Here is a 55,227-nt window from a genome sequence, read left to right as displayed (position 1 = left end):
CGGTGCTCTGGCACGGCAAGGCGGGCGACACGCGCATCAACATCATCGACACCCCGGGTCACGCCGACTTCGGCGGCGAGGTGGAGCGCATCCTGGGCATGGTGGACGGCTGCGTCATCCTGGTCGACGCTGAAGAGGGCGTGATGCCCCAGACCAAGTTCGTGCTGACCAAGGCGCTGAAGATGGGCCTGCGTCCGATCCTGTGCATCAACAAGGTCGACCGCGCCCACGCCGACCCGGACCGCGTCCACAATGAAGCCTTCGACCTGTTCGCCGCCATCGGCGCGACCGACGAGCAGCTGGACTTCCCGCACATCTACGCCTCGGGCCGGAACGGCTGGGCGACGATGGACATGAATGTCCCCAACGATAACCTGGCCCCGCTGTTCGACCTGATCGTCGAGCACGTCCCGCCGCCCAAGGTCGCCGAGAACAAGGACAAGCCGTTCCAGATCCTGAACGTGCTGATCGAGTCCGATCCGTTCCTGGGCCGTCTGCTCACCGGCCGTATCGAGAGCGGCAAGGCCGTTCCCGGCATGGCCATCCACGCCCTCGACCGTGACGGCAAGGAAATCGAACGCGGCCGCATTACCAAGGTGCTGGCCTTCCGCGGCCTGAAGCGCCAGGCCGTCGAGGAGGGCGCGGAAGCGGGCGACATCGTCGCTATCGCCGGCATGTCCAAGGCCACCGTGGCCGACACCCTGTGCGCCATGGAAGTCACCGATGCGCTTCCCGCCCAGCCGATCGATCCGCCGACCATCTCCATGACCGTCTCGGTCAATGACAGCCCGCTGGCCGGTCGCGAGGGCGACAAGGTCCAGTCGCGCGTCATCCGCGACCGCCTGCTGAAGGAAGCCGAAGCCAATGTCGCCATCCGCGTGACGACCAGCGAAGGCGGCGACGCCTACGAAGTGGCCGGTCGTGGCGAACTGCAGCTGGGCGTGCTGATCGAGAACATGCGCCGCGAAGGCTTCGAGGTCTCGATCTCGCGTCCGCGCGTGGTGTTCCAGGAGGGCCCGAACGGCGAGAAGATGGAGCCGATCGAAGACGTCATGATCGATGTCGACGACGAGTTCTCGGGCGTCGTCATCGAGAAGCTGTCGGCCCGCAAGGCCGAAATGACCGACATGGGTCCCTCGGGCGCCGGCAAGACCCGCATCAGCCTCAAGGCCCCGTCACGCTCGCTCATCGGCTATCAGGGCGAGTTCCTGACCGACACGCGCGGTTCGGGCGTGCTGAACCGCGTCTTCAGCCACTATGAAGGCTACAAGGGCGAGATCGCCGGCCGCCTGAAGGGCGTTCTGGTCTCCAACTCGGACGGCGACACCGCCGCCTTCGCCCTGTGGAACCTCGAAGACCGGGGCGTCATGTTCGTCGGCGCCGGCGAGAAGACCTATGAAGGCATGATCATCGGCGAGAACGCCCGCTGGGACGACCTCGACGTCAACCCGATCAAGGGCAAGCAACTGACCAACGTCCGGGCCTCGGGCAAGGACGAGGCCGTGCGCCTGACCCCGCCCCGCCAGATGTCGCTGGAACAGGCGATCGCCTACATCGGCGACGACGAACTGGTCGAGGTCACGCCCAAGTCGATCCGCCTGCGCAAGCAGATCCTGAACCCGTCGTTCCGCAAGAAGCGCGCGCGGCCTGAGTAGTATTCCTCCCCCATCGGGGGAGGGGGACCACGAAGTGGTGGAGGGGGCTCACCGCAGACGCCGTGTCTGAGGTTAGCCCCCTCCGTCACGTCGCGAAGCCGCTCCGCGCCACCTCCCCCGATGGGGGAGGATGGCCGCACACCGGACACCCCGGATCGGCCGTGACCTTCACCGTCCGGCTGGTGGCCGCGAGCCCATCGTAGAGCAACAACCGCCCGGTCAGCGGCTCGCCCGCCCCGGTGATGAGCTTGATCGCCTCCAGCGCCGCCATCGCTCCGATCACCCCGGCCAGAGCGCCCACGACACCAACCCGCGCGCAGGTGTCGGCGTCCGGCGGGGTTTCGGGCACCAGGCAGCGGTAGCAGGGCTTGCCGGCGAAAACGCCGACCTGACCGGTCCAGCGGCCAAGCGCCCCGGACACGAGCGGAACCCCTGCCGCCACGCAGGCTGCGTTGACCCGATAGCGGGTCTCGAAATCGTCGGCGCCGTCCAGCACCACATCCGCTCCGGCGATTACCGAGGCAGCGTTCTCCGCTGTCAGCCGATGATTCAGCGTCTCGACGCGGACATGGGGGTTGATCGCCTCCAGCCGGCCGGCCGCCGCCTCGACTTTCGGCCGGTCGATATCGGCCGTGTTGAACAGGATCTGGCGCTGCAGGTTGGACAGGGAGACGGTGTCGCCGTCGATGATACGCAGCGCTCCGACCCCCGCGGCCGCGAGATAGAGCGCCGCCGGTGAGCCCACCCCGCCCGCACCTACGAGGACCACGGTCGCGGCCTTCAGCCTCTGTTGGCCCGGGCCGCCGACTTCCGACAGGACCAGGTGGCGGGCGTAGCGTTCGACCTCTTCGGGGGAGAAACTCATGCGCCTCAAGTAAGCGCGAGAGGCTTCGGCGTCACGCAGCCAGTTTCAGTCCCACGATCTTCTCGGCCTGATAGCCGGTGATCCCGGCCAGATCGGCGAGGCCGACGGCGCCGATCATGGCGCGGGGGTCGTCGCACAGGGTCATCGGCTCGCAGAAAGACCGCGCGGCGATCGGCTTGTCGACCAGGACCCGCAGGCCTTTCATGCGGCGATCCTCCGTCAGGCGCCGCAGCAACCGGTCGACATCGACGCGATGTCCCTCCATGCCCATCAGGCACCAGCCATCAAGGAACATGAGGCCGCTGGTGATGTCATCGCGACGATTGTTGCGCTCTGAGATGCCGAGAATTTGCGCGAGCGACAGGGTCGACACACCAGTCGATCCGACGGTTTCGGCGGCAATGATCGCACGGTATAGCAAAGCTTAGCCTCGTTCTTGTTTGTTTGGGGCCTGATCATGCCGTTGTAACCCGTTACATGGCTAGAAATATGGCTAATTCCGAACGCTGTTTTTGCAGGGATTTCATCTTGCCCCGACGCATTTCGGTCGCCATCTGGTCGGGATGACCAAGACCTCCGACAGCTTTCCCGACTGGCACGGCACGACCATCCTGGCGGTACGAAAGGACGGCAAAACCGTCATCGCCGGTGACGGCCAGGTCTCGATGGGGGCCACGATCGTCAAGGGCGCGGCGCGCAAGGTCCGCACCTTGGCGGGCGGCCGGGTGCTCGCCGGCTTCGCGGGCGCCACGGCTGACGCCTTCACCCTGATCGAGCGGCTGGAAGCCAAGCTGGAGCAGTATCCGGATCAACTGGCCCGCGCCTGCGTCGACCTGGCCAAGGACTGGCGCACCGACCGCTACCTGCGCCGGCTCGAGGCCATGCTGCTGGTCGCCGACAAGGACGCCATCTTCACGGTCACCGGCGTCGGCGATGTGCTGGAGCCGGAATACGGCGTCGCCGCCGTCGGCTCAGGCGGCAACTACGCCCTCGCAGCCGCTCGGGCCCTGATCGACAACACCGACCTCGACGCAGAGGCGGTCGCGCGCCGGGCCATGGCCATCGCCGCCGACATCTGCGTCTACACCAACGGCAATCTGACGGTGGAGCGGCTCTAGCCTCGCTCAAGCAGCGAGGCAGAGCCTGTCCTCCGGCCGATCAGAGATCGGACCGGGGGGCGCGTCGAACGATAGCGACCAGGAATGAAGCCCGCTCAGGACCCCGATCAGGAATCGTCAGGCACGCGCGCCCCGGGGTTTCCGCGATTTAACGGGACATCCACGCCGATCCCGGCATGACTGAAGGCTGGAGTTCCCATGCCTCGTCTGATCGTTCTCGTCACCCTGCTGTTGGCCTTCGCCCGCCCGGTCACGGCCCAGCCGGCCGAGGCCTCGGCCATCGTGGCGGCCGAGCGCGCCTTCGCGGCCGACGGCCTGACCATGGGCGTCGACGGCTCCTTCCTGAAGTGGTCGACCGACGACGCGGTCATGATCGCCGGCGGAGCGCCGCGACTGGCGCACGACATTCTCGACCCCGCCGCCGTCTTCGATCCGGCCGCGCCGTCCCTGGTCTGGTGGCCGAACTGGGCGGGGATTTCGAAGTCCGGCGACCTGGGCTTCACCACCGGCGGGGTCGAGGTCGGCGGCGCACGCACCGGCCACTACTTCACGATCTGGAAGCGCCAGGCCGACGGCTCGTGGAAATGGGTCTATGACGGCGGGGTCGCTGCGAGCGCCGCCGACGTTCCCGGCCCCGGGACCGAACCCCTGCTGCTGCCCACCTCCATCCAGGAATCGTTCAGCCCGGATGCCGCGATGTCCGAGGTGCGCGCCGTCGAGGCCGTGCTGGCCGCCGCCGCAACGCGCGATCAGAAAGAGGCCCACCTGGCCCTGCTGGCCCATGACGGCCGCCTCTATGTCGCCCCCCTGCCTCCAGCGATCGGCGTCGGGGCCTTCCCCGCCGCGCTCGACGCCTGGCCGCGCCGTTTCGAGTTCAGCGCCCCGTTCGGCGGCGGATCGTCGGCTGCCGGCGACATGGTCTGGACCTATGGTCGCGCCCTGTGGACCCGCGACGAAACTCCGCTCGCCGGCCACTACGTCCACCTGTGGCAGAAGCGCTCGATGGGCTGGGTGCTGGTGTTCGCCCAGATCCTGGCGGATCCGCCGCCTCCGCCCCCTCCCGCTGCGGGCTGACAGAGACTATCTGCGGACCATGACCGATCTGTCTCCCCGCGAAATCGTCTCCGAACTCGACCGTTTCATCGTTGGCCAGCACGACGCCAAGCGCGCCGTCGCCGTGGCCCTGAGGAACCGCTGGCGCAGGAAGCGCGTGCCCGACGACCTGCGCGACGAGGTCACGCCCAAGAACATCCTGATGATCGGCCCGACCGGGGTCGGCAAGACCGAGATCGCACGTCGCCTGGCCCGCCTCGCCGGCTCGCCCTTCCTGAAGGTCGAGGCGACCAAGTTCACCGAGGTCGGCTATGTCGGCCGCGACGTCGACCAGATCATGCGCGACCTGGTCGAGGCCGCCCTGGTCATGGTGCGGGAGACACGCCGCACCGGCGTCCGCGCCAAGGCCGAGGCCGCGGCCGAGGAGCGGATTCTCGACGGCCTGGTCGGACCGGGCGCCCAGCCCGCGACGCGCGACAGTTTCCGCAAGAAGCTGCGCGCCGGCGATATGGACGACAAGGAGATCGAGATCCAGCTGGCCGACACCTCGTCCCCGATCCAGGGACTGGATGTCGGCGGCGGCGGCAACGTCGGACTGCTCAACCTTTCGGACATGCTGGGCAAGCTCGGCGGCGGGCGCACGAAATCTGTCCGCACCACGGTCAAGGACGCGGTCGCCCCGCTGGTGGCGGAGGAGAGCGACAAGCTGCTGGATCAGGACAGCCTGAACCGCGACGCCCTGCTGCTGGCCGAGAACGAGGGCATCGTCTTCATCGACGAGATCGACAAGGTCGCCGGTCGTCAGGATCGCGGCGGCGCCGACGTCAGCCGCGAAGGCGTGCAGCGCGACCTGTTGCCCCTGATCGAGGGCACCACAGTCTCGACCAAATACGGACCGGTGAAGTCGGACCACGTCCTGTTCATCGCCTCGGGCGCCTTCCATGTCGCCAAGCCCTCGGACCTGTTGCCCGAGCTTCAGGGCCGCCTGCCGATCCGGGTCGAACTCAAGGCCCTGACCCGCGACGACTTCGTGCGCATCCTGACCGAGCCCGAGGCCAACCTGATCCGTCAGAACCAGGCCCTGCTGGCCACCGAGGACGTGACCCTGACCTTCACCCCGGACGCGGTCGAAGCCATGGCGGATGCGGCGGTGGCGGCGAACGGGGCGGTCGAGAACATCGGGGCGCGGAGGCTGGTGACCGTGATCGAGCGGGTGCTGGAGGAGACCTCGTTCAAGGCCTCGGACCTGTCGGGCCAGACGCTGGTCTTCGACGGCGACGCAGTGCGCGACAAGGTCGGAGACCTGTCGAAGAACGCGGATCTGAGCCGGTTCATCCTCTGACCGACCGGCGCTGGCCTTAAATCCAGCCCGATCCGTGCTATAGGGGGCGTTCCCCTTCACCCAGGATCACCGCCCGTGAGCGTTACGCTCGACCTGTCGCGCACTTCTGCCCCGGCCAAACCGGCCCCCGTCAACCTCTCAGGTCTGACGCGCGCGGGCCTGCGCGAGGCGCTGATCGATGCCGACATCTGCCCGCCCGAGAAGGCGAAGATGCGCGCGTCCCAGGTGTGGAGCTGGATCCATCACTATGGCGTCACCGACTTCACGGCGATGACCAACATCGCCCGCACCGCCCAGGAGGCCATGTCCGGCGCCTTCACCCTGGCCCGCCCCGAGATTGTCGAGCGTCAGGTCTCCGCCGACGGCACGCGCAAATGGCTGATCCGCACGGCGCCGGGCATCGAGATCGAGACGGTCTACATCCCCGACGTCGGTCGCGCCGGCGCCCTGTGCGTCTCGTCCCAGGTCGGCTGCACCCTGAACTGCACCTTCTGCCACACGGGCACCCAGGCGCTGGTGCGCAACCTGACCGCCGCCGAGATCGTGGCCCAGGTCCAGGTCGCCCGTGACGACCTGAACGAATGGCCGTCGCCCAAGGAAGACCGCCGTCTGTCGAACATCGTCTTCATGGGCATGGGCGAGCCGCTGTATAATCTCGACCACGTCGCCGACGCGATCGACATCATTTCCGACAACGAAGGCATCGCCCTGTCGCGCCGCCGGATCACGGTCTCGACCTCGGGCGTCGTGCCCCAGCTCGACCCGCTCGGAACCCGCACCCAGGCCATGCTGGCGATCAGCCTGCACGCGACCAACGACGCCCTGCGCGACGTGCTGGTGCCGCTGAACAAGAAATACAATCTCGAAGCTCTGATGGCCGGCATCCGCGCCTATCCGGGTCTCTCCAACGCACGGCGCGTGACGTTCGAATATGTGATGCTGAAGGGCGTCAATGACAGCCCCGACGAGGCCCGCGCCCTGTTGAAGCTGATCGAGGGCATTCCGGCCAAGGTCAATCTGATCCCGTTCAACCCCTGGCCGGGCACAGACTATGAATGCTCGGACTGGAAGACGATCGAACGGTTCGCGGCCATCCTCAACAAGGCCGGCTACGCCTCGCCCATCCGCACCCCTCGCGGCCGCGACATCCTCGCCGCCTGCGGCCAGCTGAAGTCCGAAAGCGAAAAGGTCCGGGCGTCGACGCTCAGGAAGGCCGAGCAGGCGGCAGCCTGAGCGCTCCTGCAATGACCGCAGAATCGCGGCGAGGCCGAAACTGCAATCTCATGGCGAAAATCGAGTGGCGGTGAACGGCAATCTTTTGGCGACGTGAACCGCCGATACCGCCAATGCGCCAGCCAACACCGCCGTTCGCGCCAAAGCGCGGCGCCTCTCCTAGAGCGTTCGACGGGTGAGTTTCGGCGCCCTTGGAGCGCGGACCTCCAGGCCCGCTCTTCGGCGGCGCAAAGAGCGGACCTGGAGGTCCGCGCTCCTTTGAGTCCCTTTGACCGCCGAACGCTCCAGCGACAATCGGCCGGTGATCTTTTCAGTCGCTGCGGTGTTAAGCCGCCAACTCCTCTGCGGATACGCACCATGACCCATCGCCTTCTTCGAACCGCGCCCGTGATTCTGGCCGGCGCGTTTGCCCTCGCCGCCTGCCAGACGGCCCCTGCGGCCAACGGCGGCTTTTTGCAGAGCTACGATGGCCTGCAGACCAAGGAGGGCACGCTGCGCGTCTCGGTCAGGGACCGCCGCGACGACACGGCGGCGCAGGCCATCGAACGCGTCTTCGTCGAGCCCTCGGTGCTGACCGCCGGCGCGGCTGACGGCATCGCTCCGGCCGACGTGGCGATGGTGCTGGGCGAGGTGGATCGTCAGGTCTGCTACGAGGTCAGCGAGCGCTTCACCGTCGTGCCTGCTCCCGCCCCTGACGCCGCGCGCGTCCGCGCCGCCGTCACGCGGATCGTTCCGACCGAGCCGACGGGTTCCGGCGCGGCGGCGGTCGCCAACTTCTTCATTCCCGGCCCGATCGGCGTGCGTGCGCCCGGCACGACCGGAACCCTTGCCGCCGAGGCCGAGCTGATCGCTGTCGGCGGGACCCAGGTCGCGGCCCTGGCCTGGGCCCGCTCGGCCAATGTCGTGGGCATGGACACGCCGTCCCTGTCGCGGGTCGGTGACGCGCTGCAGTTCGCTGAATTGTTCGGAGACCAGGTCGGCGACAGTTTCGCGCCCAGGGATCGCAAGGTGCGCGACATCGCCACGCCCGATCCCTGCGAACGTTTCGGCCCCCGCAACCAGCCGGGCGGCTTCATCACGCGGGCCGTCACCGGCCTCTATGTGCCCCAGACCCAGGGCGTCAGGCCCCAGACACCGCAGTAGCTGGACGATTCCTCCCCCCATCGGGGAGGAATGAGCCGCGGTCAGCTGCGGTAGTCGCCGTTGATCTCGATGTAGCCCTTGGTCAGGTCGCAGGTCCAGACGGTGGCGGAGGCGCGGCCTGAACCGACGTCGACGCTGATGTCGATCTCGGCGTTCTTCATATAGGCGCTCATCTTCGCCTCGTCGTAGGTCGGGGAGACCGCGCCGTCGACCGCGGCGACATGGGGGCCGAAGCGGATGGCGAGGTGGTCGCGGTCGACCGGCTCGTCGGTCTTGCCGACGGCCATGACGACCCGGCCCCAGTTGGCGTCCTCGCCGGCAATGGCCGTCTTGACCAGGGGGCTGTCGGCGATCGACTTGGCGAGCTTGCGGGCCGAGGCGGGCGAGGCCGCGCCGTCAACGGTGACGCGGACGAATTTGGTCGCCCCCTCGCCGTCCCGGACCAGCTGGTGGGCGAGGTCGAGCATGACCTTGTCGAGGGCGGCCGAGAAGTCCTTCAGGCGGCGGTCGCCGACGCGGCCGATGCGCGGCGCGCCCGAGGCCCCGGTGGCGAACAGCAGGCAGGTGTCGTTGGTCGAGGTGTCGCCGTCGACGGTGACGCTGTTGAAGGTCGTGCGGACGTGCAGGCCCAGAAGCGCCCGCAGCACGGTCGGGTGGATGCTGGCGTCGGTGACGATGAAGCCCAGCATGGTCGCCATGTCGGGCGCGATCATGCCCGAGCCCTTGGCGATGCCGGCGATGCGGACCTTGAAGCCGTCGATGGTCGCCTCGGCATAGGATCCCTTGGGGAAGGTGTCCGTGGTCATGATGCCGCGACCGGCGGCGGCCCACTGCGCCGTGGGCGGGACGTCGGAATCGAGCTTCGTCTCGACCTCCTGCAGCCGGGCGGCGATTTTCTTGTCGTCCAGCAGGACGCCGATCACGCCGGTCGAGGCCAGCATGACGTCGCGCTGGCGGCAGCCGAACCGCTTGGCGACCTCGGAGGCCGTACGGCGGGCGGCGTCGGCTCCGGCCTTGCCGGTGAAGGCGTTGGCGCAGCCGGCGTTGACCACCAGGGCCCGGACGTCGAGCCCGCCTCCGGGCGCGTCGAGTTGTCGACGGCACCAGTCCACCGGAGCCGAGCCGACCTTGTGGCGGGTGAAGACGCCGGCGCAGGTCGTGCCGCGGGCGAAACGGAAGATCGTCAGGTCGTCGCGCTCATGCTTGTAGAAGCCCGCGCGGGCGGTGGTGATCTCGACCCCGCCGATGGGCGGAATGGCCGGGAAGGGCACGGCCAGCGGCGAGATTGTGAGGCCGGGTTTGCCGGGGGCGGCGGGCGGCGTCGTGACCGGCTGCGGCTGGGTAGCGCGCTTGATGGCCGAGGCCAGCGGGTCGAGGGCCTTTTCGATGGCGTGCTCGATGGCCTTGCCGGTCGAGCCGGGCTTCTTCGCGTCGTTGCTCACCGGGCGGCGGCTTTCGCAGGGGTCGCTGTGGACGGGGCGGCGGGCGTGGGCGTCGCGACCGGCGCGACCGCGGGCGCCGGGGCCGTAGCGGTCGGGGCCGTCGGGGTCGGACCAGCTGCAGGCGCGGCGGAGGCCGGTTCCTGGGGCGCGCCGCTCTCGGCGGCCAGCAGCACGTCGACCTTCGCCTTGCCGCGCAGTTCCTCAAGCAACTGACGCACGCCTTCATAGGTCAGGTAACGAACGATCTGGGGCCGGGCCTGATCGAGCGTCGGCGGGCTCTCGCGGCGCCGATCCTCGACCCGCAGGACAGCCCAGCCGCCCTCGGTCTGGAACGGGCCCACGGTCGAGCCGGCGGCGGCGTCACGCAGAGCGTTGGCATAGGCCTGGGGCATGACGTCGGCGGTGGAATAGCCGAGGTCGCCGCCGGAGAACCGGGTCGCCTCATCGATGGAGCGTTCCTGGGCGACGGCCTCAAAGCTGGAGCCCTGGCCCAGGATGCCGATGACGGCGTCCGCCTCGGGCTTCGTCCGCGACAGGATCAGGCGGACGCGGATCTCCTCCGAGGTGCGGGCGAGGCGAAGCTGCTCCTGGTAGAGGGTCTGGACGGCCTGGTCCGAGATGGCGCCGTTGACGACGTTCTCCACCAGCATGTCGCCGAGGATGCGCTCGCGGGTCGCCTCCAGCCGGCGCTGGGCCAGGGCGGAGTTGTCCAGGCCGCGGCGTTCGGCCTCGCGGGCCAGCAGCTTCTGGTCGATGACCTCGTCCAGCACCCGGCGGAACAGGTCCGAGGTGACGTCAAGGGGCTCACCCTCGCCGACCAGACCCTGGGCCACCGCCTCGCGCTTGACGTCGGAGGCCCAGATGGTCTGGTCCTGCACCTTGGCCACCGCCCGGTCGCCCGGTTCCGGCGCGCGATCGTCGCCCCCGCCGCGCCCGCAGGCCGCCAACGTCAGGACCAGGGCGAGGCCGAGGAAAACCAAAGGGTTGCGCGAATGTCGCATCGGACGCTCCGTCCCGCGTGAAGGGGTCCAAACGCCGGGCCGCAAAGCCCCTCGCGTTGACAGGGGTATGGCCGGTGCTTAAGTCCCGCCTGCGCCCAAGTCGAGGGGTTTTCGATCGTATGCGCGGCGTGTTTCGCCGCCTTGCCCGGCAGCCCCTCTCGCGGCGTCTCATCGCCGCCCCTCATGGGCAAATTCCAGAGCTCTAGACCGCTCGATCGCCACCGGATCGCCCATGCTCGGCTTCGCCAAGAAATTTTTCGGCTCTTCCAACGACCGCAAGGTCAAGGACTTCATGAGCCGGGTCCAGAAGATCAACGATCTGGAGCCGAAATTCGCCGCCCTGTCCGACGACGAGCTGCGGATGATGACGCAGACCTTCAAGGATCGGGTCGCGGCCGGCGAGACGCTGGACAAGATCATGAACGAGGCCTTCGCCGTGTCGCGCGAAGCCTCCAAACGTGTCCTGGGCCAGCGCCAGTACGACGTGCAGCTGACCGGCGGCATGATTCTGCACGACGGCGGCATCGCCGAGATGCGCACGGGCGAGGGCAAGACCCTGGTCGCCGTGGCCCCGGTGTATCTGAACGCCCTGTCCGGCAAGGGCGTCCACGTCATCACCGTGAACGACTATCTGGCCCGCCGCGACGCCGAGTGGATGGGGCGCGTCTATCGCTTCCTGGGCCTGGAAGTGGGCGTCATCGTCAACGGTCTGTCGTCCGGTCAGCGTCAGGCCTCCTACGCCGCCGACATTACCTACGGCACCAACAACGAATTCGGTTTCGACTATCTGCGCGACAACCTGGTCTATGACCGCAAGGAGATGGTGCAGCGTCCGCATCATTTCGCCATCGTCGACGAGGTCGACTCCATCCTGATCGACGAGGCGCGCACGCCCCTGATCATCTCGGGCCCGACCGAGGACCGGTCGGACCTCTACAAGATCTGCGACACCCTGATCAAAGAGCTGATCAAGGACACCTCGACCTTCGACCTCGACGAGAAGCAGCGTCAGGCCCTGCTGACCGAAGAGGGCTCCGAACAGGTCGAGCTGCTGCTGGAAGCCGGCGGCCATTTCGCCGAGGACACGACGGGCCTGTACGACGCGGCCAACATCAGCCTGGTGCATCACGTCAACCAGGCCCTGCGCGCCAACACCCTGTACCAGAAGGACAAGGACTACATCATCAAGGCTGGCGAGGTCGTCCTGATCGATGAGTTCACCGGCCGGATGATGACCGGACGCCGCCTGTCCGAGGGCCTCCACCAGGCCATCGAGGCCAAGGAGGACGTCAAGATCATGCCCGAGAACCAGACCCTGGCCTCGGTGACGATCCAGAACTATTTCCGGCTCTACGAGAAGCTGTCCGGCATGACCGGCACGGCGGCGACCGAGGCCCAGGAATTCCTCGACATCTACAAGATGGACGTCCTGGAAGTGCCGACCAACCGCCCGGTCCTGCGCATCGACTATGACGACGAGGTCTACCGGACCTATGCCGAGAAGAACCTGGCCATCGCCCAGCAGATCGCCGACTGCCGCGAGCGCGGCCAGCCGATCCTGGTCGGCACGGTCTCGATCGAGAAGTCCGAACAGCTCTCGGCCCTGCTCGACAAATACGAGCACAAGGTCGAGATCTCGCGCACGCTGAAGAAGGAATTCGTCGGCAAGGACAAGGAGGCCGCCAAGGTCGGCGACGCCGCCTACGACATCAAATACGAGACCAAGTTCAAGGGCATCCCGCACAACGTCCTGAACGCCCGCCAGCACGAGCAGGAGGCCTTCATCGTGGCCGACGCCGGCCTGCCGGGCGCGGTCACCATCGCCACCAACATGGCCGGTCGCGGCACCGACATCCAGCTGGGGGGCAACCTCGAGATGCGTCTCGAGAAATACCGTCTCGACCAGCGTAACCTGGCCGTCGAGGTGACGCCGGAGATGCTCAAGGTCGAGGAGGCCCGGCTGAAGGCCGACATCGCCGTCCAGAAGAAGATCGCCCTGGACGCCGGCGGCCTGTTCGTCCTCGGCACCGAGCGCCACGAAAGCCGCCGCATCGACAACCAGCTGCGCGGCCGGACCGGCCGTCAGGGCGACCCCGGAACGTCGAAATTCTACCTGTCGTGCGAGGACGACCTGCTGCGCATCTTCGCGGGCGACCGTCTGGACGCGATCATGCGCAGCTTCGGCGTGGCCGAGGGCGAGGCCATTAGCCACCCGTGGCTGAACCGCGCCGTCGAGACCGCCCAGAAGCGCGTCGAGACCCGCAACTACGACATCCGCAAGAACCTGCTGAAATACGACGACGTCGTGAACGACCAGCGCAAGGCCGTGTTCGAACAGCGCCAGGAGTTCATGGACTCCACAGACCTGTCGGAACTGGTCGGCGAGTTCCGCCGCGACGTGGTCACCGACCTGGTCGACCGCTTCATGCCGCCCAAGGCCTATGCCGAACAGTGGGACATCGACGGCCTTGACGAGAAGGTGAAGTCCACGCTCGGTCTCGACCTGCCGCTGCACGACTGGGCCGCCGAGGAAGGCGTGTCGAACGAGGAGGTCGAGGAGCGTATCCAGGCCGCCGCCGAGGCGCGCGCCGCCGATCGACTCGCGCAACTGGGCGAGACCCAGACCAGGGGACTGGAAAAGCAGTTCCTGATGCAGATGATCGACATGCAGTGGCGCGAGCACCTGGTGCATCTGGACCACCTGCGCGGCGTCATCGGCCTGCGCGGCTACGGCCAGCGCGATCCGCTGAACGAGTACAAGACCGAGGCCTTCTCGCTGTTCGAGACCCTGCTGCACGAGCTGCGCCACAATGTGACGCGCTGGCTGATGACGGTGGAGTTCCGCTTCGAGGCCCCGCCGCCGATGGAGATGCCCGAGTTCCAGGAAATCCACCTGAACCCCGGCACCGGCGTCAACGAGATGGCCGATCCACTGGCCCAGAACCCCGAGGGACAGCTGACCGGCGACGCCCGTTCGCGCCTGCCCGTCGAGCTTCTGCCGGCCGGCTGGGAGCGCACGCCCCGCAACGCCGACTGCCCCTGCCACTCGGGCCGCAAGTTCAAGCACTGCCACGGGGCGCTGGTTTAAGGGCGTTAACGCGAGCGACGCCGTCGCTCGCTGCTTGAGCGCGGGCGTGGTCTGGGGGAAGAGGGGAGATGACCTACAAACACCTCTTCTCCCGCGCCCTCACCCTCGATCCCGAACGGCTGCATTTCGCGGCGCATAGCCACCACCTGTGGCCGGACGCCTCGTTCGACGGACAGGTGCGGGCCTGGGTCGAGGCCAACCATTTCGCCGACCGGAAATGGGATCTGATCTTCGGCGAGGTCGTGCCGGAGGCACAGAGACATATCGCCAGGGAGCTGGGTCTGCCGGACCCGGAGACAGTGGTCTTCGCGCCGAACACCCACGACTTCCTGATCCGCATCTTCTCCGGCTGGGAGACGAAGCCTGTCCGCATCCTGACCACGGACGGCGAGTTCCACGCCTTCCGCCGTCAGGCCGAGCGCTGGGAGGAGAGCGGCGATGCGGTCGTCGCGCGGGTGCCGCTGGAGCCGTTCGACACCTTCGACGCGCGGTTCACGGCGGCGGCGCAGGCGGGCGGTCACGATGTGATCGTGGTCAGCCAGGTCTTCTTCAAGACGGGCCAGGCTATTGGCTGCATCGACGACCTGGCGGCGCTGGCGAAACCGGAAGGGCCGTGGGTGATCGTCGACAGCTATCATGGCTTCATGGCCACGCCGACGGACCTGTCGGCAGTGGCGGACAGGATCTTCTACGTTGGCGGCGGCTACAAATACGCCATGACGGGCGAGGGCGCAGGCTTCCTGCACGCGCCGGCCGGCTTCTGCGAGCGGCCTGTGGCGACCGGCTGGTTCGCCGAGTTTGGCAATCTGATGGGGCCGCCCGAGGGCGTTCAGTACCGGGGCGACGCGGGGCGGTTCTGGGGCGCGACGTTCGATGCGACTCCGCTGTACCGGTTCAACGGCGTGCGGCGGATGCTGGACGAACAGGGGCTGACCACGGCCCATGTCTCGGCCCACGCCGACCGGCTGCAGGCGCGGTTCGCGCAGGCGCTGGCCGCGGGCGAATGCGGCGCCCTGGGCGAGGCCGAGGTGCTGAACCCGATCATGGGAGACAATCGTCCGCGCGCGCGATTCCTGGCCCTGAAGCACAGGGACGCCCAGCGCTGGCGCGCCGATCTGCTGGCGGCCAATGTCGTCACCGACGTGCGCGACGACACGATCCGCTTCGGCTTCGGCCTCTATCAGACCGACGAGGACGTCGAGCGTCTGATCGGTGTCTGCAAACGCCTGTTCTGATCTAGAAGAAGGTCGTGTCTTCGGTCTGGCTCGGCTGAGGCGGAGGGGCTGGCTGGGTCGGTATCGTCGGGCGCGGCTGGGTCGTCCCGGGCGCGGTTCCCGGCTGAGCCGGCGGTATGGCCTCACCTGCGGGCGGGATCGGCCCCAGGGTCGGATAGGGCAGGGCTTCAGGCGTGCCGTCGCCGGGCACGGGCGTGGTCGGCGGGATGGCCGGGCCGGGCTCGGCGACGCCGGCCGGAGCCACGGCGTCGGGCGCGTCGAAATCATCCCGGATGAAGGCCCAGGACCGGCTGTCGGCGCAGGCGCAGGCCTTCATGAACCCGTCCCGGTCGCGCCAGATCACCAGGGGATAGCCGGTCGGGGCGCCCGCATCGCGCAGCAGCGCGTTCAGCCGGGTGACGAACTGGCGGCTGGCCTCGACCACGGCGGAGCGGGCAAGGTTGCCATCGGCCGCCGGAATGCCCGCCGCCGTCCAGTTGCGTGACGGGGTGGCGGTCCAGCGCTGATAGAGGCTCCAGTCGCGGCTCAGCCACAGCTCGGCCACCGTGGCCCGTTCGGCGGGGGTCGACTGGACCTGACCCTCGCGCTCCGGGCGGGCGAAGACGACGACGCGGGCCTCCACGCCGCCGGCGCGCAGCTTCTCCGTCTCTTCCCGCTCGTAGCGCTGGGTGGAGGCGCTGTCGCGATAGCCGATGATGTAGAGGGGTTCGCCGCCGCCGCCGCCGGACACCCACGACGCCTCGTCCAGCAGGCGCTGGATTTCCGCCTGGTTGCGAGTGATCGTGACCGGCTGGAACCGGGCGTAGAAATTCCAGTAGGCCCAGTAGCCTCCGCCGGCCAGGGCCAGGCCGATGACCACCGCCAGGGCGGACCAGATCAGAAAGCGACGCATGCGGGGGAGCGCTCCAGCTTCAGCATATCAGCGAGCGTAATGCTTAACACCGAATTGGGTCGCGCGCCTCATTCCTCCCCCATCGGGGGAGGGGGACCGCGAAGCGGTGGAGGGGGGCTGGCTCCGGACACCGAACTCGCGGCTGGCCCCCTCCGTCTCTTCGCTGCGCTTCGAGCCACCTCCCCCGAGGGGGGGAGGATTTAACCCATGGTCGGGATGACGAAGCTGGAGTCCGCGTGTTCCAGCTCCGAGTCCGGCCAGCGGGCGGTGATGGTCTTGACCTTGGTCCAGAATTTCACGCCTTCCATGCCGTGCTGGTTGGTGTCGCCGAAGGCCGAGCGCTTCCAGCCGCCGAAGGTGTGATAGGCGACCGGCACAGGGATCGGGACGTTGATCCCCACCATGCCGACATTGACCCGGGCGGCGAAGTCGCGGGCCGCGCGGCCGTTCTGGGTGAAGATGGCGACGCCATTGCCGTACTGGTGCTTCGACGGCAGCGACAGGGCCTCCTCGAACGAAGCGGCGCGGACGATCTGCAGCACGGGGCCGAAGATCTCTTCCTTGTAGGATTCCATCTCGGGCGTGACGTGGTCGAACAGCGACGGGCCGATGAAATAGCCGCGCTCGTGGCCCTGCAGGGAGAAGCCACGGCCGTCGACGACCAGTTCGGCCCCTTCCTGGACGCCCTTTTCGATCCAGCCCTCGACCCGGGCCTTGTGCTGGGCCGTGACGACGGGGCCGTAGTGGGCGCCCGCGTCGGTCGAGACGCCGACCCGCATGGTCGGGATTTCGGCGATCATCCGTTCACGGAGTTCGTCGGCGGTCTTCTTGCCGACCGGGACCACGACCGGCAGGGCCATGCAGCGTTCGCCGGCCGAGCCATAGGCGGCGCCGGACAGGTCCTTGATCACCTGGTCCATGTCGGCGTCGGGCAGGACGATGCCGTGGTTCTTGGCCCCGCCCATGGCCTGGACCCGCTTATGGTTGGCCGCACCGGTCTGATAGACATAGTGAGCGATGTCGGACGAGCCGACGAAGCTGACGGCATGGACCAGCGGATGCTCCAGGATGGCGTCGACCGCGACCTTGTCGCCGTGGACGACGTTCAGCACGCCCGCGGGCGCGCCGGCCTCCATCATCAGCTCGGCCAGACGGACAGGCACCGAAGGATCGCGCTCGGAGGGCTTGAGGATGAAGGTGTTGCCCACCGCGATGGCGACGCCGAACATCCACATCGGGATCATGGCCGGGAAGTTGAACGGGGTGATGCCCGCGACGACGCCCAGCGGCTGGCGCATCGAATAGACGTCGATGCCGGGACCGGCGCCGTGGGTGTATTCCCCCTTCAGCACATGGGGGATGCCGCAGGCGAACTCGATCACTTCCAGGCCGCGCTGGATGTCGCCCTTCGAGTCGGCGACAACCTTGCCGTGTTCGGCCGACAGCAGTTCGGCCAGGTCGTTCATATTGGCTTCAACCAGACGCTTGAACTCGAACATCACCCGGGCGCGGCGCTGGGGGTTGGTCGAGGACCAGCCCTCGAAGGCGGTCTGGGCGGCCTGGACGGCGCGATCCATCTCGGCGACCGAGGCCAGCTGGACGCGGGCCTGGACCTCTCCGGTGTTGGGATTGAACACATCGGCGAACCGGCCCGAGGCGCCGGTGAAGGACGCGCCGTCGATGAAGTGGGTGATGTCGCGCATGGCTGCGTTCCCTGAAGTCTGAGCGTTCTTGATTGGCGGGCGGTTTAGCGCGGTCCCAACCGCCTTGTCTCCTCCCAGTTCGCCACTTGGCGAAGGGGGAGGTGGATGCGAGCCCTTGCGAGCAGACGGAGGGGTTCTCGCCGCACGAAGAACCCCTCCGTCTCTCCGCTTCGCTCCGAGCCACCTCCCCATCGCTGCGCGACAGGGAGGAGACGACTATCTGGTCCCGCCCGGCACCCATTTGACATCGCCCGCGCCATTGGCGTTGGCGCGGCGGGCGGCGACGAACAAGTGGTCGGAGAGGCGGTTCAGATAGCGGACCGCCTCGGGGGTCACCGGGGTTCCGGTCTCGACCAGACGGATCGCGTCGCGTTCGGCCCGGCGGGCGACCGTGCGGGCCAGATGCAGATGCGCCGACAGGGGCGAGCCGCCCGGCAGGATGAAGCTGTCGAGCGACTTCAGGCTCTCGTTCATCCAGTCGATCTCGGCTTCCAGACGGTCGATCTGGGACTGGACCATACGCAGGGCCTCCCATTTTGGCGGCGGATCGAGGGGGGTGGCGAGGTCGGCGCCGAGGTCGAACAGCTCGTTCTGGATCCGGCCCAGCATGGCGTCGATACGGTCGTTCTGGCCCGAATGCAGCCGAGCGACGCCGATGACGGCGTTCAGTTCGTCGACCGTCCCGTAGGCCTCGACTCGGGGATCGGACTTGGACACACGGGCGCCGGACGCCAGGCCCGTGTCGCCGCCGTCGCCGGTGCGCGTGTAGATCCTGTTGAGGACGACCACGCCCTCAGCCCCCGTGCGTGGATTTCCACCACAGACCGGTCATCAGCAGCACGATGGCGGTCGCCTGCAGCGCCACCCTCAGCCGCATGAGCTTGTTGGAGTTGGACCGGGCGTAGTCGCCGCCGCGATACAGCGAATAGATGCCGAACCCGAGGGTGATGGCGACCGCACCGATGGCGATCAGGACGAGGATGTCGAAGACGTTCATGGGGCCAATCTAGGCCTCTCGGGGGGCGGGCGCCAGCGACCGCCCCTGTGACGACTTAACGCCGTTCAGGTTCGGCTAACCCTTCCCCTCCGTGCGATCCTAACCTTTGCGGCGCCAAGACGCTGGTCAGGAGCCTGAATGACCGACCGCGCGTTTCGTAATCTGGACAATCTGCGGACCTCCGCTTCGACCGCGCGGGTGCTCAACCTGCTGAGGGTCAGTCGCGATCACGGTCGCACCGACGGCTGGCGAAACGCGCCCATGTTCGAGAACCCGACGCTGAACAGCTGCCTGGTGATCAAGCACCGGCTGCGTCGCAACGAGGTCGATGAGTTCCGTGTGCGGCGCTACGTGGCGACCAAGATCGTCCTGCCGATCGACGCGGGCGACCTGCGGGTCGGGGGACGCTACATTTTCGTCGACCAGGTCGGGTTCGACAAGATGCTGGAACAGGCGTTGGGCGTCGGGCCGTCGCATCCGGACCGCAGGATTCTGTCACTGATCGACGATCTGCCCAGCCTGGACCCGTTCCTGCTGCGCGAGCAGTTGCGGCGCAACGGCCATGCGCCGGACCCCTGCTATTTCAACATCTCTGAAGCCGACCTGATGCGGATGTCGGAATTCATGGCCAATGAGATCACCCCCCTGGTCGCTCTTAGCATGGGGCATGACGCGGTCAGGCGCGCGACCGACAATCCGGTCGCGCGCCTGACCGCCAAGATCATGTCGAACTCGGCGGGTGAGGACATGAGCGCGCTGGGCCAGACCCTGATGCTGGCGCCGGAGGAGTGTGAGGAGGGCGTCTTCTGTTGGAAGGGTTTCCTCTACTACAAATGGGCGCTGCAGATGATCACCGGCGACATCGGCTGGGTCGTGGACAGCGTCCGGCGCGTGCGTCCCCGGGGCCGTGTCGATGCAGAGCAGCACGTGGCAATCGACCGGGCGAAGGAACAGCTCCGCCGCCGCATCCTGCTGACCTGCGAGGCCACGGCCGACATGCTGCGGGTCTATGACGACGCCTTCACGGCGCTGACCTGCGAGGGCAAGCCGACCGCCTTCCGCGACTTCCTGCGCGACGCGCCGATCCTGTTCGCGCGGCTGGGCGAGCGACTGGGCGCGATCCAGCACATCGTCAGCTTCTGGCGTTACCGGATGACCGGCGACAAGTCTGCGCCGGGTGCGGAGGAACTGCTGGACCTTCTCGCGGACTTCGAGACCAGCCTGTCGGGCCGCGAAAGGCCGGACGTGCTCGCGCTGGCGGCTTGAAAAAGCGCGCCTCCTCCCCGCTCACCGCTTGGCGAATGGGGAGGAGGATGCGAGCCGCTTGCAAGCAGACGGAAGGGGTCTTCGTGCCCGCAGACAGACCCCCTCCGTCTCTCCGCTACGCTGCGAGCCGCCTCCCCGCGCCTGCGGCGCTGGGAGGATGCCCCCTATCGTTCCTTAGTAGCGGTAGGCTTCCGGCTTGAACGGGCCTTCGGTCGGCACGCCGATGTAGTCGGCCTGTTCCTTCTTGAGCACGGTCAGCTTGGCGCCCAGCTTGGCCAGGTGGAGCATGGCGACCTTCTCGTCGAGGTGTTTGGGCAGGGTGTAGACCTGGTTCTCATAGGCCTTGATGTTGGTCCAGAGTTCGATCTGGGCGAGGGTCTGGTTCGTGAACGACGCCGACATCACGAACGAGGGGTGACCCGTGGCGTTACCCAGGTTCACCAGACGGCCTTCCGACAGCAGGATGATCTTCTTGCCGTCCGGGAACTCGACGTGGTGGACCTGCGGCTTGATCTCGTCCCACTTGAAGTTCTTCAGGCCGGCGACCTGAATCTCCGAGTCGAAGTGGCCGATGTTGCAGACGATGGCGTTGTTCTTCATCGCCCGCATGTGGTCGACGGTCAGGACGTCGAGGTTGCCCGTGGCGGTGACGAAGATGTCGGCCTCATGGGCCACGTCCTCGACGGTGACGACCTCATAGCCTTCCATGGCGGCCTGCAGGGCGCAGATCGGATCGACCTCGGTGACCTTCACCCGGGCGCCGCCCTGGCGCAGCGAGGCGGCCGAGCCCTTGCCCACGTCGCCGTAGCCGCAGACCACGGCGACCTTGCCCGACAGCATGACGTCGGTGCCGCGACGGATCGCGTCGACCAGCGATTCACGGCAGCCGTAGAGGTTGTCGAACTTGGACTTGGTGACGCTGTCGTTGACGTTGATGGCGGGGAAGGGCAGGTCGCCCTTCTTGGCCATTTCGTAGAGGCGGTGGACGCCGGTGGTGGTTTCTTCCGACACGCCGCCGATGGCGTCGCGGATGGCCGAATAGAAGCCCGGCTTCTCGGCGATGTAGCGCTTCATCACCTTGTAGAGGGCTTCCTCCTCGTCGTTCTGCGGGTTGTCCAGCAGCGTGCCGTCCTTCTCGGCCTTGGGGCCGAGCACGCACAGCAGGGTGGCGTCGCCGCCGTCGTCGAGGATCAGGTTGGGATAGCCGCCGTCGGCCCATTCGAAGATCTTGTGGGCATAGTCCCAGTATTCTTCCAGCGTCTCGCCCTTGGTGGCGAAGACCGGGGTGCCGTTGGCGGCGATGGCGGCCGCGGCGTGGTCCTGGGTCGAGAAGATGTTGCACGAGGCCCAGCGCACGTCGGCGCCCAGGGCTTCCAGCGTCTGGATGAGGACGGCGGTCTGGATCGTCATGTGCAGCGAGCCGGCGATGCGGGCGCCCTTGAGGATCTGTTGCGCGCCGAACTCTTCGCGCAGCGCCATCAGGCCCGGCATTTCGGTTTCGGCGATGGCGATCTCTTTATTGCCGAAGGGGGCGAGCGAGATGTCGCGGACGATATAGTCGGTCATGAAGGCGGCTCCTTGAGCGCGGCAGGGTTCGAAGATTGCGCGCGCCTATAGCCCGCGAAGGGACATAGGGCAAGAATCATATAAGGATGTCTTTATATGATCCATTTCTCGGCCAGCGGGGGAGGAATAGGCCCCGCCCATTCCCCTTGTCGCCGCGGCATGCCTAAACTCCTTCAAACAGGGGAGTCAGTTCATGAAGGCTGTAATCGCGGGGAGCATTTTCGCCCTGCTGACGGGAACCGTGGCGGCGGCCCAGGACGGGACCACCGCTCCGGCCGCCGGCGCCGTCACCCTGATCCAGGCGGGCCATCTGCTGGATCGTCCGGGGCAGGCGCCGCGCGGCGCCTCCACTGTCGTCATCCGCGACGGCAAGGTCGAGGCAGTCCGGGACGGCTTCGTCGGCGTCGAGGCCTATCCGGCTGCGACCGTCGTCGACCTGCGCGACCGGTTCGTCCTGCCCGGCCTGATCGACAGCCATGTGCACCTGACCTCCGACCGCGCCGGTCAACAGGGCTTGCTGGCGAACTTCACCGACAGCCTGCCCGCCCGCGCCTATGAGGCCGCCGGCAACGCGCGCGACACCCTGATGGCCGGCTTCACCACCGTGCGGAACCTCGGCGACTCGGGCGGCGTCACCCTGGCCCTGCGCGACGCCACCGCCCGGCACGAAATCGCCGGCCCGCGCATCATCGACGCGGCTGAGTCCATCTCGACCACCTCGGGCCATATGGACGGCCGCCTCAGCCTCGCCGACGATGTGCGCGAGATGATGGGAGATCAGGAGAACGTCTGCAACGGCGTCGAAAGCTGCCGCGAGGCCGTGCGTATCCAGGTCGGACGCGGCGCCGACGTCATCAAGATCGCCACCACCGCGGGCGTGAACAGCCGGATCAGCGCAGGACTGGGCGCCCAGATGTTCGAGGACGAGGCCCGCGCCCTGATCGAGACGGCGCACCTCTACGGCAAGAAGGTCGCCGTCCACGCCCACGGCGCCGACGGCATCGACCTGGCCCTGCGGCTCGGCGCAGACTCCATCGAACACGGCACCATTTTCGACGAGGACACCATCCGGCTGTTCCGCGAGAGCGGCGCCTATTATGTGCCCACGCTCTCGACCGTGAACGGCTATCGCTCGCGCCTCGCCGCGGATCCCAATGCCTATCCGCCCGAAGTCCTGCCCAAGATCCTGTGGCGTATCTCCATCACTGGACAGTCGCTGCAGGTCGCATATCCCGCCGGCGTCCGCATCGCCTTCGGCACCGACGCGGGCGTGTCCCTGCACGGCCGCAACGCCGACGAGTTCGAGCTGATGGTCCAGTACGGCATGACGCCCATGGCCGCGATCCAGGCCGCCACCGTCAACGCCGCCGACCTGCTGGGCCTGTCGACAGAGGTTGGCACGCTGGAGCCCGGCAAGCGCGCCGACCTGATCGCGGTCGAGGGCGACCCCCTGACCGACGTAACGGTGCTGAAGTCGGTCGGCTTCGTCATGCGCGACGGCCGGATCTATCGCCATGACGAGGACCTCTAGAGGTCACGCGACGCTCCTCCGCCGCGCCCTCCTCGCCGCCGCTCCAGCCCTGCTTCTTTCCGGCCTCGCCCGGGCGCAGGACGCGCCCCCGGTCTCGTCCGTCGAAAGCGTCGAACGCCTGCGGGGCGGGCGGCTGTCGATCCCGGTCTTTATCGACGGCCGGGGGCCGTTCGACTTCGCTGTCGACAGCGCGGCCAACGCCTCGGTGATCGCCGACGACCTGGCAACGCAGCTGGCCCTGCCGTCTGCCGGACCAATCGGGATGCACACCCTGATCGCGCGCGAGATCGTCGAGACGGTCAGCGCACGCAACGTCCGCTCCGGAGACCTGAACGCCGAGACGGTCCGGTTCGCCCTCGCGCCCCGGACAGGCCTTATCGGCGCCGACGGCCTGATCGGACGCGACCTGCTGGCGGAGCACCGGCTGTTGCTGAACTTCCGGGGCGGGGCCCGGGCCGCGATCAGCCGATCGCGCCGCGTCGGCGACAGCATCCTCGATCCGCGCCGACCGACCGCCCGCTTCCAGACCCCGGCCGAAGAGCGGCTGCGCGGCCTGCTGATGATCGACGCCCGCTCCCGCACGGCCCAGGCCAAGGCCATTCTCGACACCGGCGCCGAGGTCACCATTATCAACACCGCCTTCGCCCGCGCGGCGCGGGCCTCGCCGATCGTTCTCGACGACGGCTCGACGAGCCGGACGCTCTTCTCCCCCACGGGGCTGAGTGTCGAGGCCCGCCCGATGCAGTTGCGCAACCTGCATTTCGCGGGCATCGGCCTGGATAATGTCCCCGTCCTCGTCGGCGACTTCCACACATTCGACCTGTGGGGCCTGTCCGATCGCCCGGCGGCCTTGCTGGGCACGGACGTGCTGGGCCTGTTCGAGACAGTGATCATTGATCTCAAGCGCGGCGAACTGATCCTGGAGATCTGACGGCCTTGCGTCCGGTCGCAGGCTGCGTCACCACCCTGCCCATGACCGATCTCAGCACCCCCCGCCACGACTGGACCCTGACCGAAGTCGAGGCCCTGTTCGCCCGTCCGTTCATGGAACTGGTGTTCGAGGCCGCGACCGTTCATCGCCGCTGGTTCGATCCGTCGGAGGTGCAGAAGTCCCAACTGCTGTCGATCAAGACCGGCGGCTGCGCCGAGAACTGCGGCTACTGCTCGCAATCGGCCAGCTTCGACACGGGCCTGAAGGCCGAAAAGTTGATGGACACGACCGCCGTCCTCGCCGAGGCCATGGCCGCGAAGGCAGGCGGCGCGTCGCGCTTCTGCATGGGCGCGGCCTGGCGCGAGCTGAAGGATCGCGACACGCCGAAACTCGCCGCCATGATCTCGGGCGTGAAGGCGCTCGGTCTGGAAACCTGCGCGACGCTCGGGATGCTCACCGCCGACCAGGCGAAGCAGCTGAAGGCGGCCGGGCTCGACTATTACAACCACAACCTCGACACGGGGCCGGAATACTACGCTCAGGTCGTGACGACCCGGACCTATCAGGATCGTCTCGACACCCTGGAGCACGTCCGCGACGCCGGGATGTCAACCTGCTGCGGCGGCATCGTCGGCATGGGCGAGAGCCGCCGGGACCGCGCCAGTCTGCTCCACGCCCTGGCGACGTTGCGGGCGCATCCTGACAGCCTGCCGGTCAACGCCCTGGTGCCGGTCACCGGCACGCCCCTGGGTGAGCGGGTCCTGAAAGAGGGTGAGATCGATCCGATCGAATTCGTCCGCACGGTCGCCGTCGCCCGCCTGGTTTGTCCCCGCGCCATGGTCCGCCTGTCGGCCGGACGCGAGACCATGAGCCCGGAGATGCAGGCGCTCTGCTTCCTCGCCGGCGCCAACTCCATCTTCGTCGGCGGCAAGCTGCTGACCACGCCCAATCCGGAACAGGACGAGGACGCCCGGCTGTTCGCCCTACTGAATCTGAAGCCTATGGAGCCCGCACGGGTCGAGGCGGCGGCGTAGATGAAAAACTCCCTCCCCTTCATGGGGAGGGTCGTCGCGCTGCGACGGGGTGGGGAGGACAGGGCGATGGGGATGCAGGCCCGTGAGGTTTGCCTTGCCGGCCCCACCCGGTCTTCGCTGCGCTTCGACCACCCTCCCCAAACAGGGAGGGAGACATTTCACGCAAACCCGCCCTTAACCGCCTCCATGTCACAAGGGGCGCATGAAACGTCGCGCCCTTCTCGTCGCCCCGCTCGCCCTCGCCGCCACCCCTGCCCTCGCGTCCGGCGGCGGCGGAGGCGGATCGACCGGCGGCTATGTCCGCTATCCCACCATCACCGCCACCACGATGCGCGCCGACGGCCGCCGGGGCGTGATGACGGTGGAGACCGGGGTCGACGCCCCTGACGCCGCCCTGAAACTCCGCGCCGAACAATCCCAGCCACGCATGCGGGCGGTGTTCAACATCCTGGTCCAGCGCGAGGCCAACACCCTCCTGCCCGGCGGCGTGCCGAACGTCGAACGCCTGGCCGCCCAGTTGCAATCGGCGACCAACATCATCATGGGCCGACGGGGCTGCCACCTGCTGCTCGGCACGGTGATGATCGTCTGACGGCTTGACGTCAGCCAAGGCGTGAGGCCCCTTGCGGCGATGCGCATCCTCGCCCTTTCGACCACCCTTCTGCTCGCAGCCTGCGCCAGCACGCCGCCGCCTCCCCCACCGCCGCCCTCCAGCCCCGGCGCGCCTGTGCTGCGCGACTGGCGCGGTATCGTCAGCGCCATCGACCGCGACCGCTATGCCCGCAGGGACGCCGCCTGGCGTCTGGCGCTGGAGCAGGCGCGGCGTCAGCCCGGCTCGGGCGACCTGACCTCGCTCGGCGATCTGATCGAGCGCGACGCCGCTCGCAGCAACGTGGCGCCCCCGCCCGGCGAATACCGCTGCCGCACCGTCAAACTGGGCTCCCAGGGCGGAGAGACCGGCCTCGGCTTCGTCGTCTACGGCTGGTTCGACTGCCGCATCGAACAGACGCCGCGCGGCCTGAAATTCTCCAAGACCACCGGCTCCCAGCGCCCCTCCGGCCTGCTCTTCCCCGAGAACGCCCGCCAGATGGTCATGCTGGGCTCGATCGCCCTCGCCGCCGAGCCGCCCGCCAACTCCTACGGTCAGCGCCCGGACCGCGACATCGTCGCCGTGCTGGAGCGGATCGGCGAGGCCCGCTGGCGCCTCGTTCTCCCCTGGCCCCAGAACGAGTCCAACCTCGACCTGATCGAACTGGTTCCCAACTAAGGTGCCGAGGACCGTCGCCGTCGTCGGCGCCGGCCCGACCGGCCTGGCCCTCGCCCTGATGCTGGCGCGTCAGGGCCGGCGCGTCGTGGTCCACGAGCGGTTCGATGAACCGCGCCCGATCGGCGCCGGCTTCATGCTCCAGCCGACCGGCCTGCATGTGCTGGACCGCCTCGGCCTGACGGACAGGGTCAAGGCGCTCGGCCAGCCGCTCGAACACATCTTCGGCCGCGAAGCCCGACACCGACGCGTCGTGCTCGACGTCCGCTACGCCGACCTGAAGTCGCCTCGCCCCGACGGCATCAATGCCCTGGGCGTCCACCGCGCCGCCATCTTCGAGGTCCTTTACGACGCCTGCCTCGCCGGGGGCGTCGCGTTCGAGACCAACCAGGAGATCGCCTCCGCCGCCGACGGCCGCCTGAGCGACGCCAGCGGCGTGACCGGGCCCGCCTTCGACCTGATCGTCGACGCCTCGGGCGCCCGCTCCCCCATCGCCCGCGAACTCCTGGCGAAACAGGGCGGACGGCGACAGGAACTCGAATGGGGCGCCCTGTGGGCCACCGTCCCCTGGCCCGGCGATCCGTTCGACGCCACGGCGCTGGAACAGGTCTATCGCGGCGCCTCGCGCATGATCGGCATCCTCCCGGTCGGCGCCCGCCCGGACAGTCCCGACCGGCTCGCCACCTTCTTCTGGAGCCTGAAGCCCGCCGACCACGACTATTGGCTGCGCGCCGGGATGGAGCGGTGGAAGGCCGAGGTGCGCGGCCTGTGGCCCGAGGTCGCCGGCCTGCTGGAGACCCTCCCCGATCCCGAGTCCCTGACCCTCGCCCGCTACGGCCACCACACCCTGCCCCTGCCTGTAGCCGACCGGCTCGCCGTCGTCGGCGACGCGGCCCATTCGACCAGTCCCCAGCTGGGTCAGGGGGTCAACATGGGCCTGCTGGACGCCCTGACCCTGGCCGAGGCGCTGGCGACACACGCCGAACTCGACGAGGCCCTGGCTGCCTACGCCCGCATCCGTCGCTGGCATGTGCGGCTGTATCAGGGGCTGTCGATGAGCTTCACCCCCTTCTACCAGGCCGACGGCCAGGCCCTGCCCTGGGTCCGCGACCATGTGCTGGGCAAGCTCGCACGCCTGCCGTTCGCGGCGCGGATCCTGGCCGCGACCGTGTCGGGGGTGCTGCTGGATCCGCGACAGAGAGCCGGCGAACAGGACGACCACCCTACGCTCAAGGGTCCCTGACGGCAGCGCAGCGGCCGGCCAGGCCAGGGCCCCGGGATCAGGGTGTCCAGCGCGGCGGAGGTCCTCAGCAGCTCGCGGATGTCGTCCATCCGTCCCTCGAGCGCCGCCGCCAGCACGGACCGCCGCACCCTGCCCGGTCCAGATCGAACGGCGCCTGCCACTCGCTTCACCTCAGACCCGGTCCACTTGACCTCGGGACTGAATAACTAGCGGACGGCGTCCATCTCGGCGGCGATCCGGGCCGCCGCCATTACCGGGTTCTCGGCCGCGATCACCGGTCGCGCCACCACCAGATGGGTCGCTCCGGCCCGGAGCGCATCGGCGGGCGTCGCCACCCGCTGCTGGTCGCCCAGGTCGCCGCCGGCCGGGCGCACGCCGGGGGTCACGATCAGGAAGTCCGGACGCCCGGCCTCGATGGCGATCTCGCGCACGCGGGCGGCCTCCAGGGGGCTGGAGACCACCCCGTCAACGCCGCAGTCCAGGGCCTGACGCACCCGCACCTCGACGAGGTCGGCGGCCCTGGCCAAATAGCCGATCTCCTTCAGGTCCTCATCCGACAGGCTGGTCATGACGGTGACGGCGAGGATCTTCGTCGCGTGTCCGCCGCGCCCCTTGACCGCGGCCCGCATCACCTGCGGTTCGGCATGGACGGTCAGCAGGTCGCAGCCGCCCTCGGCGACCGAGCGCGCCGCGCCCTCCACCTGGGCCCCGATGTCATGCAGCTTCCAGTCCTGGAACACCGTCTTGCCCATGGCGCGCAGTTCGTGGGCGAAGGCGACGCCGCCGGGACGAGCCAGAAGGGTCAGCCCGACCTTGTAGCTCTCGACGCCATTTCCGATCCGCTGGACCAGTTCACGGGCCGCTTCGATGGCCGGCAGGTCCAGCCCGACGATCAGGCGCGGGTCGGACAGGAGAGGCGAGGTCATCGACGGGCTCCGCGTGACCGGCTAGACCGGGCGCACAGGGGTGCGTCGGCGAACCGGCGTTCAATGATGCAGGCTGGGGAACAGGCAATGGACGCGCTCGATCTGGGGGTCAACCTGTTCGTAGCCCTGTTCGCCCTGGTCGATCCGATCGGCAATATCCCGATCTTCGCCGCCGCGACAGCGGGGGCGAGCGCCCGTCAGCGGCTGTCAGTCAGCGCCCTGATCTGTTTGTTCATCGCGGCCTTCCTGGTCTTCTTTTTCTTCACCGGCCTGTGGCTGCTGCAGTTCTTCGGCATCTCGCTGGCGGCGTTCCGCATTGCGGGCGGGATCCTGTTGCTGCTGCTGGGTCTGGATATGACGCGCGGCGACTTCCTGACCATGTTCGCGGACAAGGACGCCCTGACAGACGCCCAGGACGTGCGGGGCTACGCCAGCCGCCGGTTCAAGCGGCTGATCGTTCCGTTCGCGATGCCACTGCTGATCGGACCCGGCGCCATCTCGACCATTATCATCCAGGCGGGCGAGGCGGCCAAGATCGGCTACGCCGGAACCATCGCGGGCCTCCTGGCCATCGGCGCGGCAGCGCTCGCCACCTTCGTCGTCTTCGCCGCGACCGGGCCGATCAGTCGGGTGCTGGGCGACGTCGGCATGGCCATCATCGTGCGGGTTCTGGGCCTGATCCTGTGCGCCCTGGCGATCCAGTTCATCCTCGCCGGCCTGGGCGAGGCCCTTCCCGGCATGTTCGCCATCGGGGTGACGGCGCCCTATCCCGCCGGCGGCCACTAGGCTGTGGCGCAGACTGTCGATGCGCTGGTCGCCGCCCTGCCGGAGCCGTCGCGCACCGCGATGAGCGCCCTGCGCCGGCTGGTCGCAGAAAGCCATCCGGACGTCAGCGAACACGTCAAATGGAACGGGCCGAGCTTCCTGATCGACGGCGACGACCGCATCAGCCTGGGCGTGGCCAAGGGCGGGGCCGTGCGCGCGGTCCTGCATCGCGGCGTGAAGGTGAAGCCGACAGAGGGTTTCGTCTTCGAGGATGAGACGGGTTTGGTAAAATGGGCCGCCGTGGACCGGGGCGTGGTCACCTTCGCCGATACGGCCGAGGTCGAGGCGAACGCCGAACCCTTCAAGGCGCTGTGCCGCCGCTGGTTCGATGCGACGCGCTAGGCCAGGTCCGGGGCCGCCAGCTTCGTTCCCGCCGGAATCGCCCGCGCGGCCGTCCTGCCCGCCACATCGGCCTGTTGCGCGGGTGAAATTCCGTCCCCCGGCCGCAGCGCGATCAGGTCTTCCGCCGTCACCACCGCGCCTGCCGCGATGTCGCGCGCGGCGAACAGGCTGCGACGCGCCACGGTCATGATCTCGCGCTCGGCCTCGACAGGACGTTTGATCCCGTCGCCGAGCGAGGCTTCGACCGAGCGGATGCCGGCGATCAGACGCGCCAGCCCGTCCGGGTCCATCGACATGGCGTGGTCGGGCCCGGCGAGGTCGTTGTCGAGGGTGAAATGCTTCTCCACGACCGTCGCACCGCGCGCCACCGCAGCCAGCGATACGGCGTCACCCAGGGTGTGGTCGGACCAGCCGACGGGCCGCCCGAACGCCTGGGCCAGACTATCCATGGCCCGCAGATTGGCGTCCTTCGCCGGGGCCGGATAATTGGACACGCAGTGCAGAATGGTCAGGCCGGGGTTCCCTTCAGCCTCGATCCAGCCGACCGCCTCGGCCACCTCGTCGAGCGTGCTCATCCCGGTCGACAGGATCACCGATCCACCCGCGCCCGCCGCCAGCCGCGCGACCCCGCGCACGAAGGGGGCGTTGGTGATCTCGCCCGACGCCAGCTTGAACTTCGTCATCCCGATCCCGGCCAGGAAGGCGGCGCTGTCGAGGTCGAAGGGCGAGGACATGAACTCGATGCCGAGGACGCGGCAGTGGTCGGCGATGCGGGCGAAATCGGCGTGGGGGAGTTCCAGTCGCCTCAGCATCTCTGCCTGGCTGGCCGCGCCGTCCCGCGTCTTCTGGTAGTCGGCCATCGGGGCCTCCGGCGCCGAGATGGCGTCCGCGCGGAAGGTCTGGAACTTGACCGCGTCGGCTCCGGCCCGGTGCGCGATATCGACCAGCCGGAGCGCCAGGGCCAGATCACCGTTGTGGTTCACCCCGGCCTCGGCGATGAAGAAGACGCTCATCGCGTCATCTCCCGCGCAGGATTGCCGACGACGGTCGCGCCCGGCGCCACGTCCTTGACCACCACCGCCCCCATGCCGATCACCGCGCCCTCGCCGATGGACACCCCCTGGCGGATCAGGGCGCCGGCGCCGATTTCAACCCCGTCGCCAATCCTGACCCCGCCGTTGACGCAGGCGCGTGGGCCGAGCGTGACAAAGTCCCCGACCAGGCAGTCGTGGGCGATGCTGGAATAGGCATTGGCGATCAGGTGCCGGCCGACCGAGGCGTCGGCGTTGATGAGGGCGTAGGGGGCGATCAGGGCGCCGGGCGCCACGCGGGCGCTGTCCACGACCGTCGCCGTCTTGGCGATCAGGGTCAGGGTCCGGCATCCCGCCGTCTCCAGCCGTTCAGCGATAGCCCGACGCGCTGGGGGCTGGGCCACGGCCACGGCGAACAGCCGCTCGGCGTCCATCGCCGCGAATTCGTCCTCGGCCAGGACCAGATGGCCGCCGACAGCCGGTCCGGCGTGGCGATCAACAAAAACGACCCGGTCGACGTCGATACCGAGGTCCGGCTGGGCGGCGATATGGGCGCGGGCGAAGGGCATGGTCTCGCGACCGTGCCCGCCGAGGCCGATCAGTCCGAAAATCGCCTGGGATGACCTCGCCATGGCGGTAATCCTAGCGCCTGATTTGCCGCCTTTCTCAAGCGACGCTGCTCAAATCCGCTTCAGCCGCCGCGCATGGCCCGCCACCATGTTGAGCGCCAGGCCATCCGGCAGCAGCTTGCCGAGTGCGGCGAGGACATTGTTCATCGCCCCGGGCGTCACCCTCGGCCGATCCGCCTCGCAGGCGTCGTAGGCGACCCGGGCCACGTGCTCGGCCGTCTGCCACATCCATGGGGGATAGGCGGAGGACACCTGTTCGCGCGAGCCGTTGACGTCGTGGAACTCCGTCAGGGTGTAGCCGGGACAGAGGGCGGTGACGTGCACCCCGGTCCCGCGCGTCTCCAGCCACAGCCCCTGGGACGCCTTGATCAGGAAGGATTTGATCGGACCGTAGAGGGTGTCGCCGCCGGTCGCGGGCATCTGGCCGGCGAGAGAGGCGACGTTGATGATCCGCCCGAAGCCGCGCTCGACCATGCCCGGCAGGAGAAGCCTGGACAGAGCGACGGGCGCCGACAACATGACCTGGACCATGGCCGCATGCTGCCCAGGGTCGGTGGCGAGGAAGCCCGTCGTGCGCGAGAAGCCGGCGTTGTTGATCAGGCCGTCGACGACAAGGCCGCGCGCCGCGATGGCCTCGACAAGCCGGGCGGGCGCCTCGGGATCGGCGAGGTCGGCGGTGATCACGGTCGAGGCGACGCCGTACCGGGCGATGATTTCGGCGGCCAGCACCGTCAGGGCCGCCTCCCGGCGCGCGGTCAGGATCAGGTCCCAGCCCTTTTCGGCATAGACGCGCGCCAGGGCGGCGCCGATTCCCGCCGAAGCTCCCGTAATGAGGATGGCGCGCTTCATTTCTTTCGTCATTCTCCGGCGAAGCGCAGCGAAGACCGGGAGAACCAGCGGCGCGCGTTAGCGCGAAACTGTCGCACACTGCGACGCCATAAATCTCGCGCGAAAAGATCGCCCTGAGCGACGCGGGGTCCCCCGGTCTGCGCCGCGAAAGCGCGGCATGCCGGTGGATGACGAAAGAAGGGTTCGCTAAGCGGCGACAGCGCCGGCGGCGCGGATCGCTTCCGAACAGGCCGGGTGCTCGTTCAAACCATCAAGGGCGGTGGACTTCTCGGCCAGCAGGTCGGCGATGGTGATCTTTCTGAGCGAGTCCGACGCGGCCTGGTCGGCCAGGGTCAGGACCTTGGCCACCTGACGCGGAATATGCTCCCCGATGGGGCAGCCCTTGGCGCCCAGGGGCGGCGACCCGAGGTGGGCGCAGCCGTTGACCGCTTTCAGAACTTCATCCAGTCGGATCTCTTCCGGCTGCCGCAGCAGCCAGGATCCGCCGGACGCGCCGGGACGGGTGGCGATCAGCCCGGCCTTGGACAACAGGGCGGTGACGCGGCGGATGACCACGGGATTGGTCGGCACCGAGGCCGCAAGAATGGCGCTGGGACAGGCATGGGCGGCGTCATACGCGCCCTTGTGGGCCAGATAGGCCAGGGCGTGGGCGGCGACGGGAAAGCGTTGACTGTCTGACATTTTCGTCCGGTTCCAGTCCTCAAGGTAGGCGCCCGGGACGGGATTCACAAATCCCGGCCGATTGCCCGCCGAACACGGTGCAACTGAAACCGTTTCCATGCGATTGAACCGACCGCGGAATGAGCCTACAGGCCCTCCGCTTTGATGGGCCCGCCGACCGCGGCGCCCGGAGGATATTCATGGCAGGGGACGCATCCCCCGGTGACGGCGCTTCCCCCGCCCCGCCTGCTCCGTCGACCGCTTCCAGGTCCGCGCCCGAGAACGGCCCTGCGGGCGCCCCCGCCGCGCATGGCGCCACCGCGCACGGCGTGGGCAAGGCTGGGTTCTGGGGCCTGACCATCGGCGCCATCGGCGTGGTGTTCGGCGACATCGGCACCAGCCCCCTCTACGCCCTGCGCGAAGCGATCGGCCATGCCCAGCGGGGCATAGGCGGCGAACTGGCCGTGATCGGCGTCGTCTCCCTGGCCTTCTGGGCTCTCATGATCGTGGTGACGTTCAAATACGTCATCTTTCTGATGAGAGCGGACAACAAGGGCGAGGGCGGGACCCTGGCCCTGATGGCCCTCGCCACTCACGCGATCGGCCGGCGGTCGGCCTGGATCTTCATCCTCGGGGTCTGCGGCGCGGCGCTGTTCTACGGCGACGGCATCATCACCCCCGCCATCTCGGTGCTTTCGGCCATCGAGGGGGTCAAGGACGCCCCCGGTGTAGGGACGCGTCTGGACGCCTTTATCGTGCCGATCGCCGCCGCCATCCTGATCGGCCTGTTCATGGTCCAGTCGCGCGGCACGGCCAGGCTGTCGAAATATTTCGGCCCGCTGACGGCGGTCTGGTTCCTGGCCTTGGGGGCGCTCGGCCTCTATCACATCTTCGACGACCTCTCGGTGCTGCGGGCGCTGTCGCCCCACTACGGGGTCATGCTGCTGATCAACGACGGCTTCCTTGGCTTCATCATCCTGGGCAGCGTCTTCCTCGCCGTCACCGGGGCCGAGGCGCTCTACGCCGACATGGGCCATTTCGGAAAGGCGCCGATCCGCATGGGCTGGCTCTGTTTCGTCCTGCCCTGTCTGACCCTGAACTATCTGGGCCAGGGCGCCCTGATCCTCGCCGAGCCCGGCGCGGCCGAGAATCCGTTCTGGTCGATGGTGCCCGAGTTCGCCTACTGGCCGATGCTTGTGCTGGCGACCATCGCCACCGTCATCGCATCACAGGCCGTCATCACCGGCGCCTTCTCGGTGACCCAGCAGGCGGTCCAGCTCGGACTCCTGCCCCGCATCGACATCCGTTTCACGTCCGAAACCCAGGCCGGCCAGATCTTCGTCCCCGCCGTGAACACCTTCCTGATGCTGGGCGTCCTCACCTTGCTGTTCGTGTTCCAGAGCTCGCACAACCTGACCGCCGCCTATGGCGTCGCCGTCACCGGGGTCATGCTGATCAACACCCTGATGGCCTATTCGGTCATCACCAAGAAGTGGAAATGGCCGCTGTGGGCGACCCTGGGCGCGCTCATTCCGTTCGGCTTCATCGACAGCGTCTTCCTGACCTCCAACCTGCTGAAGATTCCCGACGGCGCCTGGCTGCCGCTGGTGCTCGGCGCGGTCCTGGTGCTGATCATGTGGACCTGGACGCGGGGGTCCCAGATCCTGTCGGCCAAGTCCAAGAAGGACAGCCTGCCACTGACCGACCTGATCGAGATGCTGCGCGCCCGCCCGCCTTATCGTGCTCCGGGCACGGCCATCTTCCTGACCTCCGACCCCGACGTCGCGCCGGTCGCCCTGATGCACAATCTCAAGCACAACAAGGTGCTGCACGAGAAGAACGTCATCCTGACCGTGCGGACCACCGACCGGCCGCGCGTGCATGAGAGCGAGCGCGTGCTGATCGAGCCGATCAATGACGACTTCAAGAAGATCACCCTGAGCTACGGTTTCATGGAGAGCCCGGTCGTGCCTCGCGCCCTGAGCCAGTGCCGCAAACAGGGGCTTAAGTTCGACATCATGTCGACCAGCTTCTTCCTCGGCCGCCGCTCGGTCGTGCCCTCGGCGTCGCAGGGGATGCCCCTGTGGCAGGACAAGCTCTACATCTTCCTGATGCGCAATGCGGCCAACCCGACCGACTTCTTCCACATCCCGCCCGGACGCGTGGTCGAGCTCGGCACCCAGGTTTCGGTGTGAGCGGGGGAACGCCCAAGGGCAAGAACTCGGGCGCGCGCGGGCGCCGCATGGCCGACAAGGCGCGCGGCCCTCGCCGTGAGCCGATCGTTCGCACGGCCGAACCGGACGGCGCAGCCGATATCGGCGTCGAGGCGCGCATCGCCGCCGGCGTCCTGCTGAACGCCGCGCTCGAGCGCCGGAACGGGCTGGACGAAGCCATGGCCCTGCCGGAGCTGAAAAGCCTGCCGGGTCCCGACCGCGCCTTCGCCCGCGCCGTCGCCATGGCCGCCCTGCGTCGACTCGGTGAGATCGACGCCATCCTGAATCGTCGCCTGCAGAAGTCGCCGCCCGAGGCGGTGCGCACCATCCTGCGCGTCTCGCTGGCGCAGACGCTGGTGCTTGAGACCCCGGCGTTCGCCGCCGTCTCCACGGCCGTGAAACTGGCCGAGCGCGACGCCAAGACCCGCCCCTACAAGGCGCTTGTCAACGCAGTCCTGCGCGGCATCGAGCGCGAGGGCCCCGGTCTGACCACGGCCGAATCCAACCTGCCCGACTGGATCGCGGCGCGCTGGAAACAGGCCTATGGCGCGGCGACCCTGGCCGCCATCGCGCTCGCCGCCCGCGACGAGCCGCCGACCGATCTCAGCCTCAAGCCCGGCGAAGACGCGCAGGCCCTCGCCGACGCCATCGAAGGAACCGTCCTGCCCGGCGGGACCGTGCGTTCGGGCGTGCGCGGCGATGTCGCGGCCTGGCCCGGATACGAGACCGGCGGCTGGTGGGTTCAGGATGCCGCCGCCGCCGTGCCGGCCCGCCTGCTGGCGCCCAAGGCTGGCGAGACCGCGCTGGACATGTGTGCGGCCCCCGGCGGCAAGACGCTGCAACTCGCGGCGTCCGGCGCGACGGTGGTCGCCCTGGATCGGTCCGAACCGCGCCTGCGTCGCCTGCGTCAGAACCTCGAGCGCACCGGACTGATCGCCGAGATCGTGGTCACGCCCGGCGAGGACTGGAACGACCCGCGCACCTTCGACGCCGTCCTGCTGGACGCGCCCTGCACCGCCACCGGCACCCTGCGTCGCAATCCTGAAGTCCTGCGCGCCACCAAGCCTGCTGAGGTGGCGAAGCTGGCCGATGTCCAGCACCGGCTGCTCGACGCCGCAGCCGAGCGCGTCGCGCCGGGCGGTCGTCTGGTCTACTGCGTCTGCTCGCTGGAGCGGGAAGAGGGCGAGACCCAGGTCATCGCCTTCCTGCGCCGCAACGCGGCCTTCAGGACCACGCCCGCCGATCCGGCAGCCCTGGGCGCTCCGGCCGAGGCCCTGACTCCCGAAGGCTGGCTGCGCATCCTGCCCTCGATGTGGGCCGAGAACGGAAGCCTCGACGGCTTCTTCGTCGCCCGACTGGACCGAATCTAGGCCGCCGCCTTCGATCGATCCTCCTCAACCGATCCCGGCGCGCGGTTGAGCGCCTCGGCCGGGGCGCGGAGGTCGAGCGGCCTGGTCTGATGGTCGCGGCGGCCGGAGACACGCGGACCCTCGCGTGGTCAGCGCCGCGGCGACGACAGGCAGAACGAAGCCCATGACGCATCCTCCGGCGCCGGAGGATGCGTCATGGGCGGCGTCATCGTAATCTTGAGATTGTTGTTCGCGGAGAGACTACTCGCCTTCGGCGGGAGTCTCGGCCTTCTTTCGCGGGGCCCGGCGCTTGGGCGCGGGCGTTTCGCCGGCGTCCGAGGGGGCGGGCGCCTGTGCGACGGGAGCGGCCGAACGGGTCAGGAAGCCGGGCAGGCTCTGTGTCGTATCGGCCTGCGCCTCGGCGCGCGGCGCACGGGTGCGACGAGCCGGACGATCCGCCTGTTCCGGCGCGGCGTCCACCGGAGCGGCGTCGACCGGCGGCGTATAGGTCACGGGCGCGGTAGAAGCGATGAAATCGCCGCCTTCGCGCGCATTCTCCGAACGAGCGCCGTCGGTGCGGCCCTCATTGCGTCCGCCTTCGTAACGCCCGCCCTCGGAGCGACCGCCTTCGGCCTCTTCATAGGTGCGGGTGTCGGGCGTGCCCCCTTCGGCTTCATAGCGGCGGTTGCGTTCATCGCGACGACGCTCCCAGCGTTCGCGGCGGGTCTCACGGCGACCGCCTTCGCCCTGGACGTCGCCGTCGGCGCGCGGCTGGCCGCCGTCCTGGTTGTCGCGGGCCTGGTTGTCGCGGGCCTGGTTGTCGCGGGGAGGACGCGGAGTCCATTCGCGGTCGCGGTTCTGGCCTTCACGGTTCTGGTTTTCGTCGCGAGGCGGACGCGGCGTCCACTCGCGTTGCTCGCGCGGCTGCTGCGCGCCCTGGGCGGCCTCGGCGTCGCGGGCGTCGCTCTGCTGCTGGATGCGGTCGGCGGCCTGTTGCGCGGCGAGGAAGGCGGCGGCCTGGGCCCCCGTCTCGTCCTCGAAGTCGATGTCATAGCCCTGGTTCGACAGTTCGCGCGCGGCGATCTCGGAGACCGGCCGCTGCGGCTGCAGGGCGCGCAGGACGCGGAAATAGTGCTCGGCGTGCTGGAGATAGTTCTCGGCCAGCACCCGGTCGCCCGACGATCCGGCGTCGCGGGCCAGCTGCTGATAGCGCTCATAGACGGTCTGGGCGTTGCCGCGGACCTTGATGTTCTCGGGACCTTGCGAGTCCCACGAACGGTTCGGGTTCGCCGCATTGGCATTGCCGCCACTGCCGCCACCGGGTTTCCGGTTGCGACCGCGCTGACGCTTCATGCCCTTGAAATCTCGCATCGAGGCTTACCGTGCTGGTTTGGCGTGTCCCTGCGCGATGATGGCGAGGGTGTCAGGCCGGGTGTCTGTGGTTCCGGTTCGCTTGGGGGCCAATCCCCGGCGGCGATGTGATCGGAAGGACCTTTGTCGCCCGTCGTGGTCCGCAGGCAGTGAGCACCGCCGACCTTCACGCACGTCCCGGCCGAGCGTCGCTGGACCTGAAGCGGTTCAGCAAGATGCGGAAGGGAGGGAGACAACCAAGGACTTAGCGCGCGCCGGGGAGGTTTCCAAGGGGTTTGTTTACGGCGTCGCCTCCCCGTTCGCCGCCTGGCGAATGGGCAGGAGACATCAACCTCAGCCCTGACGGATCGGCGTCGTGCGCAGATCCGGACCGTTAGTCACCACGCGGTTCCGGTCGCCCAGGTCCTTGACCACCTTGACGTCCGTCAGGCCGGCGGCCTCGAACAACGCCTTGACCGCCTCGCCCTGGTCCCAGCCGATCTCGACGGCGAAGACCCCGCCGGGCTTGAGGATGCGGGCGATCTCCGGCGCGAGGTCGCGATAGGCCTGAAGCCCGTCCGGCCCGCCGTCCAGCGCCAGCAGCGGATCGTGATCGCGCACCTCCGGGTCCAGGGCGGGAATATCGTCGGACGGGATATAGGGCGGATTGGAGACGACCAGGTCGAAGCTGTGATCGCCGAACCCGGCCGCCCATTCGGTGCGCAGGAAGGCCGCGCGGCCGTCGAGGTCAAGGTTCGCCGCATTCTCCTTGGCCACCGCCAGGGCCTCGGACGAGATGTCGGTGCCGACGCCATGCGCGCCCGGCCGATCGCCCAGCACTGCGAGCAGGATAGCGCCTGACCCCGTCCCGAGATCAATGACGCTGAAGGTCTGGGCCGGTTCGAAGGCCAGCATGGCGACGTCGAGGATGGTCTCGGTGTCCGGGCGGGGGCTGAGCACGTCGGGGGTGACGTTCAGCATGATCTTCCAGAAGCCCTTGCGGCCCAGGATGCGCGACACCGGCTCGCGGCGCAGGCGGCGTTCGACATAGCCGGCCAGGGTCGCCGACTGGTCGGGCGTCAGGCGCCGGTGTGGATCGGTCAGGATGTCCAGCCGGCTGGCGCCGGTCGCGGCCTCCAGCAACAGGCGGGCGTCGATGGCCGGGCTGTCGATGCGGGCGGCCTTTAGCTCGCCTTGCGCACCCTTCCAGGCGGCGACGAGGGTGGTGGGTTCGGTCATGACCGTCCAGTGCCCCACGCGCGGTTTTCAGGCAAGGTGTCGAGCCTGGCCGGAACGTCACCGGCGCCCGGACCGTTCACTCGCCGATGCAGCTTGCGCCGCCGACCCGAACACCCGACCGCCGGAACCTGATCTCCGGGCCCTGGGCCCTCCTTGGCGCGATCGTCGGGGGCCTCACCGCCGGGGCCGGGGCCGCGCACCTGCTCTACACCCAGGGTCACAAATACGGGGTCGAACTGAGGCCCCATCGGCCCGAACCGACGCCGCCCAGCCCGCCGACGCCGGAAGATTACGAGGCCCGCGAGCCCGGCCGCGGCCGCATGGCCGAACGGCCCCATGAGATTCCGCACAAGGGCTGGATCGACATCGCCTGGCGCGTCGGCGGCTCGTATTTCGGCGACCGCGTCGGATTCGTTTCGGGCGGGGTGACCTTCTTCATCCTGCTGTCGCTGTTCCCGGCGCTGGCGGCGTTCGTCACCATCTACGGCCTGTTCGCCGATCCGAACGACGCATCGGGGCGGATCGCCTTCCTCTATTCGGTGCTGCCCTCGAACGTGGCCCAGTTCATCAATGCCGAGCTGACGCGACTGGCGGCCGGATCGACCGGCCAGCTGACCTTCACCCTGGTCTGGACCCTGGTCCTGTCGCTGTGGACGGCCAACAACGGCATCAAGACCTTGTTCTACGGGCTCAACGTCGCCTACCACGAGGTCGAGCGGCGCAATATCGTCCAGTACAATCTGCTGGGGTTCGCCTTCACCCTGACGGGGCTGGCGTCGGTGCTGATAACCGCAGCCCTGGTCGTGGGCGTGCCGATCGCGCTGGGCGTCTTCGGCCTGGCGGACGAGTGGGAGAGACTGGCTCCCCTGCGCTGGCCCCTGCTTTTCATCGGCTATGTCGGGGCGCTGACCGTGATCTACCGCTTCGGCCCATGCCGCCAGCGGGCCCGCTGGCGTTGGCTGACGCCAGGGGCGCTCTTCGCGGCGACCCTCAGCGTGCTCGTGTCCTTCATCTTCAGCTGGTATCTGACGAACTTCGTGCGGCTGGACTCCTACGGTCCGCTGGCGACCGCCATGGGCTTCCTGCTGTGGACCTGGATTTCCGTTCAGGTGATTCTGATGGGCGCCGAGGTGAACGCCGAGATCGAGCACCAGACCGCCATCGACACCACCACCGGCTCGCCCGCTGCGATCGGCGAGCGCGGCGCGGTCATGGCCGACAGTATCGGTCCGCGTCGCGGCAGCCCCGCCGCTCTGACCTTCACCCTGAAGCACGCCGAGGCCCTGGCCGACCGGCTGTCGCGCCGCCGCAATCGTCCGCGAGCGTGAGCGGAGTCGCAAATCCGGACGGCGGAGCCTATCTCTCTGTCTATGAGCAACAACTTTCGCCCGACCACCCTCGAACGCGCCTACGAACTCGCCCGCAGCGGCGAGTGCCGCACGGTCGGCGACATCAAGACGCGCCTTCAGCAGGAGGGCCACGAGCGTGTCCAGGATCGCCTGTATGGCGGCTCGCTGACGTCCGCCCTGCGCAAGCTCTGCGTCGCCCACTACATCGCCCCAGAGGGGGGAGAGGACGCGCCCGCGTCGGCTGATTCCGACCTCGAAGATGGAGACGAGGACGGCCCGGTTCCGGCCTGACGACTCGCCGAATCAAGACTCAGGTTGTGCACAGGGCGTTTTGCGTCTATATGAGCGCTGTCGCTCTCTCTGCGTAACGCCCCTCTCTCTTTGCGAACGCACCGAGTTTCTGGCCGATCCCATTCAGACCCGACAGGCTTCAGGCGCTCTTGCCTGATGCAAACTGCTAACGGAGGTCCTTAAAATGGCTACCGGCACTGTCAAATGGTACAACTCCACTAAAGGCTACGGCTTCATCGAGCCCTCGGACGGCGGCAAGGACGTGTTCGTGCACGTTTCGGCCGTTGAAGGCGCAGGCATGAACGGCCTGAACGAAGGCCAGAAGGTCTCGTACGAAGTCGAACGCGACCGTCGCACCGGCAAGGAATCTGCCGGTCAGCTGAAGGCCGCTGAATAGTCCTTTACGGATTTTTCAAGTGACTGACGGGGTCGGGGCGAAAGCCCCGGCCCCGTTTTCGTATCCGCGACCCGGCGTGCGCTTGCTCCATCCCGCCGTGGCGCGTAATCGCGCGGACGATGTTCGGCCTCGCCAATCCCGCCCGCTTCATGAGTTTCACCCGGCCGCTGACGCCGGTGCTGTGGGCGATCGCGGCCGTGCTGCTGGTGGTTGGCGTCTGGCTGAGCTTCGCGGCGCCCGGCGACTATCAGCAGGGCGACACGGTGCGGATCATGTTCGTGCATGTGCCGGCCTCGACGCTGGGCCTCGGCGCCTATGCGACGCTCGGCGTTTCCAGCTTCTTCGCCCTGGTGTTCCGCCATCCGCTGGCCGACGCGGCGGCCCGCGCCGCGGCCCTGCCCGGGGCGGCCTTCACGGCGCTCGCCCTGATCACCGGCTCGCTGTGGGGCCAGCCGATGTGGGGCACCTGGTGGGTCTGGGACGCGCGCCTGACCTCGGTGCTGGTGCTGTTCCTCTTCTACCTCGGATACATGGCCCTCAGAGCCTCGATCGACGACGAACAGAAGGCCGCCCGCGCGGCCGCCGTCCTCGGTCTCGTCGGCCTGATCAACCTGCCGATCGTCAAGTTCTCGGTCGACTGGTGGAACACCCTGCATCAGCCGGCCTCCCTGCTGCGTGCCGGCGGATCGAGCCTCGACCCTGTCTTCCTCGCCCCGCTGCTGATCATGATGGCGGCCTATGGGGCCCTGTTCCTGGCCCTCTGGCTGACCGCGATCCGCACCGAGATCACCCGCCGTCGGGTCCAGACCCTGCGCGCCCGACAGGCGTTGGAAGCATGAGGGAGTCAGACTGATGCCCGATCTCGACATGAGCCCCTACGCCGCCTTCGTCTGGCCCGCCTGGGGGATCAGCGCCCTGGTGCTCGGCGCCGTCATCGCCGGCGCCGTCTCGGCTTCGCGTAAATGGAAGGCCGAGCTGAAGCGGCTTGAGGACGACGGCGAAGCCGTGGCTCAAGTGGCGCAAAGCGCGACAGGCGACCAAAAATGAGCCGATGGTTTTCGATTGTCCCGCTGGTCGTCCTCGCCGCGCTGGCGGCCCTGTTCATCGGCTGGTCGCTGAAGCGTGATCCCCAGTTCAAGCCGGACGCCCTGGTCGGCCAGACCGTGCCCGAGACCGTGCTGCCCATCCTTCAGGACGGCGTGGCCGGGCCCCAGAACGTCGACATCCGCACGGCCGGCGTCGGCAAGCCGATGATCGTCAACGTCTTCGCCAGCTGGTGCGCCCCCTGCCGCCTCGAGCATCCGCGCCTCTTGGCCCTGGAGGCGCAGGGAATCGCCGTCGTCGGAGTCGCCTACAAGGACGAGCCCGAGGCGACCCAGGCCTTCCTCGACGAACTCGGCGACCCCTTCGCCATGGTCCTTGTCGACCGGGAAGGCCGCGCCGGCCTCGACCTCGGCGTGTCGGGCGTGCCCGAAAGCTTCGCCGTCGACGCCATGGGCCGCATCGTCGCCAAATCCTCCGGCCCCTTGGTGACCGACGAAGACGTCGAGCGCCTGACCGCGGCGCTGGTCGCCCCGTCCCGGCCGCTGCCGACGGCAACGACGCTCGATGAAGCGCAAGAGCGGCGCGACGCCGCGAACTAGGCGCCGCTGGACAGTCTCGCCTTCACGGCTTCGGCGAACAGACGACCGCCGTCCGGAGCCTGGGACAGATAGAAGTCGGGCTCGACCAGTTCCGCCTCCATCAAGACCCACCCCGCAGGGGACTCGACCATGTCGATGCGGGCGTAGAGCAGGGGCTCTTCGATCGCGGCCAGCACCCGCTCGGCCAGGGCGACGGCCCCGGCGGGCGGCTCGGCGACATAGACATAGCTGCCGCCGTACTGAACCTGGACACGGAAATCACCCGCCGTGGCCCGCTTCATGACCGCGTGGCTGAACCGCCCTCCGAAGAACAGCAGGGACAGCTCTCCGTCGGCCACCAGTTCGGGCAGGAAGGGCTGGATCATCGCCGCACCGTCGGGGGCGTCGGTCAGGGTCTCGCCGCGCGAGACCTTCACCGTCTTCCATGCCCCGCCGGAGACGGTCGGTTTCACGACAAGGGTGTCGGTTCCGAACCGGCCGAAGGCGGCGTCGACCTCGGCTTGCGTGACTTGATCGCTCCAGGCCGTGGGCGGGATCGGGATCCCTGCGGTCTCCAGCCGACGCAGATAGGATTTGTCGGAGTTCCATCCCAGCACCGAGGCCGGATTGGCGATCCGCACCCCGGCCCTGGCCCACAGGGTCGTCGCCGCCAGCCAGTCGGCGTGCCGCTCATAGTAGCCCCAGGTCAGGACGCCGAGCACCAGCGGATAGCCGGTCAGGCCCGACGCGTCCTCGACATGGTCGGTCCAGGCGGTCGGGACGGCGCTCACATCGGCCATGGCCAGGGCGGTCGACAGCCGCTCCAGCACGACGGGCCAGTGGCTCTTGTAGGCCGGGTCGTCGGCGGCGGGCGTCAGGATGGCGATCTGGGTCAGGGCGCGGTCTCCAGCGAGGAACAATCGCCGCCGAGGGCCTGCGATCCTTGCGCTGCCCGATAGCCCAATTCGCGATTTCCCGATGTTGAAATCAGATAGGTCAGGGTGCGACCTGGCTCGGCGCCCGCCTCGACGACCCAGGCCTCGATCGGACCGTCGGGGGTGCGCACGGTCTCCGATCCGACGACCCGCAGCGAGAAGGTCCCGAACCCCTTGTCGTACTGCCAGTAGGGCAGGGAGAACGTCGCGCCCTCGGCCAGAGGCAGGGCGGCGAAGGTCTGGCCGAACAGATTGCCCTCCCAGACCGGCCCGGTCAGGGGGACGTCGATGGGCGTGGAGACGCCGCCTTCGATCCTCTCGCCGGTGATCCGGTCAGGGCCATAGGCCAGGCGCACATGGACCTGACCCTGGCGGGTGTTGATCAGGGAGATCGGCCGCAGGTTCGCGGCCTCCAGCAGAAACTCGTCGCGCATGTCGAAGGCGCCGCCGTTGACCGACTGATGCACGACCACCCGCAGCACGGGATAGCCTGCGACGGTGTCGCGCTCGATCGTCTGCCAGGTCACGCCAATGGGCCGCGAGGCGCCGTCGCGGGTCATGCTCAGGGTGAAGCATTTTCGCTCCTCGCTGATCCGCCCGCCATCCGGGACGACCGTCGGCGCGGCGATCTGAAGGGCGAGGGCGGCGAGCAGGCTGAGCATGGCGATCTCCCGGAAGGCGGCAGCGATCTTGCGAACCGCCGGTCGGGCGGCAAGTGAAGCTTCGGTAATCCGCCTCTGGCGCGTGACGATCCGGCCCGCTATGGGGCGCGCCATGACCCAGAACACCGCCACCTATGACGTCTGCGCCGTCGGCAATGCCATCGTCGACGTCCTGTCGCCGTGCGACGACGCCTTCCTGACCGCCCAGTCCCTGACGCCCGGCTCGATGCAGCTGGTCGACGAGACCCAGAGCGCGGCCCTTTACGACGCCATGGCGGCGGGCGTGGAGGCCTCGGGCGGCTCTGCCGGCAATACGGTGGCGGGCGTCGGAAGCTTCGGCGGTCGCGCCGCCTATGTCGGCAAGGTCGCGCCGGACACCCTGGGCGAGGTCTTCAGCCATGACATCCGCGCCTCGGGCGTCCACTTCGACACCCCCGTTCTGGATGGCGGCGCCGGCACCGGTCGCTGCCTGATCAACGTCACCCCGGACGGCCAGCGCACCATGTGCACCTTCCTGGGCGCGGCGAACCAGCTCGGGGTCGAGGACATCGACGCCGAGCTGATCGGGTCCAGCGCCATCGTCTATCTGGAAGGCTATCTGTTCGACCCGGCCCCGGCCCGCGCCGCCTTCGAGGCCGCCGCCGCCGCCGCCCACAAGGCGGGCCGCAAGGTCGCCATCACCCTTTCGGATACCTTTGTCGTCGCCCGCTGGCGCGCCGAACTGCTGGCCTTCATCGAGGCCTCGGCCGACATCGTCCTGGCCAACGAAGGCGAACTGGCCGCCCTGTTCGAGACGGATGACTTCGACGCCGCCGCCGCGAAACTGGCCTCGATGGTCGAGATCGCCGCCGTCACCCGCGGCGAGCACGGCTCGGTCATCCTCTCGGGCGACGAGCGGGTTTCGGTCGCCGCCTATCCGGTGGCCAAGGTCCAGGACACCACGGGCGCCGGCGACCAGTACGCCGCCGGCTTCCTGCTGGGCGTCGCACGCGGCCTGACGTTGGAACAGTCGGGCCAGCTCGGCTCGCTGGCCGCCTCGGAAGTGATCGCCCACTGGGGTCCGCGTCCGATGGTGAAGCTGGCCGATCTGGCCGCCGAGAATGGCCTGACGCTGACCGTCTAGTCCGCCGGGGGTTCCGCATCGAAGGCCTTGCGCCAGGCGCGCAGGCCTTCGTCGTCGACCAGATTCGCGACGGGGACGGTGGCGTCGATCGACAGCCTTGACGCGACGTTGCGACCATAGGTCACGAACCACTCACCCTCGCGCCCCGACAGGGCGTCGAGGAAGGGAATGGGTCCGCAACTGGTGAAGGTCGTGTGGCGGATGGCGATCCGGTCGGCCGGCAGATCGCCCTTGAGCGCCAGCGACGGGACGAGCATGGCGCTGAACCCGTCGCCCCCTGCCAGTTCGATGCGCTCTAAGGCGCTGGCCTGGGACAGGAAGATCACGTCGGACCGGGCCCACAGCTCGGCCTGACGATTTCTGACACGCTCTGCGGCGGCGTCCGGAGAGGCGTCAGCAAGTGGCGAACAGGCCAGAGCCGGCGCCGCAAATGCGGTCAAGGCGACAGCGAAAACCCATATGGCGAGGCGGTTTGCGGTCATCTCGATCCTCCGCCTTCGGGCTAGCGTTTCAATGTGACGTAAATCGCACCGTCGCCGCCGTGGCGCCGGTGGGCCATGGCGAAGCCGGAGACGATGCCGCGCAGGGCGTGGCCCTGGAGCCATTCGTGGATCGAGGCGCGGATGACGCCGCCGCCCCCTCCTTGCGAAAGACGGCGTCCCTGACCCGTTACGACGAGTACGGCGCGGAGGCCGCGCGCCCGGGACTGGGTCAGGAAGGCACGCAGCTGGTCCTCAGCCTCGAACCGGCCAAAGCCGTGCAGGTCGATGGAGGCCTCGATCGGATCGCGCTCGCGCGACAGCCGGCGCTGACGGCGAGGTTCCAGCTCCTCGGGCACGGACCGGGGCGCGGGCGTGGGCGTGGGCTTCGGAGCCGGAGCGGCGCCCCGGATTTTCGTAGACGACTTCGGCCTGCCCAGCACCGGCAAGCGGGGCGCCGCCTTGATCGTCTCGGGCTTCAGCGGCTCATCGGCCAGGATAGCGCCCGGCGTCACGCGCGCGGCCTTTCGGGTCTTCGGAGGCGTGACGGAGCCGGAAACCCGGGCCCAGATGCGGCGGTCCTCGGTCGTCAGGTCGGGAGGCGGTCGCCGCGCCACGGGATCAGGCGTCTTCGCCGTCGGCGTCCGGCTCCGGCGGACCGGGCTCAAAGACCAGCAGGTCGCCCGGCTGGCAGTCCAGTTCGCGGCACAGGGCGTAGAGGGTCGAGAACCGGACGGCCCGCGCCTTGCCGGTCTTCAGGATCGACAGATTGGCCAGGGTCACCCCCACGCGGTCCGCCAGCTCAGTCAGCGACATGCGCCGCTCGACCAGGATTCTGTCCAGTTGAACCCGTATCGCCATTCTAGTGGCCCTTCGGGGCGCTACCGCTCGCCCCCCGGTCCGATCTTCGATCGGCCGGAGGACAGGCTAAGCGGTCGCTCGCTGCTTGAGCGCGCGGGCCGGCTCTTGCGGTCATATGGTCAACTCGGATTCCCGGCGCAGACGCGCGCCTTCCTTGAACACCTCGGCCAGGACGAAGACGACCAGGACCGAGAACACCGGGGTCAATAGCTCGCCGACCCCCTGCGAATCCATCACGCCGGGCGCCAGGCGGGCGGCGACCAGCCCCTGGATCAGCCAGACGCCGCCGGTGACGACGGCGAGGATCAGGCCGATCTGGCGCAGGCGGCGCACGTTCTCGGGACGGAACGGATCTCCCACGGTCAGGGTGCGGAAGATCATCCGCAGATTTCTCAGGATCAGCAGGAACCCGCCGAAATAGGCGGTCAGGGCCCCCACGCCGAACAGTAGCAGGGGCCGGGTCAGCGGCTGCTGGCGACCGCCGGATTCGTTGGAGACGGTGATGTTCAGATTGGCCAGTGGAATGAAGATCGAGGCCAGGAAGACCAGCAGCAGCACCGCGGTGATGATCATCAGAAGCACATAGGCCACGTCCAGCGCGATCTTCAACAGGCTGGAAACAGAGCTGGGTCCGAGGGTCTTGAACGGCGCGCGGATGCCCCTGGGCATCTTCGGCAGGCGCAGCTCAGGCCGGGTGAGGGGCATCGACAGCTCGGAAAGGACACTGGACCGGAAATCTTGGCCGCGAGGACCGCGTGGGGTTCGGGAACACCCCTACGCGGTCTTATACAGCGCGATCTTCTTCAACGGCGAAGCCTTCTTTTGTGTTGCTATCGCTCGGCTCGCGGAGCCTCGCTGCCTGAGCAACGAAAGGGGGGTCTCTTCTCTTCGACGGTCGCTTAAGCAATGAGCGACCGCTTAGCCTGTCCTCCGGCCGATCGAAGATCGGACCGGGGGGCGAACGTTAGCGACCCTGGTTAGAAAGACTGCACCAGGATGGCGACCAGGGCGGTCGGCAGGGCGGCGAGCAGGGCGGCGTTGATCAGCACCGCGCCGACCTTGTCCATCATCAGCGAGGCGTTCATCGTGTTCATCGTTCTATCCTTCGATCCTGAGGCGGGTCATTAATGCCCACTTCTGTGTACCACGGGGTTCGGATTTGCCCTTATGGGTCTTTCCGGGGAACGTTGTGGCCGCCGTTCTTGAGATCATAGATAGGACGTGCGGGTCGGCTAGTCACGTTACATATCGTTTAACGATATTAAACTTAGGCAATGAAATGTTTCAAGAGCGTGATCGCGTATGAAGCTTAAGCTTATCAAGGGGATGCGGCTCGTAGCCGCCACTCACAACGCCGGAAAGGCGCGGGAAATCGATGCACTTCTGGACGGACATTACACGGTGGTCACCGCCGGGGAGTTGAATCTGCCAGAACCGGCAGAAACCGAGACCACTTTTGTCGGCAACGCCATGCTGAAGGCGCGTCATGCCGCTCAGTTTTCGGGAGAAGTCAGCCTGGCCGACGATTCCGGCCTGTCGGTCGCGGCCCTGGACGGCGCCCCCGGCATCTTTTCGGCGCGCTGGGGCGGGCCGGAGCGGGACTTCGCCGCCGCGATGCGAAAGATCGAGACGCGGCTGGAGGAGCTGGGGGCGATGGACCCGTCGGCCTGGTTCACCTCGGCCCTCGCGGTGGCCTGGCCCGACGGCCCCTGTGTGGTGGTCGAGGGGCGGGTCGACGGGGTCGTCACCTTCCCGCCACGCGGCGAGCACGGCTTCGGCTACGACCCGCTGTTCATTCCTGACGGCCACGACCTGACCTTCGGCGAGATGACGCCGGAGCTGAAGGACAGCCTCAGCCACCGCACCCGCGCCTTCGCGATGCTGAAGGCGGCCCTGATTGACTGAGCCTCGCCCCCGCGCCGCTGCGCCGAAAGCGGGGAATGACGCCGTGGCCCTCTACGTCCACTGGCCCTACTGCGCCCGTATCTGCCCCTATTGCGATTTCAACGTCGTACGTGATCGGGGCTGGCGCGAGGAACAGGCTGTGCTGGTCGAGGCCATCCTGTGCGATCTGGAGGCCCAGGCGGCGATGTTGGGACCGCGCCCGCTGGCCTCGATCTTCTTCGGCGGCGGCACCCCGTCGCTGATGCGGGCGGAGGACGTGGCGCGGGTCATCGAGCGGGCGCGGACGCTGTTCCCCGACGGCGGCGTGGAGATCACGCTCGAGGCCAATCCCACCGACGCCGAAGCCGCCCATTTCGCCGCGCTGAGACAGGCGGGGGTCAATCGCCTGTCGCTGGGGGTCCAGTCGCTGGACGACGCGGCCCTGAAATTCCTCGGTCGCAACCACTCCGCCGACGAGGCGCGCCGGGCCATCGCCGTCGCCGCCGGCGTCTTCGACCGGTTGTCGATCGACCTCATCTACGCCCTGCCGGGCCAGACGGTCGCCGTCTGGAGTGCCGCCATGACCGAGGCGCTGGCCATGGGGTTCGAGCACGTCTCTCCCTACCAACTGACCATCGCCGAGGGCACTGCCTTCGCCCGCGCGACCGAACGGGGCTCGCTCGTGCCGCCCGACGAGGACACGGCCGCCGACCTCTACGAGGCCACCCAGACCGTCCTCGGGGTCGCCGGGTTCGAAGCCTATGAGGTGTCCAACCACGCCCGGGATGCCGCGGCCCGCTCCGCCCACAACCTGCATGTCTGGCGCGGCGGCGACTATGTCGGCGTCGGCCCCGGCGCCCACGGGCGGCTGACGCTGCAAGGCATCCGCACCGCCACGGTCGCCCACCGCCGCATCGCCGCCTATGTCGAGGGCGTCGCGGCCGGAACGCCCTGGTCCGACCAGGAGATGCTGGACCCCCGCGCCGCGGCCGAGGAGCGTCTGTTGCTGGGCCTGCGCACCGTCGAGGGGGTGGCCCTGGCCGATCTGGCGGCGCTGGGCCTGTCGCCTGCGGCCGATCCTGTCGCGGACCTGATCGCCGACGGCTTCCTCACGTTCGCCGACGACCGCATCGCCGCGACCGCTCAGGGCCGCCCCGTCCTCGACGCGGTGCTGAAGGCGCTGCTCACCTGACCTTCGCTCGGGCGGCGGATTGTGGCACGGTCGGGCGATGAGCGAGCCCAGCCCCTTTCCCCCGACCGCGCCGCCGCCCCGGCCCGTGTCGCCCGGGCTCTATCTGGTCGCCACCCCGATCGGGAACCTCAGGGACATGACGCTGAGAGCGCTCGACGTCCTCGCCGCAGCGGATCTGGTCCTGGCCGAGGACACCCGTGTCACCGCCAAACTGCTCTCCGCCTACGGGTTGAAGGCGAAGCTGGAACGCTGCGACGATCACGCCTCGGCCCATGCCGCCGAACTGGCCATCGAGCGGGTGCGCAACGGTCAGGTCGTGGCCCTGGTCTCCGACGCGGGCACGCCGGTGATCTCGGACCCCGGCTTCGTCGTCGCCCGTGCCTTCATCGCCGCCGGCCTGCCGGTGCATCCGATCCCCGGCGCCTCCAGCCTGCTGGCCGCCCTGTGCATCGCGGGCCAGCCGTCCGACCGGTTCCTGTTCGCCGGCTTCCTGCCGCCCAAGTCCGCCGCGCGGAAGACGGCGCTCGCCGAGGTCAAGGCGGCGCGCCAGACCCTGGTCTTCTTCGAGAGCGGCCCGCGTCTGGCCGCCAGCCTCGCCGACATGGCCGAGGTGCTGGGTCCGCGCCCCGCCGCAGTCACCCGCGAACTGACCAAACTCTATGAGGAGGCCGTGCGCGGCACCCTGGGCGAACTTGCCGTCGACCCGCGATGCGACGGCCCCAGGGGCGAGATCGTCATCGTCATCGGCCCCGGTGAGGTCGAGACCGCCAGCGCCGCCGATGCGGACGCGGCCCTGACCGAAGCCCTCGCGCGCCTGGCTCCCGGAGAGGCGGCGTCCGAGGTGTCCCGCGCCCTCGACCTCCCGCGAAAGCCCCTCTACCGCCGGGCGCTGGAGCTTCAGGGCAAGGGATGAGGCCGTCGAAGGTTCGCGCCGTGCTTCCCGCCAGGCCGAAAGCGGCATGGCGTCAGGCGTTGGGCGGGCAGGCGTTTCGCGAGGGTCACGGCGCCGAATGGCTGGCCGCCGCCTTCCTGATGCTGAAGGGCTATCAGGTGCTGGGTTTCCGTCTGAAGACCAGGGGCGTGGAGATCGACATTCTCGCCCGACAGGGGAAGACCGCCGTTGTGGTCGAGGTTAAACGCCGCGCCACGATCGAGGCCGCCCTGAACGCCGTGGATCCCCGACAGCTAGAGCGACTGCGTGCCGCCGGCGCCGCACTTTTGCGCCAAAGGCCCAGCCTGGCCGGTCTTGCATTGCGGATCGATACCGTAGCGCTGGCGCCGGGACGAGTTCCGCGCCATCGTCGCAATCTCTAGTTTTCACCGGGGGGTGAAAACAGGTCGTCGGGGGACGGGCCGTGACGCGCGAAGAGGCAGAAGTCGCACTGGAAGAGGCCGGTCGGGCCGACGACGACGCGTTCCCGCTGCTGGACGCGGCCATCGCCTGCGCCCTGCATGACTATCCGTTCCGCGACTCCTCGCCGGCCCGCGTCCTCGCCGACGCCGCCGCCGAACGGCTGGCCGAGCGCATCGGTGGCGAGAGCCCCGACGACGCCCTGGCCGAGACCATGGCCGCCGACCTGCGGCTGAACGGCGACCTGCTGCGCTATGCCGATCCGGCCAATACCGATGTGCTCGACGTCGCGGAGCGGAGGCGGGGGCTGTCGGCGGCGCTGGCCGTCTTCTATCTCGACGCCGCTCGCCGCGCGGGCGTGAAGGCCCAGGGCGTCGACTTTCCCAACCATTTCCTGCTGCGGGTCGAGACCCCCTCTGGTCCTGTTGCGCTGGACCCGTTCAGCCAGGGCCGCGTCGTCATGCCGTCGGAGCTGACCCGCCGCGCCCTGCGCGCCGGCCTGACGCCGCACGTCGCCGACCGTCTGGACGTGCTGATGGCCCCGGTCAGCGACCGTGTGTGCCTGATCCGGCTGCAGAACGTCCTGTTCAGCCGCGCCATCAAGGCGGGGGACTATCTCTGCGCCGAACGGTCGGCCGTCCGCCGCGCCCTGCTGGATCCCGAGGATCACCGGCCGTGGCTGGATGTCGCGGCGGCGCGCGAGAAACAGGGCGCCCTGACCGGCGCCCTCGAGGCCCTGCGTCGCGCTCGCACCGTGGCGGGGCAGGACGACGAGATGCATCAGATGGCCGCCGACCGGCTGCGGATGCGGCTGAACTGACGCTTCTGCTTGGAACCGTCGCGCTTCGTACTACTTGAAAGCCATGCGCGAACGCGCTCAAGCAGCGAGGCGCCCCAACCTTCAACGAGGGGCCGAGCGGTAGCGCACCAAGGAAATCCTTCTCCATGCTCAAAGTCGCTATCCAGATGGACCCCATCGAGGCGGTCAATATCGCCTCGGACACGACCTTCTTCCTGGCCATGGAGGCGCAGCAGCGCGGTCATCCGCTGTGGGTCTACGACTTCCGCACCCTGGCGCTGGAGGACGGCGCCCTGTTCTGTCGCGCGCGTCCGGCCGTGATCCGTCAGGTGCATGGCGACCATGTCACCCTCGGCGACGAGGTGAAGCTCGATCTCGGCCGTGACGTCGACGTCATCCTCATGCGCCAGGATCCGCCCTTCGACATGGCCTATGTCACGGCCACCTATCTGCTGGAGACGGTCCATCCGCGCACCTTGGTGGTCAATGACCCGGCCGAGGTCCGGTCGGCGCCGGAGAAACTGTTCGCCACCCGGTTCGAGGGCGTCCAGCCCCCGACCCTGATCTCGTCCGATCCCGTCGCCCTGGTCGATTTCCACGAGCGTCACGGCGATGTGGTGCTGAAGCCGCTGCACGGCGCGGCCGGCTCCGGCGTCGTCCGCCTGAAGGCCGGCGATCCCAACCTGGAGGCTCTGATCGAGATCCACATGGCCGGATCGCGCGATCCACTGGTGATCCAGAAATTCATCCCCGCTGTGTCCAAGGGCGACAAGCGCATCATCCTGATCGACGGCGAGCCGGTCGGCGCCATCAACCGCGTCCCGGCCGAAGGTCAGGTGCGGTCCAACCTGCGCGTCGGCGGCACGGCCGCGCCGGTCGAGCTGACGGCCCGCGACCTGGAGATCTGCGCCATCATCGGGCCGGAGCTGAAGGCGCGCGGCCTGCTGTTCGTCGGTATCGACGTGATCGGCGACTACCTGACCGAGATCAACGTCACCTCGCCGACGGGCGCCGTGCAGCTGAAGGAATTCACCGGTATCGACGCGGCGGCAATCCTTTGGGACGTGATCGAGGCGAAACACGTTCCGAGCGCATAACAGCGCTCTTGCAATCTGCGCAGGTTCATGGTTCGTTCTCCTCGCGCTCAAGTAGCGCGACGCGCGGTAGCGCGGCAAGGAGAGCATCATGCTGGCCAGTATCGCGACGGTGGCGTTCGAGGGGGTCGAGGCGCGGCGCGTCGCCGTCGAGGTGCAGCTGGTCGGCAACGACGGCCCCACCATCTTCTCCATCGTCGGTCTGCCGGACAAGGCGGTGGCCGAGAGCCGGGAGCGGGTGCGCGGCGCCTTCGCCGGCATCGGCCTGGCGCTCCCGGCCAAGCGGATCATCGCCAACCTGGCCCCCGCCGACCTGCCCAAGGAGGGCAGCCATTTCGACCTGCCGATAGCGCTTGCCCTGCTGGCCGCCCTGGGGGTGATCCAGCCGGACGCGCTGGAGGGGTGGGCCGCTCTGGGCGAACTGGGGCTGGACGGACGCATCCAGCCGGTGGGCGGAACCCTGCCCGCCGCCGTCGCGGTCGCCTCTATGGGGCTCGGCCTGATCTGTCCCGAGGCGAATGGGCCGGAGGCGGCCTGGGCGGGCGACGTCCGACTCCTCGCGCCGCGGTCGCTGATTGGCCTGATCAATCACTTCAAGGGTACGACCGTGCTGCGCGCGCCGGAGCCGGGGCCGGTGAAGATCGGAGCGAGCGCCGCCGACCTGCGCGACGTCAAGGGACAGGAGAGCGCCAAGCGGGCGCTCGAGGTGGCCGCTGCCGGGGGGCACAATATCCTGTTCGTGGGCCCGCCGGGCTCGGGCAAGTCGATGATGGCCCAGCGTTTGCCCGGCCTGCTGCCGCCGCTGACGCCACAGGAACTGCTGGAGACCTCCATGGTCTGGTCGGTCGCCGGACTGATCGAGCGGGGCGCCCTGACGCGCGACCGGCCGTTCCGTTCGCCCCACCATTCCGCCTCCATGGCCGCCCTGACCGGCGGGGGCTTGCGCGCCAAGCCGGGCGAGGCGTCCCTGGCGCACAACGGCGTCCTGTTCCTGGACGAACTGCCCGAATATTCCGTCATTGGGTAGCAAACACACCTAGACAGGCCTTTGCGAAAACACTGTAAAAACATAGCCTTGAGCCGACTTCGATCGCCGATCGGTCGTGGTCTGCCATACGGCTTGTGGTTCAGTCCGTCGCTGGGGGATCGGCACCACCGACATAGACCGATGACATGTCTAAACCCAATGACGTCGTGCCAGAAGGAACGGCTCAGCCGAACGTCTTGCACGCACTTACCAAGAAGCGGTCTGAGATCGCCGGTCAGATCGAACACAACCAACTCTCGCTCCGCCGGTTGATCGCCGAGCTCGATCACATTGACGCCGCGATCCGCATCTTTAACCCGGCGATCGACATTTCGGCCATAAGGGCGAAACCGGTCCCGCCTCGTCACGCCGCTTTCAAAGGGGAGGTCACACGCCTCGTCCTCGACTCCCTACGCGAGGCTGACCGTCCCCTGACGTCCAGGGACATCGCAGTCCTTCTTATGGAAGACCGGGGTCTCAACCAGGACGATCGAGACCTGTCGGTCATCATGGTTAAACGCATCTGCGCCTGTCTTCGTGTGCAGCGTCAGAAGGGCTTGGTTCGCAATGTCCCGCTAATCGGCAACCTCCAGGGCTGGGAGGTCAGCAATGACTGAGCCGATGAGGTTTTGGCGCGGACGCCGTCTTTATCACATTATGCCTGATCGCTCGGGTGCTGGGTTCATCGGCCTGTGTGACGGCCGCCTAGTCGGAAGCGCGCTCGACCGGCATTCCGTGATGAGGATGATCCTGCTGACCCAACCCTGGCGACGGTGAGCACGGCCAAAGAACCGTGAACTGTGAAATTTTCGCGACAAGCCTTGTTCTTGGTCTGTTCGAACCCACTTCGGGATAAATCGAGGGGTTCATGGGCCTGCAAGACATCGACGGGTTCACCGCAGCGGCGACAGCCGAAGAACTGCTGATTGACGTTGCGGGGCGCATACAGCTCTCTCGCACGAAGCACGACCAGGCGGTCACGCATTACGAGGCGCTTTGCGCTCACGTTGACCGTCAGGGAAGTCTCTTAGAGCCTGAACGAAAAAGAAGTTGGGTGATTTCAGTTCGTTGTGATTCTGTCGGAGTTGCGAAGCTTCGATGGAGACCACGATGGCCTGGACCGAAACCACCCGCCACCAGTATCGG

The 55,227-nt window shown here is 68.2% G+C and carries 55 protein-coding genes and 1 pseudogene (1 of these 56 only partly in view); 34 read left to right on the top strand and 22 right to left on the bottom strand.

The annotated features are described in order from the left end of the window. Positions 1-1,655: the 3' portion of a translational GTPase TypA gene (typA, locus tag ACP7AB_RS11060; RefSeq protein ID WP_425991144.1), read on the top strand. It extends 178 nt beyond the left edge of the window; 1,655 of the gene's 1,833 nt are visible here — the last part of the coding sequence; the start codon falls outside the window, past its left edge; it ends in the stop codon at positions 1,653-1,655. Between the two features lie 85 nt (positions 1,656-1,740). Here typA and ACP7AB_RS11055 read toward each other — a convergent pair whose 3' ends face one another. Both ACP7AB_RS11055 and ACP7AB_RS11050 read right to left on the bottom strand, forming a co-directional pair. Beyond that, positions 1,741-2,520: a HesA/MoeB/ThiF family protein gene (locus tag ACP7AB_RS11055; protein ID WP_425991145.1), complete on the bottom strand. Its 780-nt coding sequence runs from the start codon at positions 2,518-2,520 to the stop codon at positions 1,741-1,743. A 31-nt stretch (positions 2,521-2,551) separates the two neighbouring features. Beyond that, complete coding sequence (locus ACP7AB_RS11050) at positions 2,552-2,893, bottom strand: BLUF domain-containing protein (protein WP_425991147.1); 342 nt, start codon at positions 2,891-2,893, stop codon at positions 2,552-2,554. Positions 2,894-3,083: 190 nt separating this feature from the next. Here ACP7AB_RS11050 and hslV point away from each other — a divergent pair, with 190 nt between their 5' ends. The 5 genes from hslV (at position 3,084) to ACP7AB_RS11025 (ending at position 8,409) form a co-directional block, all read left to right on the top strand. Beyond that, a complete protein-coding gene (gene hslV / locus ACP7AB_RS11045) occupies positions 3,084-3,638 on the top strand; it encodes an ATP-dependent protease subunit HslV (protein WP_425991149.1) in 555 nt (184 codons plus the stop codon). A gap of 198 nt (positions 3,639-3,836) precedes the next feature. Beyond that, complete coding sequence (locus tag ACP7AB_RS11040; RefSeq protein ID WP_425991151.1) at positions 3,837-4,712, top strand: DUF4440 domain-containing protein; 876 nt, start codon at positions 3,837-3,839, stop codon at positions 4,710-4,712. 19 nt (positions 4,713-4,731) lie between these two features. Continuing rightward, positions 4,732-6,033 (top strand): ATP-dependent protease ATPase subunit HslU, encoded by a 1,302-nt coding sequence (gene hslU / locus ACP7AB_RS11035; protein ID WP_425991153.1) that lies wholly within the window; start codon positions 4,732-4,734, stop codon positions 6,031-6,033. A 75-nt stretch (positions 6,034-6,108) separates the two neighbouring features. Continuing rightward, entirely contained in the window at positions 6,109-7,266 is a 1,158-nt protein-coding gene (rlmN, locus tag ACP7AB_RS11030; RefSeq protein ID WP_425991154.1) for a 23S rRNA (adenine(2503)-C(2))-methyltransferase RlmN, read from the top strand. Between the two features lie 357 nt (positions 7,267-7,623). Beyond that, a complete protein-coding gene (locus ACP7AB_RS11025; protein ID WP_425991156.1) occupies positions 7,624-8,409 on the top strand; it encodes a DUF3313 domain-containing protein in 786 nt (261 codons plus the stop codon). A 41-nt stretch (positions 8,410-8,450) separates the two neighbouring features. On the opposite strand, the gene argJ is transcribed toward ACP7AB_RS11025, so the two are convergent. Both argJ and ACP7AB_RS11015 read right to left on the bottom strand, forming a co-directional pair. Beyond that, the gene (argJ, locus tag ACP7AB_RS11020) at positions 8,451-9,851 is read right to left on the bottom strand and encodes a bifunctional glutamate N-acetyltransferase/amino-acid acetyltransferase ArgJ (protein ID WP_425991158.1); all 1,401 of its coding nucleotides are present in this window, start codon (positions 9,849-9,851) and stop codon (positions 8,451-8,453) included. Further along, positions 9,848-10,852 (bottom strand): peptidylprolyl isomerase, encoded by a 1,005-nt coding sequence (locus tag ACP7AB_RS11015; RefSeq protein WP_425991159.1) that lies wholly within the window; start codon positions 10,850-10,852, stop codon positions 9,848-9,850. Before ACP7AB_RS11015 ends, argJ begins: the two co-directional genes overlap by 4 nt. A gap of 232 nt (positions 10,853-11,084) precedes the next feature. On the opposite strand from ACP7AB_RS11015, the gene secA reads away from it, so the two are divergent. Further along, complete coding sequence (gene secA, locus ACP7AB_RS11010) at positions 11,085-13,940, top strand: preprotein translocase subunit SecA (RefSeq protein ID WP_425991160.1); 2,856 nt, start codon at positions 11,085-11,087, stop codon at positions 13,938-13,940. A gap of 68 nt (positions 13,941-14,008) precedes the next feature. Beyond that, on the top strand, positions 14,009-15,175 hold the full coding sequence (locus ACP7AB_RS11005) for an aminotransferase class V-fold PLP-dependent enzyme (protein ID WP_425991162.1): 1,167 nt from the start codon (positions 14,009-14,011) through the stop codon (positions 15,173-15,175). A 1-nt stretch (position 15,176) separates the two neighbouring features. On the opposite strand, the gene ACP7AB_RS11000 is transcribed toward ACP7AB_RS11005, so the two are convergent. The 4 genes from ACP7AB_RS11000 to ACP7AB_RS10985 all read right to left on the bottom strand — a co-directional run bounded on the left by ACP7AB_RS11000 (position 15,177) and on the right by ACP7AB_RS10985 (position 18,767). After that, on the bottom strand, positions 15,177-16,067 hold the full coding sequence (locus ACP7AB_RS11000; RefSeq protein ID WP_425991163.1) for a hypothetical protein: 891 nt from the start codon (positions 16,065-16,067) through the stop codon (positions 15,177-15,179). Positions 16,068-16,267: 200 nt separating this feature from the next. Then, entirely contained in the window at positions 16,268-17,770 is a 1,503-nt protein-coding gene (locus tag ACP7AB_RS10995) for a CoA-acylating methylmalonate-semialdehyde dehydrogenase (protein ID WP_425991165.1), read from the bottom strand. Between the two features lie 216 nt (positions 17,771-17,986). Next, positions 17,987-18,559 (bottom strand): cob(I)yrinic acid a,c-diamide adenosyltransferase, encoded by a 573-nt coding sequence (locus ACP7AB_RS10990; protein WP_425991167.1) that lies wholly within the window; start codon positions 18,557-18,559, stop codon positions 17,987-17,989. A 4-nt stretch (positions 18,560-18,563) separates the two neighbouring features. After that, a complete protein-coding gene (locus tag ACP7AB_RS10985) occupies positions 18,564-18,767 on the bottom strand; it encodes a twin transmembrane helix small protein (protein WP_425991169.1) in 204 nt (67 codons plus the stop codon). Positions 18,768-18,905: 138 nt separating this feature from the next. Between ACP7AB_RS10985 and ACP7AB_RS10980 the strand changes: the two genes are divergently transcribed. Continuing rightward, positions 18,906-20,033, top strand: a complete 1,128-nt coding sequence (locus ACP7AB_RS10980) for a hypothetical protein (RefSeq protein WP_425991170.1) — start codon at positions 18,906-18,908, stop codon at positions 20,031-20,033. A gap of 174 nt (positions 20,034-20,207) precedes the next feature. On the opposite strand, the gene ahcY is transcribed toward ACP7AB_RS10980, so the two are convergent. Then, positions 20,208-21,599: an adenosylhomocysteinase gene (ahcY, locus tag ACP7AB_RS10975; protein WP_425991172.1), complete on the bottom strand. Its 1,392-nt coding sequence runs from the start codon at positions 21,597-21,599 to the stop codon at positions 20,208-20,210. Positions 21,600-21,792: 193 nt separating this feature from the next. On the opposite strand from ahcY, the gene ACP7AB_RS10970 reads away from it, so the two are divergent. The 6 genes from ACP7AB_RS10970 to ACP7AB_RS10945 all read left to right on the top strand — a co-directional run bounded on the left by ACP7AB_RS10970 (position 21,793) and on the right by ACP7AB_RS10945 (position 27,602). Further along, entirely contained in the window at positions 21,793-23,130 is a 1,338-nt protein-coding gene (locus ACP7AB_RS10970) for an amidohydrolase family protein (RefSeq protein WP_425991174.1), read from the top strand. Continuing rightward, positions 23,114-24,061, top strand: coding sequence for an aspartyl protease family protein (locus ACP7AB_RS10965; protein WP_425991176.1), 948 nt, complete (start codon positions 23,114-23,116; stop codon positions 24,059-24,061). The genes ACP7AB_RS10970 and ACP7AB_RS10965 overlap by 17 nt, the downstream gene beginning before the upstream one ends. Before the next feature lie 41 nt (positions 24,062-24,102). Beyond that, positions 24,103-25,095, top strand: coding sequence for a biotin synthase BioB (gene bioB / locus ACP7AB_RS10960; RefSeq protein ID WP_425991234.1), 993 nt, complete (start codon positions 24,103-24,105; stop codon positions 25,093-25,095). Between the two features lie 202 nt (positions 25,096-25,297). Further along, positions 25,298-25,687 (top strand): Tat pathway signal protein, encoded by a 390-nt coding sequence (locus ACP7AB_RS10955; RefSeq protein WP_425991178.1) that lies wholly within the window; start codon positions 25,298-25,300, stop codon positions 25,685-25,687. Between the two features lie 39 nt (positions 25,688-25,726). Then, positions 25,727-26,362: a DUF4893 domain-containing protein gene (locus tag ACP7AB_RS10950; protein WP_425991180.1), complete on the top strand. Its 636-nt coding sequence runs from the start codon at positions 25,727-25,729 to the stop codon at positions 26,360-26,362. A 1-nt stretch (position 26,363) separates the two neighbouring features. Then, on the top strand, positions 26,364-27,602 hold the full coding sequence (locus ACP7AB_RS10945) for an FAD-dependent oxidoreductase (protein ID WP_425991181.1): 1,239 nt from the start codon (positions 26,364-26,366) through the stop codon (positions 27,600-27,602). Between the two features lie 206 nt (positions 27,603-27,808). Here the strand turns inward: ACP7AB_RS10945 and pyrF are convergent, their stop codons facing one another. Then, positions 27,809-28,528 (bottom strand): orotidine-5'-phosphate decarboxylase, encoded by a 720-nt coding sequence (gene pyrF, locus ACP7AB_RS10940; protein WP_425991183.1) that lies wholly within the window; start codon positions 28,526-28,528, stop codon positions 27,809-27,811. An 87-nt stretch (positions 28,529-28,615) separates the two neighbouring features. On the opposite strand from pyrF, the gene ACP7AB_RS10935 reads away from it, so the two are divergent. After that, complete coding sequence (locus ACP7AB_RS10935) at positions 28,616-29,314, top strand: MarC family protein (RefSeq protein WP_425991185.1); 699 nt, start codon at positions 28,616-28,618, stop codon at positions 29,312-29,314. Between the two features lie 3 nt (positions 29,315-29,317). Next, positions 29,318-29,695 carry a DUF1801 domain-containing protein gene (locus ACP7AB_RS10930; protein ID WP_425991187.1) on the top strand — a complete coding sequence of 126 codons (378 nt, stop codon included), beginning with the start codon at positions 29,318-29,320 and terminating at the stop codon, positions 29,693-29,695. Here ACP7AB_RS10930 and neuB read toward each other — a convergent pair. The 4 genes from neuB to ACP7AB_RS10910 all read right to left on the bottom strand — a co-directional run bounded on the left by neuB (position 29,692) and on the right by ACP7AB_RS10910 (position 32,885). Then, the gene (gene neuB, locus ACP7AB_RS10925; protein WP_425991189.1) at positions 29,692-30,708 is read right to left on the bottom strand and encodes an N-acetylneuraminate synthase; all 1,017 of its coding nucleotides are present in this window, start codon (positions 30,706-30,708) and stop codon (positions 29,692-29,694) included. The genes ACP7AB_RS10930 and neuB overlap by 4 nt on opposite strands. Next, the gene (locus ACP7AB_RS10920) at positions 30,705-31,358 is read right to left on the bottom strand and encodes an acetyltransferase (RefSeq protein WP_425991191.1); all 654 of its coding nucleotides are present in this window, start codon (positions 31,356-31,358) and stop codon (positions 30,705-30,707) included. Before ACP7AB_RS10920 ends, neuB begins: the two co-directional genes overlap by 4 nt. 48 nt (positions 31,359-31,406) lie before the next feature. After that, positions 31,407-32,204 (bottom strand): SDR family NAD(P)-dependent oxidoreductase, encoded by a 798-nt coding sequence (locus ACP7AB_RS10915; RefSeq protein ID WP_425991193.1) that lies wholly within the window; start codon positions 32,202-32,204, stop codon positions 31,407-31,409. 186 nt (positions 32,205-32,390) lie between these two features. Continuing rightward, positions 32,391-32,885, bottom strand: a complete 495-nt coding sequence (locus tag ACP7AB_RS10910) for an Rrf2 family transcriptional regulator (protein ID WP_425991194.1) — start codon at positions 32,883-32,885, stop codon at positions 32,391-32,393. Positions 32,886-33,064: 179 nt separating this feature from the next. Here ACP7AB_RS10910 and ACP7AB_RS10905 point away from each other — a divergent pair, with 179 nt between their 5' ends. Together ACP7AB_RS10905 and ACP7AB_RS10900 are read left to right on the top strand one after the other, a co-directional pair. Continuing rightward, complete coding sequence (locus ACP7AB_RS10905; RefSeq protein ID WP_425991195.1) at positions 33,065-35,059, top strand: potassium transporter Kup; 1,995 nt, start codon at positions 33,065-33,067, stop codon at positions 35,057-35,059. Further along, positions 35,056-36,447, top strand: a complete 1,392-nt coding sequence (locus ACP7AB_RS10900; RefSeq protein WP_425991196.1) for an RsmB/NOP family class I SAM-dependent RNA methyltransferase — start codon at positions 35,056-35,058, stop codon at positions 36,445-36,447. The genes ACP7AB_RS10905 and ACP7AB_RS10900 overlap by 4 nt, the downstream gene beginning before the upstream one ends. 240 nt (positions 36,448-36,687) lie before the next feature. Here the strand turns inward: ACP7AB_RS10900 and ACP7AB_RS10895 are convergent, their stop codons facing one another. Beyond that, entirely contained in the window at positions 36,688-37,797 is a 1,110-nt protein-coding gene (locus ACP7AB_RS10895; protein ID WP_425991197.1) for a DUF4167 domain-containing protein, read from the bottom strand. Positions 37,798-38,130: 333 nt separating this feature from the next. Beyond that, a complete protein-coding gene (gene prmC, locus ACP7AB_RS10890; protein ID WP_425991198.1) occupies positions 38,131-39,015 on the bottom strand; it encodes a peptide chain release factor N(5)-glutamine methyltransferase in 885 nt (294 codons plus the stop codon). A gap of 86 nt (positions 39,016-39,101) precedes the next feature. Here prmC and ACP7AB_RS10885 point away from each other — a divergent pair, with 86 nt between their 5' ends. From ACP7AB_RS10885 to ACP7AB_RS10860, 6 genes are all read left to right on the top strand, one after another. Next, positions 39,102-40,343, top strand: a complete 1,242-nt coding sequence (locus ACP7AB_RS10885; protein ID WP_425991199.1) for a YihY/virulence factor BrkB family protein — start codon at positions 39,102-39,104, stop codon at positions 40,341-40,343. A gap of 42 nt (positions 40,344-40,385) precedes the next feature. Further along, entirely contained in the window at positions 40,386-40,655 is a 270-nt protein-coding gene (locus ACP7AB_RS10880) for a hypothetical protein (RefSeq protein WP_425991201.1), read from the top strand. Positions 40,656-40,839: 184 nt separating this feature from the next. Further along, positions 40,840-41,052, top strand: a complete 213-nt coding sequence (locus ACP7AB_RS10875) for a cold-shock protein (protein ID WP_298158945.1) — start codon at positions 40,840-40,842, stop codon at positions 41,050-41,052. Positions 41,053-41,171: 119 nt separating this feature from the next. Next, entirely contained in the window at positions 41,172-41,891 is a 720-nt protein-coding gene (locus ACP7AB_RS10870) for a heme ABC transporter permease (protein WP_425991202.1), read from the top strand. A 13-nt stretch (positions 41,892-41,904) separates the two neighbouring features. Then, positions 41,905-42,099 (top strand): heme exporter protein CcmD, encoded by a 195-nt coding sequence (gene ccmD, locus ACP7AB_RS10865; protein ID WP_425991203.1) that lies wholly within the window; start codon positions 41,905-41,907, stop codon positions 42,097-42,099. Then, the gene (locus ACP7AB_RS10860; RefSeq protein ID WP_425991204.1) at positions 42,096-42,695 is read left to right on the top strand and encodes a DsbE family thiol:disulfide interchange protein; all 600 of its coding nucleotides are present in this window, start codon (positions 42,096-42,098) and stop codon (positions 42,693-42,695) included. Before ccmD ends, ACP7AB_RS10860 begins: the two co-directional genes overlap by 4 nt. On the opposite strand, the gene ACP7AB_RS10855 is transcribed toward ACP7AB_RS10860, so the two are convergent. Both ACP7AB_RS10855 and ACP7AB_RS10850 read right to left on the bottom strand, forming a co-directional pair. Next, a complete protein-coding gene (locus ACP7AB_RS10855) occupies positions 42,692-43,594 on the bottom strand; it encodes an ATP-grasp domain-containing protein (protein ID WP_425991205.1) in 903 nt (300 codons plus the stop codon). The two genes, ACP7AB_RS10860 and ACP7AB_RS10855, sit on opposite strands and share 4 nt — an antisense overlap. Then, on the bottom strand, positions 43,567-44,385 hold the full coding sequence (locus ACP7AB_RS10850) for a hypothetical protein (protein ID WP_425991207.1): 819 nt from the start codon (positions 44,383-44,385) through the stop codon (positions 43,567-43,569). Before ACP7AB_RS10850 ends, ACP7AB_RS10855 begins: the two co-directional genes overlap by 28 nt. Here ACP7AB_RS10850 and ACP7AB_RS10845 point away from each other — a divergent pair. Beyond that, positions 44,384-45,394 (top strand): adenosine kinase, encoded by a 1,011-nt coding sequence (locus ACP7AB_RS10845; RefSeq protein WP_425991208.1) that lies wholly within the window; start codon positions 44,384-44,386, stop codon positions 45,392-45,394. The genes ACP7AB_RS10850 and ACP7AB_RS10845 overlap by 2 nt on opposite strands. Here the strand turns inward: ACP7AB_RS10845 and ACP7AB_RS10840 are convergent. The 4 genes from ACP7AB_RS10840 to ACP7AB_RS10825 all read right to left on the bottom strand — a co-directional run bounded on the left by ACP7AB_RS10840 (position 45,391) and on the right by ACP7AB_RS10825 (position 47,439). Beyond that, positions 45,391-45,876 carry a hypothetical protein gene (locus ACP7AB_RS10840; protein WP_425991209.1) on the bottom strand — a complete coding sequence of 162 codons (486 nt, stop codon included), beginning with the start codon at positions 45,874-45,876 and terminating at the stop codon, positions 45,391-45,393. The genes ACP7AB_RS10845 and ACP7AB_RS10840 overlap by 4 nt on opposite strands. 20 nt (positions 45,877-45,896) lie before the next feature. Next, complete coding sequence (locus tag ACP7AB_RS10835; RefSeq protein WP_425991211.1) at positions 45,897-46,490, bottom strand: Smr/MutS family protein; 594 nt, start codon at positions 46,488-46,490, stop codon at positions 45,897-45,899. Between the two features lie 4 nt (positions 46,491-46,494). Then, positions 46,495-46,734 carry a helix-turn-helix domain-containing protein gene (locus tag ACP7AB_RS10830; protein ID WP_425991213.1) on the bottom strand — a complete coding sequence of 80 codons (240 nt, stop codon included), beginning with the start codon at positions 46,732-46,734 and terminating at the stop codon, positions 46,495-46,497. Positions 46,735-46,845: 111 nt separating this feature from the next. Then, complete coding sequence (locus ACP7AB_RS10825; RefSeq protein ID WP_425991215.1) at positions 46,846-47,439, bottom strand: DUF2975 domain-containing protein; 594 nt, start codon at positions 47,437-47,439, stop codon at positions 46,846-46,848. A 597-nt stretch (positions 47,440-48,036) separates the two neighbouring features. On the opposite strand from ACP7AB_RS10825, the gene rdgB reads away from it, so the two are divergent. From rdgB to ACP7AB_RS10785, 8 genes and pseudogenes are all read left to right on the top strand, one after another. Then, positions 48,037-48,639 carry an RdgB/HAM1 family non-canonical purine NTP pyrophosphatase gene (gene rdgB, locus ACP7AB_RS10820; protein ID WP_425991217.1) on the top strand — a complete coding sequence of 201 codons (603 nt, stop codon included), beginning with the start codon at positions 48,037-48,039 and terminating at the stop codon, positions 48,637-48,639. Beyond that, positions 48,632-49,810: a radical SAM family heme chaperone HemW gene (hemW, locus tag ACP7AB_RS10815; RefSeq protein WP_425991219.1), complete on the top strand. Its 1,179-nt coding sequence runs from the start codon at positions 48,632-48,634 to the stop codon at positions 49,808-49,810. The genes rdgB and hemW overlap by 8 nt, the downstream gene beginning before the upstream one ends. Positions 49,811-49,847: 37 nt before the next feature. Further along, positions 49,848-50,723 carry a 16S rRNA (cytidine(1402)-2'-O)-methyltransferase gene (gene rsmI, locus ACP7AB_RS10810; RefSeq protein WP_425991221.1) on the top strand — a complete coding sequence of 292 codons (876 nt, stop codon included), beginning with the start codon at positions 49,848-49,850 and terminating at the stop codon, positions 50,721-50,723. Beyond that, a complete protein-coding gene (locus ACP7AB_RS10805; protein WP_425991222.1) occupies positions 50,720-51,124 on the top strand; it encodes a YraN family protein in 405 nt (134 codons plus the stop codon). The genes rsmI and ACP7AB_RS10805 overlap by 4 nt, the downstream gene beginning before the upstream one ends. 41 nt (positions 51,125-51,165) lie before the next feature. Beyond that, positions 51,166-51,981 carry a SirB1 family protein gene (locus tag ACP7AB_RS10800; protein ID WP_425991224.1) on the top strand — a complete coding sequence of 272 codons (816 nt, stop codon included), beginning with the start codon at positions 51,166-51,168 and terminating at the stop codon, positions 51,979-51,981. 125 nt (positions 51,982-52,106) lie between these two features. Beyond that, on the top strand, positions 52,107-53,057 hold the full coding sequence (gene gshB, locus ACP7AB_RS10795; RefSeq protein ID WP_425991226.1) for a glutathione synthase: 951 nt from the start codon (positions 52,107-52,109) through the stop codon (positions 53,055-53,057). 88 nt (positions 53,058-53,145) lie between these two features. Then, positions 53,146-54,072: pseudogene (locus ACP7AB_RS10790) on the top strand (YifB family Mg chelatase-like AAA ATPase); the annotation flags it as partial. Positions 54,073-54,227: 155 nt separating this feature from the next. Further along, entirely contained in the window at positions 54,228-54,698 is a 471-nt protein-coding gene (locus ACP7AB_RS10785) for a hypothetical protein (protein WP_425991228.1), read from the top strand. The last annotated feature ends 529 nt before the right edge of the window (positions 54,699-55,227 follow it).

The sequence above is a fragment of the Brevundimonas sp. TWP3-1-2b1 genome (assembly GCF_049896165.1).
GTDB lineage: Bacteria > Pseudomonadota > Alphaproteobacteria > Caulobacterales > Caulobacteraceae > Brevundimonas > Brevundimonas subvibrioides_B.
Note: the sequence above shows the minus strand (reverse complement) of the source record. Positions and strands in the feature narration are given on the sequence as shown.

Bases quoted from the DNA above. Each gene is read 5' to 3' on its own strand.
- ACP7AB_RS11055 (WP_425991145.1), bottom strand. From the start codon at position 2,520: ATGAGTTTCTCCCCCGAAGAGGTCGAACGCTACGCCCGCCACCTGGTC.
- hslV (WP_425991149.1), top strand. From the start codon at position 3,084: ATGACCAAGACCTCCGACAGCTTTCCCGACTGGCACGGCACGACCATC.
- ACP7AB_RS11040 (WP_425991151.1), top strand. From the start codon at position 3,837: ATGCCTCGTCTGATCGTTCTCGTCACCCTGCTGTTGGCCTTCGCCCGC.
- hslU (WP_425991153.1), top strand. From the start codon at position 4,732: ATGACCGATCTGTCTCCCCGCGAAATCGTCTCCGAACTCGACCGTTTC.
- ACP7AB_RS11025 (WP_425991156.1), top strand. From the start codon at position 7,624: ATGACCCATCGCCTTCTTCGAACCGCGCCCGTGATTCTGGCCGGCGCG.
- ACP7AB_RS11015 (WP_425991159.1), bottom strand. From the start codon at position 10,852: ATGCGACATTCGCGCAACCCTTTGGTTTTCCTCGGCCTCGCCCTGGTC.
- secA (WP_425991160.1), top strand. From the start codon at position 11,085: ATGCTCGGCTTCGCCAAGAAATTTTTCGGCTCTTCCAACGACCGCAAG.
- ACP7AB_RS11005 (WP_425991162.1), top strand. From the start codon at position 14,009: ATGACCTACAAACACCTCTTCTCCCGCGCCCTCACCCTCGATCCCGAA.
- ACP7AB_RS11000 (WP_425991163.1), bottom strand. From the start codon at position 16,067: ATGCGTCGCTTTCTGATCTGGTCCGCCCTGGCGGTGGTCATCGGCCTG.
- ACP7AB_RS10995 (WP_425991165.1), bottom strand. From the start codon at position 17,770: ATGCGCGACATCACCCACTTCATCGACGGCGCGTCCTTCACCGGCGCC.
- ACP7AB_RS10985 (WP_425991169.1), bottom strand. From the start codon at position 18,767: ATGAACGTCTTCGACATCCTCGTCCTGATCGCCATCGGTGCGGTCGCC.
- ACP7AB_RS10980 (WP_425991170.1), top strand. From the start codon at position 18,906: ATGACCGACCGCGCGTTTCGTAATCTGGACAATCTGCGGACCTCCGCT.
- ahcY (WP_425991172.1), bottom strand. From the start codon at position 21,599: ATGACCGACTATATCGTCCGCGACATCTCGCTCGCCCCCTTCGGCAAT.
- ACP7AB_RS10970 (WP_425991174.1), top strand. From the start codon at position 21,793: ATGAAGGCTGTAATCGCGGGGAGCATTTTCGCCCTGCTGACGGGAACC.
- ACP7AB_RS10965 (WP_425991176.1), top strand. From the start codon at position 23,114: ATGACGAGGACCTCTAGAGGTCACGCGACGCTCCTCCGCCGCGCCCTC.
- bioB (WP_425991234.1), top strand. From the start codon at position 24,103: ATGACCGATCTCAGCACCCCCCGCCACGACTGGACCCTGACCGAAGTC.
- ACP7AB_RS10955 (WP_425991178.1), top strand. From the start codon at position 25,298: ATGAAACGTCGCGCCCTTCTCGTCGCCCCGCTCGCCCTCGCCGCCACC.
- ACP7AB_RS10950 (WP_425991180.1), top strand. From the start codon at position 25,727: ATGCGCATCCTCGCCCTTTCGACCACCCTTCTGCTCGCAGCCTGCGCC.
- pyrF (WP_425991183.1), bottom strand. From the start codon at position 28,528: ATGACCTCGCCTCTCCTGTCCGACCCGCGCCTGATCGTCGGGCTGGAC.
- ACP7AB_RS10935 (WP_425991185.1), top strand. From the start codon at position 28,616: ATGGACGCGCTCGATCTGGGGGTCAACCTGTTCGTAGCCCTGTTCGCC.
- neuB (WP_425991189.1), bottom strand. From the start codon at position 30,708: ATGAGCGTCTTCTTCATCGCCGAGGCCGGGGTGAACCACAACGGTGAT.
- ACP7AB_RS10920 (WP_425991191.1), bottom strand. From the start codon at position 31,358: ATGGCGAGGTCATCCCAGGCGATTTTCGGACTGATCGGCCTCGGCGGG.
- ACP7AB_RS10915 (WP_425991193.1), bottom strand. From the start codon at position 32,204: ATGAAGCGCGCCATCCTCATTACGGGAGCTTCGGCGGGAATCGGCGCC.
- ACP7AB_RS10910 (WP_425991194.1), bottom strand. From the start codon at position 32,885: ATGTCAGACAGTCAACGCTTTCCCGTCGCCGCCCACGCCCTGGCCTAT.
- ACP7AB_RS10905 (WP_425991195.1), top strand. From the start codon at position 33,065: ATGGCAGGGGACGCATCCCCCGGTGACGGCGCTTCCCCCGCCCCGCCT.
- ACP7AB_RS10895 (WP_425991197.1), bottom strand. From the start codon at position 37,797: ATGCGAGATTTCAAGGGCATGAAGCGTCAGCGCGGTCGCAACCGGAAA.
- prmC (WP_425991198.1), bottom strand. From the start codon at position 39,015: ATGACCGAACCCACCACCCTCGTCGCCGCCTGGAAGGGTGCGCAAGGC.
- ACP7AB_RS10885 (WP_425991199.1), top strand. From the start codon at position 39,102: ATGCAGCTTGCGCCGCCGACCCGAACACCCGACCGCCGGAACCTGATC.
- ACP7AB_RS10880 (WP_425991201.1), top strand. From the start codon at position 40,386: ATGAGCAACAACTTTCGCCCGACCACCCTCGAACGCGCCTACGAACTC.
- ACP7AB_RS10875 (WP_298158945.1), top strand. From the start codon at position 40,840: ATGGCTACCGGCACTGTCAAATGGTACAACTCCACTAAAGGCTACGGC.
- ACP7AB_RS10870 (WP_425991202.1), top strand. From the start codon at position 41,172: ATGTTCGGCCTCGCCAATCCCGCCCGCTTCATGAGTTTCACCCGGCCG.
- ccmD (WP_425991203.1), top strand. From the start codon at position 41,905: ATGCCCGATCTCGACATGAGCCCCTACGCCGCCTTCGTCTGGCCCGCC.
- ACP7AB_RS10860 (WP_425991204.1), top strand. From the start codon at position 42,096: ATGAGCCGATGGTTTTCGATTGTCCCGCTGGTCGTCCTCGCCGCGCTG.
- ACP7AB_RS10845 (WP_425991208.1), top strand. From the start codon at position 44,384: ATGACCCAGAACACCGCCACCTATGACGTCTGCGCCGTCGGCAATGCC.
- ACP7AB_RS10850 (WP_425991207.1), bottom strand. From the start codon at position 44,385: ATGGCGCGCCCCATAGCGGGCCGGATCGTCACGCGCCAGAGGCGGATT.
- ACP7AB_RS10840 (WP_425991209.1), bottom strand. From the start codon at position 45,876: ATGACCGCAAACCGCCTCGCCATATGGGTTTTCGCTGTCGCCTTGACC.
- ACP7AB_RS10830 (WP_425991213.1), bottom strand. From the start codon at position 46,734: ATGGCGATACGGGTTCAACTGGACAGAATCCTGGTCGAGCGGCGCATG.
- ACP7AB_RS10825 (WP_425991215.1), bottom strand. From the start codon at position 47,439: ATGCCCCTCACCCGGCCTGAGCTGCGCCTGCCGAAGATGCCCAGGGGC.
- rdgB (WP_425991217.1), top strand. From the start codon at position 48,037: ATGAAGCTTAAGCTTATCAAGGGGATGCGGCTCGTAGCCGCCACTCAC.
- rsmI (WP_425991221.1), top strand. From the start codon at position 49,848: ATGAGCGAGCCCAGCCCCTTTCCCCCGACCGCGCCGCCGCCCCGGCCC.
- ACP7AB_RS10805 (WP_425991222.1), top strand. From the start codon at position 50,720: ATGAGGCCGTCGAAGGTTCGCGCCGTGCTTCCCGCCAGGCCGAAAGCG.
- gshB (WP_425991226.1), top strand. From the start codon at position 52,107: ATGCTCAAAGTCGCTATCCAGATGGACCCCATCGAGGCGGTCAATATC.
- ACP7AB_RS10785 (WP_425991228.1), top strand. From the start codon at position 54,228: ATGTCTAAACCCAATGACGTCGTGCCAGAAGGAACGGCTCAGCCGAAC.